General features: G+C 66.7%; 45 protein-coding genes and 1 tRNA gene (2 of these 46 only partly in view). 27 read left to right on the plus strand and 19 right to left on the minus strand.

The features are described from left to right. Nucleotides 1-333 carry the end of an amidohydrolase family protein gene (locus HZA32_15445; protein ID MBI5425473.1) on the plus strand. The gene continues 840 nt to the left of window position 1, outside the view, so only the last 333 of its 1,173 coding nucleotides appear in the window; its start codon lies off the left edge, out of view; the stop codon is at nt 331-333. Here HZA32_15445 and HZA32_15450 read toward each other — a convergent pair. Next, entirely contained in the window at nt 290-1,870 is a 1,581-nt protein-coding gene (locus HZA32_15450; GenBank protein ID MBI5425474.1) for a glycosyltransferase family 39 protein, read from the minus strand. The genes HZA32_15445 and HZA32_15450 overlap by 44 nt on opposite strands. Here HZA32_15450 and HZA32_15455 point away from each other — a divergent pair. The 5 genes from HZA32_15455 to HZA32_15475 all read left to right on the plus strand — a co-directional run bounded on the left by HZA32_15455 (nt 1,869) and on the right by HZA32_15475 (nt 7,821). Further along, nucleotides 1,869-3,152: a PD40 domain-containing protein gene (locus tag HZA32_15455; GenBank protein MBI5425475.1), complete on the plus strand. Its 1,284-nt coding sequence runs from the start codon at nt 1,869-1,871 to the stop codon at nt 3,150-3,152. The genes HZA32_15450 and HZA32_15455 overlap by 2 nt on opposite strands. Before the next feature lie 162 nt (nt 3,153-3,314). Further along, nucleotides 3,315-4,145: a DUF4339 domain-containing protein gene (locus tag HZA32_15460; GenBank protein ID MBI5425476.1), complete on the plus strand. Its 831-nt coding sequence runs from the start codon at nt 3,315-3,317 to the stop codon at nt 4,143-4,145. Between the two features lie 282 nt (nt 4,146-4,427). Continuing rightward, complete coding sequence (locus HZA32_15465) at nt 4,428-5,345, plus strand: DUF362 domain-containing protein (protein ID MBI5425477.1); 918 nt, start codon at nt 4,428-4,430, stop codon at nt 5,343-5,345. A 3-nt stretch (nt 5,346-5,348) separates the two neighbouring features. Further along, nucleotides 5,349-6,857 carry a 4Fe-4S binding protein gene (locus HZA32_15470; protein MBI5425478.1) on the plus strand — a complete coding sequence of 503 codons (1,509 nt, stop codon included), beginning with the start codon at nt 5,349-5,351 and terminating at the stop codon, nt 6,855-6,857. Between the two features lie 64 nt (nt 6,858-6,921). After that, complete coding sequence (locus tag HZA32_15475) at nt 6,922-7,821, plus strand: alpha/beta hydrolase (protein MBI5425479.1); 900 nt, start codon at nt 6,922-6,924, stop codon at nt 7,819-7,821. Between the two features lie 28 nt (nt 7,822-7,849). On the opposite strand, the gene HZA32_15480 is transcribed toward HZA32_15475, so the two are convergent. Then, complete coding sequence (locus tag HZA32_15480) at nt 7,850-8,365, minus strand: GreA/GreB family elongation factor (protein ID MBI5425480.1); 516 nt, start codon at nt 8,363-8,365, stop codon at nt 7,850-7,852. 163 nt (nt 8,366-8,528) lie between these two features. On the opposite strand from HZA32_15480, the gene HZA32_15485 reads away from it, so the two are divergent. Next, on the plus strand, nt 8,529-8,696 hold the full coding sequence (locus tag HZA32_15485) for a hypothetical protein (GenBank protein ID MBI5425481.1): 168 nt from the start codon (nt 8,529-8,531) through the stop codon (nt 8,694-8,696). A gap of 69 nt (nt 8,697-8,765) precedes the next feature. Here the strand turns inward: HZA32_15485 and HZA32_15490 are convergent, their stop codons facing one another. The 3 genes from HZA32_15490 to HZA32_15500 form a co-directional block, all read right to left on the minus strand. Continuing rightward, nucleotides 8,766-9,131 (minus strand): DUF1294 domain-containing protein, encoded by a 366-nt coding sequence (locus HZA32_15490; protein ID MBI5425482.1) that lies wholly within the window; start codon nt 9,129-9,131, stop codon nt 8,766-8,768. Further along, complete coding sequence (locus HZA32_15495; GenBank protein MBI5425483.1) at nt 9,128-10,270, minus strand: alginate lyase family protein; 1,143 nt, start codon at nt 10,268-10,270, stop codon at nt 9,128-9,130. The genes HZA32_15490 and HZA32_15495 overlap by 4 nt, the downstream gene beginning before the upstream one ends. 61 nt (nt 10,271-10,331) lie before the next feature. Next, a complete protein-coding gene (locus HZA32_15500; GenBank protein MBI5425484.1) occupies nt 10,332-10,919 on the minus strand; it encodes a hypothetical protein in 588 nt (195 codons plus the stop codon). 235 nt (nt 10,920-11,154) lie between these two features. Between HZA32_15500 and HZA32_15505 the strand changes: the two genes are divergently transcribed. Then, a complete protein-coding gene (locus tag HZA32_15505; GenBank protein ID MBI5425485.1) occupies nt 11,155-11,625 on the plus strand; it encodes a gluconokinase in 471 nt (156 codons plus the stop codon). 22 nt (nt 11,626-11,647) lie between these two features. Here HZA32_15505 and rnc read toward each other — a convergent pair whose 3' ends face one another. The 4 genes from rnc to HZA32_15525 all read right to left on the minus strand — a co-directional run bounded on the left by rnc (nt 11,648) and on the right by HZA32_15525 (nt 14,979). After that, entirely contained in the window at nt 11,648-12,370 is a 723-nt protein-coding gene (gene rnc, locus HZA32_15510; protein ID MBI5425486.1) for a ribonuclease III, read from the minus strand. Between the two features lie 120 nt (nt 12,371-12,490). Then, nucleotides 12,491-13,288: an ABC-2 family transporter protein gene (locus HZA32_15515; protein MBI5425487.1), complete on the minus strand. Its 798-nt coding sequence runs from the start codon at nt 13,286-13,288 to the stop codon at nt 12,491-12,493. Nucleotides 13,289-13,307: 19 nt separating this feature from the next. Further along, entirely contained in the window at nt 13,308-14,120 is an 813-nt protein-coding gene (locus tag HZA32_15520) for an ABC-2 family transporter protein (GenBank protein MBI5425488.1), read from the minus strand. A gap of 73 nt (nt 14,121-14,193) precedes the next feature. Further along, nucleotides 14,194-14,979 carry a ParA family protein gene (locus tag HZA32_15525; GenBank protein ID MBI5425489.1) on the minus strand — a complete coding sequence of 262 codons (786 nt, stop codon included), beginning with the start codon at nt 14,977-14,979 and terminating at the stop codon, nt 14,194-14,196. Between the two features lie 94 nt (nt 14,980-15,073). Here HZA32_15525 and mfd point away from each other — a divergent pair, with 94 nt between their 5' ends. The 4 genes from mfd (at nt 15,074) to HZA32_15545 (ending at nt 20,460) form a co-directional block, all read left to right on the plus strand. Continuing rightward, the gene (gene mfd, locus HZA32_15530; protein MBI5425490.1) at nt 15,074-18,508 is read left to right on the plus strand and encodes a transcription-repair coupling factor; all 3,435 of its coding nucleotides are present in this window, start codon (nt 15,074-15,076) and stop codon (nt 18,506-18,508) included. After that, nucleotides 18,505-19,539 (plus strand): peptidylprolyl isomerase, encoded by a 1,035-nt coding sequence (locus HZA32_15535; GenBank protein ID MBI5425491.1) that lies wholly within the window; start codon nt 18,505-18,507, stop codon nt 19,537-19,539. Before mfd ends, HZA32_15535 begins: the two co-directional genes overlap by 4 nt. A 43-nt stretch (nt 19,540-19,582) precedes the next feature. Then, the gene (gene radC, locus HZA32_15540; protein MBI5425492.1) at nt 19,583-20,299 is read left to right on the plus strand and encodes a DNA repair protein RadC; all 717 of its coding nucleotides are present in this window, start codon (nt 19,583-19,585) and stop codon (nt 20,297-20,299) included. A 73-nt stretch (nt 20,300-20,372) separates the two neighbouring features. Beyond that, nucleotides 20,373-20,460, plus strand: a tRNA-Tyr gene (locus tag HZA32_15545). A gap of 58 nt (nt 20,461-20,518) precedes the next feature. Here the strand turns inward: HZA32_15545 and HZA32_15550 are convergent. The 4 genes from HZA32_15550 to HZA32_15565 all read right to left on the minus strand — a co-directional run bounded on the left by HZA32_15550 (nt 20,519) and on the right by HZA32_15565 (nt 30,181). Continuing rightward, nucleotides 20,519-23,068 (minus strand): hypothetical protein, encoded by a 2,550-nt coding sequence (locus HZA32_15550; protein ID MBI5425493.1) that lies wholly within the window; start codon nt 23,066-23,068, stop codon nt 20,519-20,521. A gap of 139 nt (nt 23,069-23,207) precedes the next feature. Beyond that, the gene (locus HZA32_15555; protein MBI5425494.1) at nt 23,208-25,715 is read right to left on the minus strand and encodes an alpha-amylase; all 2,508 of its coding nucleotides are present in this window, start codon (nt 25,713-25,715) and stop codon (nt 23,208-23,210) included. 113 nt (nt 25,716-25,828) lie between these two features. After that, a complete protein-coding gene (locus tag HZA32_15560) occupies nt 25,829-28,654 on the minus strand; it encodes a TonB-dependent receptor (protein MBI5425495.1) in 2,826 nt (941 codons plus the stop codon). A 39-nt stretch (nt 28,655-28,693) separates the two neighbouring features. After that, nucleotides 28,694-30,181 (minus strand): glycoside hydrolase family 28 protein, encoded by a 1,488-nt coding sequence (locus HZA32_15565; protein ID MBI5425496.1) that lies wholly within the window; start codon nt 30,179-30,181, stop codon nt 28,694-28,696. 191 nt (nt 30,182-30,372) lie between these two features. On the opposite strand from HZA32_15565, the gene HZA32_15570 reads away from it, so the two are divergent. Then, nucleotides 30,373-31,899, plus strand: a complete 1,527-nt coding sequence (locus tag HZA32_15570) for a sodium/solute symporter (GenBank protein MBI5425497.1) — start codon at nt 30,373-30,375, stop codon at nt 31,897-31,899. On the opposite strand, the gene HZA32_15575 is transcribed toward HZA32_15570, so the two are convergent. Next, the gene (locus HZA32_15575) at nt 31,892-32,953 is read right to left on the minus strand and encodes a LacI family DNA-binding transcriptional regulator (GenBank protein ID MBI5425498.1); all 1,062 of its coding nucleotides are present in this window, start codon (nt 32,951-32,953) and stop codon (nt 31,892-31,894) included. The two genes, HZA32_15570 and HZA32_15575, sit on opposite strands and share 8 nt — an antisense overlap. 160 nt (nt 32,954-33,113) lie before the next feature. Between HZA32_15575 and HZA32_15580 the strand changes: the two genes are divergently transcribed. Both HZA32_15580 and HZA32_15585 read left to right on the plus strand, forming a co-directional pair. Further along, nucleotides 33,114-35,867 (plus strand): hypothetical protein, encoded by a 2,754-nt coding sequence (locus HZA32_15580; protein MBI5425499.1) that lies wholly within the window; start codon nt 33,114-33,116, stop codon nt 35,865-35,867. A gap of 81 nt (nt 35,868-35,948) precedes the next feature. After that, nucleotides 35,949-37,286 (plus strand): pectate lyase, encoded by a 1,338-nt coding sequence (locus tag HZA32_15585; GenBank protein ID MBI5425500.1) that lies wholly within the window; start codon nt 35,949-35,951, stop codon nt 37,284-37,286. A gap of 15 nt (nt 37,287-37,301) precedes the next feature. Here HZA32_15585 and xylB read toward each other — a convergent pair whose 3' ends face one another. Both xylB and HZA32_15595 read right to left on the minus strand, forming a co-directional pair. Then, nucleotides 37,302-38,795: a xylulokinase gene (gene xylB, locus HZA32_15590; GenBank protein MBI5425501.1), complete on the minus strand. Its 1,494-nt coding sequence runs from the start codon at nt 38,793-38,795 to the stop codon at nt 37,302-37,304. A 184-nt stretch (nt 38,796-38,979) separates the two neighbouring features. After that, entirely contained in the window at nt 38,980-40,065 is a 1,086-nt protein-coding gene (locus HZA32_15595; protein MBI5425502.1) for a LacI family DNA-binding transcriptional regulator, read from the minus strand. Between the two features lie 158 nt (nt 40,066-40,223). Between HZA32_15595 and xylA the strand changes: the two genes are divergently transcribed. From xylA to HZA32_15655, 12 genes are all read left to right on the plus strand, one after another. Beyond that, the gene (xylA, locus tag HZA32_15600) at nt 40,224-41,552 is read left to right on the plus strand and encodes a xylose isomerase (GenBank protein ID MBI5425503.1); all 1,329 of its coding nucleotides are present in this window, start codon (nt 40,224-40,226) and stop codon (nt 41,550-41,552) included. A gap of 408 nt (nt 41,553-41,960) precedes the next feature. After that, nucleotides 41,961-43,466: an MFS transporter gene (locus tag HZA32_15605; GenBank protein MBI5425504.1), complete on the plus strand. Its 1,506-nt coding sequence runs from the start codon at nt 41,961-41,963 to the stop codon at nt 43,464-43,466. A 28-nt stretch (nt 43,467-43,494) separates the two neighbouring features. Then, the gene (locus tag HZA32_15610) at nt 43,495-44,736 is read left to right on the plus strand and encodes a glycoside hydrolase (GenBank protein ID MBI5425505.1); all 1,242 of its coding nucleotides are present in this window, start codon (nt 43,495-43,497) and stop codon (nt 44,734-44,736) included. Then, nucleotides 44,733-46,853, plus strand: a complete 2,121-nt coding sequence (locus HZA32_15615) for an alpha-glucuronidase (GenBank protein ID MBI5425506.1) — start codon at nt 44,733-44,735, stop codon at nt 46,851-46,853. The genes HZA32_15610 and HZA32_15615 overlap by 4 nt, the downstream gene beginning before the upstream one ends. Before the next feature lie 35 nt (nt 46,854-46,888). Next, nucleotides 46,889-48,571 (plus strand): glycoside hydrolase family 43 protein, encoded by a 1,683-nt coding sequence (locus tag HZA32_15620; GenBank protein MBI5425507.1) that lies wholly within the window; start codon nt 46,889-46,891, stop codon nt 48,569-48,571. Between the two features lie 105 nt (nt 48,572-48,676). After that, nucleotides 48,677-49,471 (plus strand): DUF3450 family protein, encoded by a 795-nt coding sequence (locus tag HZA32_15625; protein MBI5425508.1) that lies wholly within the window; start codon nt 48,677-48,679, stop codon nt 49,469-49,471. Continuing rightward, nucleotides 49,468-50,895, plus strand: a complete 1,428-nt coding sequence (locus HZA32_15630; GenBank protein ID MBI5425509.1) for a MotA/TolQ/ExbB proton channel family protein — start codon at nt 49,468-49,470, stop codon at nt 50,893-50,895. Before HZA32_15625 ends, HZA32_15630 begins: the two co-directional genes overlap by 4 nt. Continuing rightward, nucleotides 50,892-51,362 carry a MotA/TolQ/ExbB proton channel family protein gene (locus HZA32_15635; protein MBI5425510.1) on the plus strand — a complete coding sequence of 157 codons (471 nt, stop codon included), beginning with the start codon at nt 50,892-50,894 and terminating at the stop codon, nt 51,360-51,362. The genes HZA32_15630 and HZA32_15635 overlap by 4 nt, the downstream gene beginning before the upstream one ends. Then, nucleotides 51,359-51,766, plus strand: a complete 408-nt coding sequence (locus tag HZA32_15640) for a biopolymer transporter ExbD (protein ID MBI5425511.1) — start codon at nt 51,359-51,361, stop codon at nt 51,764-51,766. Before HZA32_15635 ends, HZA32_15640 begins: the two co-directional genes overlap by 4 nt. Nucleotide 51,767: 1 nt before the next feature. Further along, nucleotides 51,768-52,511 carry a TonB family protein gene (locus HZA32_15645; GenBank protein ID MBI5425512.1) on the plus strand — a complete coding sequence of 248 codons (744 nt, stop codon included), beginning with the start codon at nt 51,768-51,770 and terminating at the stop codon, nt 52,509-52,511. Then, on the plus strand, nt 52,508-53,905 hold the full coding sequence (locus tag HZA32_15650; protein ID MBI5425513.1) for a tetratricopeptide repeat protein: 1,398 nt from the start codon (nt 52,508-52,510) through the stop codon (nt 53,903-53,905). Before HZA32_15645 ends, HZA32_15650 begins: the two co-directional genes overlap by 4 nt. A 14-nt stretch (nt 53,906-53,919) precedes the next feature. Then, complete coding sequence (locus HZA32_15655; GenBank protein MBI5425514.1) at nt 53,920-55,095, plus strand: hypothetical protein; 1,176 nt, start codon at nt 53,920-53,922, stop codon at nt 55,093-55,095. Nucleotides 55,096-55,101: 6 nt separating this feature from the next. On the opposite strand, the gene HZA32_15660 is transcribed toward HZA32_15655, so the two are convergent. The 3 genes in view from HZA32_15660 to HZA32_15670 are tightly spaced (at most 9 nt apart) and all read right to left on the minus strand, a layout consistent with a single transcriptional unit that may run on beyond the window. Beyond that, nucleotides 55,102-55,866: an SDR family oxidoreductase gene (locus tag HZA32_15660; GenBank protein ID MBI5425515.1), complete on the minus strand. Its 765-nt coding sequence runs from the start codon at nt 55,864-55,866 to the stop codon at nt 55,102-55,104. Continuing rightward, a complete protein-coding gene (locus HZA32_15665; GenBank protein ID MBI5425516.1) occupies nt 55,863-56,939 on the minus strand; it encodes a mannonate dehydratase in 1,077 nt (358 codons plus the stop codon). Before HZA32_15665 ends, HZA32_15660 begins: the two co-directional genes overlap by 4 nt. Before the next feature lie 9 nt (nt 56,940-56,948). After that, nucleotides 56,949-57,671: the final stretch of a glycosyl hydrolase 115 family protein gene (locus tag HZA32_15670; GenBank protein ID MBI5425517.1), read on the minus strand. The gene runs 2,142 nt beyond the window's last position; 723 of the gene's 2,865 nt are visible here — the last part of the coding sequence; its start codon lies off the right edge, out of view — the gene reads right to left on this strand; its stop codon occupies nt 56,949-56,951.

The following is a 57,671-nucleotide window of genomic DNA, read 5'->3' on the forward strand; positions in this document are numbered from 1 at the left end:
CTCACCCAGCTGAACAAGCGCGCCTACCTCGCCGAGTTGCTCCAGCGCCCCGAGTTCGCGCACCGCCTCCTCTACGGCACCGACTACCCGCTGGTCGAAATCCGCGCCCTCGTCTCGCCGTGGCATTTCCCGCGCCAACTCACGTTGCGCCAGCGCTGGCAAATCGCGCACCTTTCCAACCCGTGGGACCGCGACGTCGCATTGAAACAAGCGCTCGGTTTCCCCGCCGACTGCTGGACCATCCCCGGAAAATTGCTCCGCCCCGATCTGCCCGTGGCCTCCGCGCCCGCTAACGCCGCCACGCCGCAAAGAGCGAAAGATAGAGCGTCGTGACCGTGATGAACAACTGCCCCGCGCTCACCGCCCACAGCGGAAGTTGATCGCGCCAGACGTTCGCCCGCACCGGCATCGCGGGCAGCATCCCCGCCGACAGCAAGAGGAACACAAGCAAAGGCGCTTCGTAGTAGCGGTGAAACACGAGCGGATTGAAGCACACCGCCAGTGCCCAGCCCGCGCAGGCCGCCCCCAGCACCGCCGCCGCGCGTGGCCGATGCGCCCACACCTCCGCTCCGATCGCCCCCAGCGCCAACGCACCGAATGGAGCGAGCACGAGGAACAACGGCGACCGTCCCGCCACCTCGGGCAGCAGCGCCGCCACACTCCACAGATACCCGCCCCAATGCCCGACGTCCCGTCCGTAAGCGCTGTTCGTCGCAACCGCCAAAACTATCCCCACCACTCCACATCCGATCGCTACACCGCCGGTCGCGCGCGCCAGCGTCTCCCTCGCGCCGTGGCGCGCGATCAACCATGGCCAGCCAAACAGCGCCGCGACGCTCAACACGTAGACCATGGGCATGAAACCGAAACCGGGATCAGGTATTCCGCGCACATGCGCGCTCGGCACGAGCCCGCCCCACTCGATCACCATCCGCGCCACGATCGCGAGCGGCAGCGCCACCGCACCGACCGCCAGCCAGCGTTGCGGCCACGACACCACCGCCTCGCGCCCGTCGCTCTTCCAACGACGCGCCGGCCCCGCCAGGAGCAGCCACACCCCGATCGGTGCCGCCAGCCACAGCGCATCCTGCCGAAAGCTCGCCGCCGCCGTCGCGCACACGAGCACCGCGAATACTCCCGCCGTTGACCGACGCTCGGCGAGCAGGACCGATAGCGCGATCGTCGTGCACAGCAGCGTCGGGTTGTCCGTCGTGAGATACGACGACGACTTAATGAAGAAACTCGAACCAGCGAGCGGCGCGACCAACGCGAGCGCTGTTCCCGGCGCGCGCGCCCGCCGCACCCAAACATACAGCACCGCGACAACCCCCGCGCTGAGCAGCATCTGCACGGCCCGCAACCACCGGAAATCCGCTCCGGTCGCCCGCGCCACCGTCGCCATCAGGAACGGAAAACCCGGCGGCTTTTCCGCAAACGTGTCCTCCCGCAGATCGATCCTCGGCCAGCGTGAGGTCATCCGCCGGATCACCGGCGCGTAGTAGTCCACCTCGTCGGCCAGCCGGTCGTAATGGCGATTCGCCTCCGGGTCCGCCTCCGCGATGACCGGCTCGACACGCCCCTCACGCGCCGGATTGGGCGGCTCCGGCAGCGCCACGCGGATGCCGCTCAGCAACAGGCAGACGAGAAAAATCCCTGCAACCTCCAGACTCAGCTGCCGCCCCGAAGGCCGCGCCACGGACGCGATTTCCATTTCGACGCGCAGCTTTTCCGCACCCCTCACCCTGTCAACGCCGTTCCCGAAGCGCGCTGCGCGGGCCTTCTCCGACTGACCGACGCCCGCGCATTCGCCCGCGCCGCCGCCGCCTGCTCGTATCCTTCCGCGTCCGCTCAACGTCTCTTCCTCCATCATGCCCCACCTCTTCCGCGCCCGCTCGTGGGCCTTCGCTTTCACGCTTCTCCTCGGCTCTCGCCTCGCCGCGGCCGAAAACACCGGCGCCGAGCCGCCGCGCGAGTGGATCGATCCCGCCACCGGCCACCGCGTCATCCGTCTCACCGACGAGCCGGGCTCGAACAGTTTCTATTTCAACTACAACGCCTTCAGCCCCGACGGCCGCTGGATGGTCTACACCACGCCGAAAGGCGGCATCTCCGCGCTCGAGCTCGCCACGCGCCGCACCAAGAAACTCGTCGACGGCCCCGCGCGCACCATCGTCGTCAGCCGCCGCACCTCCACGCTTTTCTACTCGCGCCCGCCCGCGGCCGATCAACCCGGCTCGGTCTGGAAATGCGACCTCGACACCGGCGAGTCGCGCAAGCTCGTCGACCTTCCACCCCGCGCGACCGTTGTCGCGATCAACGCCGACGACACCCTCGGCGCCGGCACCTACATCGAGGGCGATGCCGACGCCGATGGCGCCTACGACGGCAAGCCGCGCGCCGGTGGCTCGCGCATCTCGCCCGTCAACCAAGGCGAACCCATCAACAAATCCGAGATGATGACGCGCCGCCTCAATGCGAAACTCCCGATGACGCTCTTCACCATCGATCTCGCGAGCGGCAAGCTCACGAAGCTCCTCGAGCACGACACCAACTGGCTCAACCACCTCCAGTTCTCCCCGACCGACCCCACGCTGCTCCTCTATTGCCACGAAGGTCACTGGCAGCTCGTCGACCGCATCTGGACCATCCGCACCGACGGCTCGCAAAAACAGCTGATTCACCGCCGCACCATGCAGATGGAAATCGCCGGCCACGAATGGTGGGGCGCGGACGGCCAGACGATCTACTACCAACTCCATTTTCCGCGCGGCGGCCGCACTTCGTTCATCGCCAGCTACAACGTCGCAACCCACGAGCGCACGTGGCTCCAATACAACGCCGCCGACCAGTCCTCCATCCACGACAACTCCTCGCCTGACCAAAAACTTTTCTGCGGCGACGGCGACAACCAATCGCCCTGGATTTTCCTCTTCCGCCCGAAGTTCGTGAACGATCGCGGCACGATCGGCGAAAACCTCATCCGCGGCGGCTACGTCGAGTCCGAGAAACTCGTCGACATGTCGAAGCACAACTACCGCCTCGAGCCGAACCCGATGTTCACGCCGGACCAGAAGTTCATCATCTTTCGCTCGAACATCCTCGGCCCCGACTACGTCTTCGCCGTCGAGATTGCGCGCGCCGCCGGCAAGTGATCCTCGGACAATCGAGCGCGCACAGCGCCGCGCGCTGCAGGGCGCGACCACTGGGCGCGCCGCGAACACGTTATCGGCGCCAGATGGCGGCGCGCCGTCTGCACGCCATTCTCCTCGACCGTTTCGCGCGCTTGGCCCAGCTTCTTGCGACACATTTCTCCCATGAGCTGGCACTACGCTGAAGGCAAAGAGCAACGCGGCCCGTTCTCCGATCAGGAGATTCGCGATTTCATCGCCACCGGCCGGGTCACGCGCGCGACGCTCGTCTGGCGCAAAGGCATGTCCACGTGGCAACCCGCCCAGGACACGGAGCTGTTCGGCGCTCCGCCGCTGACATCCGGCGCGACTGCCGCGACCGAACAACATCGCTGCATCATCACCGGCAAGCTCTACCCCGCTTCGCAGATCATCCAAACGCCCGACGGCCCGGTGTCGCACGAAGGCAAGGACATCTACTACCAATCGCGTCGCGAAGGCGTGCCGGTGCCCGTCGCCGACGGCGTCAGCAACGCCCGCGCCGACGGCAAATACGTCGTCGTGCCGGTCGCGAGCCCTAAGCTACCCCTGCGCTGCGTGAAGACCAACGCGCCGGTCACGTCCGACGAATCCAAGCACAAGACGCTCTTTTGGTATCCGCCGCTCCTCGCGCTCACGATCCTGCTGAACCTGCTGATCTTCCTCGTCCTCTACCTGATCTTCCGGAAGAAAATCGTCATCGACATCCCGATCAGTGCCGCCGGCCGCAAGATCGTGCGCAAACACGCCTTCATCGCGTGGGGCGCGGTGCTGCTGGCGGTTGTCTGCCTCGTCACGGCTGCAGTCGAGCCATCGCTCGTCGCGCTTCTGCTCCTCGCCTTCTTGCTCTTCGTCGGTGGTCTGATCTACGGCGCCTTGAAGGCCAACCTCCTCCGCGCCGCGAAGCTCCGCAACGGCGAGGTCTGGCTCGCAGGTGCCTCGCGCGAATTCCTCGATTCGCTGCCGCCCTACTCCTGAGCCGCGCCCCGGCTCACTCCAAGGGCTTCAAAATGCCTTGTCATCGCGAGGCCCGCAAAGCGGGCCGTGGCGATCCGCTTGGATGTGATGCTGTCGCTTCGCTCGGTAGCTCCGTCGTCCCGCTCGGCGTGCCTCCTCGCCATGACCATTTGAAGACGTGCCCTAGCCCGCGCAACTCAGGCCGAGCGTTGGCCAACTGATGCGGCGCGACTTCGCGCCAACGGCGTAAGGTGCTTGTTCGATGGTCCGCCATCGCGGGCCGCACCTCACTCCGTTGGCCCCATGAAGACCAGTCGCCGCGACTTCCTCAAAACTGGCCTGGCGCTCGCCGCGACCGTTTCCGCCGGTCGTTTCACCCGCGCCCTCGCCGCCGACGCCCCCGCCGCGCCGCGCACGATTCTCGCCGCCGTCCGCGACGGCTCGCGCACCGCCATGCTCGACCGCGCCCTCGCCGAACTCGGCGGCCTCGGCCAGTTCGTGCACCCCGGCCAGACCGTTTTGATCAAGCCCAACATCGGCTGGGACGTCGCGCCCGACCTCGGCGCCAACACCCATCCCGAACTCGTCGGCCACCTGGTGAAACTCTGCCGCGACGCCGGCGCGAAATCCGTCAGCGTCTTCGACCACACGTGCGACCAGTGGCAACGCTGCTACGCCAACAGCGGCATCGAGCCGGCCGTGCGCGAAGCCGGCGGCATCGTCGTCACCGGCGACGACCACGCCCTCTACCGCACGGTCGAGATTCCGCGCGGCGTGAAGCTGAAGTCCGCCGAGGTGCACCAACTCGTCCTCGACAGCGAAGTGTTCATCAACGTCCCCGTCCTCAAACATCACAGCGGCTCGCTCATGACCGGCGCGGCGAAGAACCTCATGGGCGTCGTGTGGGACCGCCGCTTCTACCACCGCAACGACCTGCACCAGTGCATCGCGGATTTCCTCACGTTCCGAAAACCAGACCTCAACATCGTCGACGCTTACCACCCGATGGTCCGCAACGGCCCGCGCGGCCGCGCCGCGGATGACGTCGTCGAACTCCGCAGCCTGCTCGCCTCGACCGACATCGTTGCCGTCGACACCGCCGCCGCGCGCCTGCTCAGCCAGAATCCCGCGGACATCCGGCACATCGGCCTCGCCGCCGCGCACGGCGTCGGCACGTCGAATCTCGACTCGCTCGACATTCGCCGCGTCAAGCTCGCCTGAGCCGTGCGTCGCTGGCTGAAACCGCTCCGCGTCGCCATCGCGCTCGTCTTCCTCGGCGTCCTCACCGCCGCGTTCCTGGATTTTCGCGGCCTCGTGCCGGCGCGCCTCGCGCACGCATTCGCCGCCGTCCAGATCGGACCCGCCGCACTCGCCGCGACAGCGGGCGCGGTGCTCGGCGGCGTGGCCCTCGCAGTGATCCTCGTCGTCACGCTGCTCTTCGGACGGGTGTATTGCTCGGTCATCTGCCCGCTCGGAATTCTTCAGGACGTGATCGCGCGCCTGCGCCACCGGCGCTCGCGCGTGCTCCGCTTCAGCGCCGGGAACAAACTTCTCCGTTACGGCGTTCTCGCTGGCGCGCTTCTGGCCGTCGGCCTCGGCGCGACCGGCGCCGCCTTCACGTTGCTCGATCCCTACAGCCACTTCGGCCGCATCGTCGCCACCCTCGGCCGCTCCGCTCTGGTCTTCGGCAACAACGCACTCGTTCCCGTCGCGCAGGCGCTCGGCGGGCAGGCCATCTATCGCGTGCCGCCGCCCGCTCCTTCGCTGGGCCTCGTGCTGTTCGCGCTCGGCGCGGCGATCACCGTCACGGCACTGGCTCTCTGGCGCAGCCGGATTTACTGCAACACGGTTTGTCCGGTCGGCACGGCGCTCGGGCTCCTCTCGCGCGCGAGCGCGTTTCGCCTGACGATCGACCAAACCGCCTGCACGAAGTGCACCGACTGCCTGCGCGCATGCAAAGCGCAGTGCATCGACCTCCGCACCGGCGACATCGACGCCTCACGCTGCGTCTCGTGCGCAAACTGCCTCGGCGCCTGCCAGCACGGCGGCATCGCGTATCGCTTCGCGTGGCGCCGCACGCCGCGTGCGCCGGACTCACAGCGGCGCGCCTTCGTCGCCAGCGCGCTGCTTTTGCCGCCGCTGGCCGCACTCCCAAGCGCCGCGCCCAAACCGCGCCGCGCTCCTGTCGCGCCACCGGGCGCGCAAAACGTCGATCGCCTGCTCGACCGCTGCACGGGTTGCCAACTCTGCGTGACGGCCTGCCCCACGCAGGTGCTGCAACCGTCGGTGTTCGACTACGGCTGGTTCGGATTCGCCAAGCCCCACCTCGATTTCGGGCGCGCCTTCTGCAACTTCGACTGCCTTCGCTGCGGCGAAGTCTGTCCCACCGGCGCAATCACACCGCTGGCGCTCGCCGACAAGCGCCTGACGAGCGTCGGCACCGCGAAGTTCGAACGCTCGCGCTGCATCGTCGAGACCGACGGCACCGATTGCGCCGCCTGCTCGGAACACTGCCCGACCAAGGCGGTGAACACCGTGCCGTTTCGCGACAATCTCCGCCTCCCGGAGGTGAAGGAGGATCTTTGTATCGGCTGCGGCGCCTGCGAATTCGCGTGTCCCGTGCGTCCGCAACGAGCGATCACTGTCACCGCTCGCGCGACTCACACCCGTGCCGCAAAGGCGGTCGAGGCCAAGCCCCAGCTACCGAAGCCCGTCGGAGATTTCCCGTTCTGACGCTCCGCTGCCGGCCCGGCAAAGCGGCCTTGTCGTTCTCCGCTGCGGGGATTTCTCTGCCTGCATGTTGCGCGTCGTCTCCCTCGCCCTGCTTCTCGCCACCATGCTCTCCGCGTCCGAACACCCCGTGATTTCCCTCTGGCCCGAAGGCATCCCCGGCGCCAAGCCGCACGAAAAACCCTTCGTCGTCGACGCCACCGGCCGCGTCTCCGCCATCCACGAGCCCACGCTGGCCGTCTGGCCCGCCGCGCCCGACAAAGCCAACGGCACCGCAGTCGTCATCTGCCCCGGCGGCGGCTATTCCGTCCTCTCCGAACAACGCGAAGGCGTCCGCTATGCGCAGTGGCTCAACGAACTCGGTGTCACCTGCTTCATCGTGCGCTCGCGCCTCAAGGAATACGGACATCCGGCGCCGTTGCGCGACGTGTTGCGCGCGCTGCGCATCGTCCGCTCGCGCGCCGCGGAGTTCGGCGTCGATCCGCACCGCATCGGCATCATCGGCTCCTCCGCCGGTGGCCACCTCGCATCGAGCGCCGCCACGCTCTACGATCACGCCGACGGCAAAACCGGCGCTGCGCTCGACGCCGTGAGCGCGCGACCGGATTTCGCCCTGTTGCTCTACCCGGTCATCCTGATGGAAGGCCCGCACACCCACGCCGGCTCACGCGACAATCTCATCGGGGCCCACGCGGCGCCGGAGTTGGTCGCACTCCTGTCGACCGACCGGCAGGTCACCAAGGACACGCCGCCGACATTTCTCATTCACGCGGAGGACGACAAGTCGGTGCCGGTCGAGAACACGCTCTCGTTCTACGCCGCGCTCCGCCGCGCCGGCGTGCCGGCCGAGATTCACCTCTACGAGAAAGGCGGCCACGGCTTCGCGATGGAGGCCACGCATCCGCCGACCGCTCAATGGCCGCAGCGCGCGGAGACTTGGCTGCGCAGCCACGGCTGGGTGAAATGATCTCAGCTGCGCCGCGCGCAGGACGGACTCAGTAACGAATGCCTGTGATCTCGAGTTCCGTCGCGCCCGTCGGAAACTTGAACGGCACCTTCTGTCCGAGACGCGCGTTGAGCAGCGCTCGCGCGATGGGCGAAAGCCAGCTGACGGCGTCGGCGGAGAGATCGGTCTCGTCCACGCCCACGATGTGATAGGTCGACACGGCGCCATTGGCGTCGCGCACCGTGACGACCGCGCCGAAGCGCACGACGTCGTGCGGAGTCGGCGGCGGCACGGCGATTTCGGCAGTCGCCAGGCTTTGTTGCAGATAAGCGATGCGTTCCTCGGCGCGCTGCAGCTCCTCTTTCGCATCGGCGCCGCGCCCGCCTTCGTCGGCGGATTCCGCAATGAGACGCGGCGCGCGGTCCGTGAGCTCCTTCAGCTCACTCCGCAACCGCTCCGCCCCGGCGGCGGTGAGATAATTGCGCGCTCCCGGCGGCAGCGGCGAAATCCGGCGCGGAATAACGACGTCGCGCGCGTCGTCCTCACGAGTGAAAGCTCGGCTCATGAGGATAACGTAACGCACCGAGAGGCCGTTGGCAATGGGTGCGAGGCCTGCCCGCTGCAACCAATGCGTAGTCCGCGCGCCCGGCACGGTGTATAGTTGCGGCGAACAAAAAAGCGACCGCGCGTGCATTACTGGCGCGAGGTCCCCTACTCCCTCAACCCCCATGAAAGCGGCCCTGATCGCGGTTGGAATTGCGGCGCTCGCCGGACTGGCCTTCTCCCTCGCAGGCCAGCCACTCGACGCTGCCGACTACGTGGTCGTGTTGCTCGTCGTCACGCTCATCGCGTGGACTTACGAGCAATACAATCACGATCCTACCGAGGAGAAGTAAACCATCCGCCTCCGTTTCGTGGCGTCACCGCTGCGCTCGCCGCGGGGCGTGTGGGTTGTTGTTCCTCTGCTAACCGAAGAGCCACCACGCTGCGACCGCCTCGTGGCTCGCCACGATCAGCCAGAACATCAGTTGGTAACTCAACTTCGCGTTCTTGTGCCGCAGGAGCTGCTGCGCCACGAGCCCGCCCGGCCATCCTCCCCGCGCGTCGATCGCGAGCAACTGTGCCTCGGGCAACCGCCCGCCCGCGCGCGTGGCGCGGCGCTTGTCGAACGCGTAGAAGGAAAACGACAACACCGACAGCGCGGCAGGAGCCAGCAGCCACTCGGGGCCCACGCGTTGCAGCCACGGCCAAAGCGCCACACCGGGCAGGATCAACAGGGCGATGAGCGCGAACAACACGCCCGCGCCGCGATCCGTCGCGCGAGTCGTCATCGCGAAGCCGCAGGCCTCAGCCACAACGTCGGGTAGCGCACGGGAAAATTCCGCCGCACTTCCTCGACGGTCGAATCCGCAGGCAGGCGTTGCCAAAGCGCCAGCCACTCCGCGTCCCCGCCCGCCAGCGCGCCGAAGAGCAGCGCGGGCTGCCGGATCGGCCAATCGTTCCAATACATCACGTCCGGCGGCTTCGGCCAACGCGACTTGTCGGCGAGGAACGGCGCCAGCCAGCCGACGGCGCGCAGCATCCCGCGCCCGTCGGGCAACGTCGCGCTCATGAGATTCTCCTCGGGGGTGGACAGCACGACCGCCGTGGCGGCCATGACATCGAGATTGAAGATCGCGTAGCCGTAGGGCTTCGTGCGCGCGAGTTCGCGCGGGAAGCTCCCGTCGGACGCCATCTGCGTGAGCAGGTCGCGACGGAAACGTTCGCGGCACTCGGTCAACACCGCCGCATCGCGCGTCAGGCGCGCGAAACATGCCGCCTGCAACACCCAACACGTGCCGTGATTGTTCTCCTGCTTCGCCTCCTCGATTCCGTAGGGATGCGTGCGCATCCAGTGCAGATAGTCGCGAAACCACTGCGTGAGCGCCGCGTCATCGTCAGGCGTCAGCGCCGCCGAATCACGCAACGCCTCGATCGCCAGCGCGACCTCGGCGAGATGCACGGTATCGATGATGCCGATGCCGCGCCCCGTCGCGACGCCCTGGATCGCCTGCGCATAGAGTAGATTCGGGTTCATGCGCGTCGCCGGATCGACGAACCACGTGCGCAGGTGCCGCACGGCGGCGGCCGCGAAGCGAGCCTCGTGCGTAAGGTCCCACGCCGCGGCGAGCGCGCCGACGTCGCGGGCAAAGCCGAACATCAGATTGCGGTGCGCGACGAAATTGTCGGGGTTGGTGAGTCCGTCCCGCCGGACGTAAGGACCGCCCGGCTTCTGCGGGTCGGGCCACCAATAGTCGCCTTCGGACGAGAAATCGTGCGCGCCGCCCGCGCTGCGCGGATTGCGAACGCTCGTGAGCGTGCGCGGCTCATGCGCGAGCGAGACCTCGGCCGCCTGCATCGCCCGCGCGCGCTCGGCAGCGCGCAGGTCGAAATCCGTGACGGTCGCGGTCAGCAAGGCGAGAAACAGCATGCGGACTTCGTAGTCCGCGCGCCGCGAATTGCCAGCTTCGAGCCGCGCCCCGGCGCGCGACTCACTCGGATTCCCAGTCGGCGTCCTTCGGCAACAGGTGCACGAGCGCGACGTTCAGCACGAGCAGCACCACGAGCCCCGGCCAGACCTGACCGAGCGTCGCCGCGAAATGCTCGAGCGGGTTTCGCTGCGGCCCGAAGCTCGGCACGAACCATTGCACCGCGAGCACCAAGGCGTAGGCCGGCAGCCAAGCCAGCGGCGCGGCGGCGCGCAGTGAAGGCCAGCGACGCACCGCGAACGCAGCGACGGCGACATAAGCCGCGAGTTCGACACTCATCGCGAGCACGCGCTCCGAAACCGGCAAACCGGTGGTGAGCGCATTGACCGCCGGCACGACCAACGCAACGAGCACGCCCACGCCAGCGCCGTAAAGATAGACCGCCAGAAACGCCGTCCAAAACGCGGGGAGCAGATGCACGCCCAACGGGCGCGGACCGCTCCACGGAATCAGATGCACCAGGAAAGGCACGAGCCAGGCGACGGCCATGAGCACGAGCGTTTCGCGCCACGAGGCGCGAGTGAGGGAGAAGAAGGAGCGGGCGCTGACTTGCATGCGTTGGAAGCGGGAAACCGGCGCGGAGGTAATCATGGGAGGCGGACGTTTGCCAAGGATGGATGCCAGTGGGGTCGAGGGAAATGGCGCGACGCGCGGTGACTTGCGGCCTTAGACGCCACGGGCGGCGATCCCGTTCGAAATCGAGCGCACACGCCAGACCTTGGCTTTATGACTGGGGTGAAACCCTCCTGTCTGCTTGCGCGAACCCGTGTCGCCTGCTGAATCGAGCGCTTTCGTGTCCGCCTCCCTCCCACGCATCCTCCTCATCATGGGCGTCGCCGGCTCCGGCAAAACGACGCTCGGCAAACGTGCCGCCGCAGCGCTCGGCTGGCCGTATTTCGAGGCGGACGATTTTCACTCCGCGGCGAACAAGGCCAAGATGGCGAGCGGGACGCCGTTGAACGACGAGGATCGGGCGCCGTGGCTCGAGGCGATCCGCGCGAAGATGAACGCCACCATCGACGCGGGACAGAGCGCGGTCTTCACGTGCTCCGCGCTGAAAGAAAAATACCGCGCCGTGCTCGCGGGCGACGCCAAGCACCCGGTCACGATCGTGTTTCTCAACGGCGACTACGAAACGATCCTCGCACGCGTGAGCCGACGCAAAGGCCACTTCATGAAAGCCGACTTGGTGCGAAGCCAATTCGAGGCGCTCGAGCACCCGAAGGACGCGCTCGAACTCGACATCCGCGAGTCTCCCGAAGCGCTGCTGGAAAAGATCCTCGCCACCGTGCGCTGACGCGCATCGGCGGTCCTCGCCGCTAGCTCTTCGCTGCGGCCGGGCCGGAATTGCGCAACGCAACCAAGGCCACGCGTGCCGCTTCCTCCTCGGCGGTTTTCTTCGAGGAACCTTTGCCGCTGCCGAGGAATTTGTCGTTCAGGGAAACACTGACTTCGTATTCGCGCGCGTGCTTCGGGCCGGTGGCGGCCACGACTTCATAGCGCAACGCGCCATTGCCGTGCTCGGGTTGCACCATCTCCTGGAGCTGCCCCTTGGGATTTTCCTTTCCCTCGGTCAGCGCGAGACGCTCCGGAATCGAACCATACCACTTCGACACGACGCCCTGCACGGTGGCAAAATCGCTGTCGAGGTAGATGGCGCCGATGATCGCCTCCAGCGCATCCTCCAGGATCGACGCGCGTCCGCGGCCGCCGGCGTCCTCCTCGCTCTGCCCGAGTTGCACGGCAGCATCGACGCCGAGGTCGCGCGCGAGCTGGCTGAGAAACTCGCCCTTCGTCAATCCAGCGCGCCGCCGGCTGAGCACGCCCTCGCGCTCTTCGGTGAATTGCCGAAACAGCGCGTCCGTCAGGATGAAATGCAGCACCGAATCGCCGAGGAACTCGAGTCGTTGGTTGTGCGCGCCGCTCTCGGGACGATCCTGCAGGTATGACGCGTGCCGCAGCGCCTCGCCGAGCAACGCGGGGTTGCGGAAGGCGTAACCGAGGCGCTTTTGCAGCGCGGCGAGCTGGGCGGTGTGCGGCATGCGAATGCTAGTTGCCTCTTGGAAAATCGAATTGCGGCGAGTTGTCCACCCCTTCGACAGCGTCACCGTTGCCCGACTCGCGCGCAGCGGCCGGATTCGGCTCCGGGATTTCGGGCGGCGTCACGAGCTCGCGCTCGAATAGCGCCGCAACCCCCGATGGAAGACGTAGACCGTGACCGCGAACCAACCCGCAGCCAGCGCGACGACCCAGAGCGTCAGCCGCCAGTCGACGCCGTGCAGCAACGTGTGCGCGGGCACGTTGCTCACGAGCACCATCGGCAACAGCCAGACAAACGCGATCTTCGAGAGCCCGACGAACGCCTGCCGCGGCAGGCGGGAGAATTCACTCAGCGTGAAGTAGCTGCCCTCGATGCCTTGGGCGCTGGTCATCCAGAACGCCGCCGAAATGCTCAGCACGAGCACGCAGTAGTGGATCACGACGCCGCAGAAGACGAGCAGCGCATAGAGCGCGATGTCGGCCAGACCGGGCGAGAGATGCAGCTGGCGCGCCGAGTAAACCACGACCGAGAGCGCCACGAGCGAGTTGATGAGGCTGTCCGGATCGAGCTTCCGCGTCGTCGCCGTGAACATCACGTTGCCCGGCTGCGCGAGGAAGAAGTCGAAATTGCCCGTGCGGATGTTGCGCCCCATCTCGAAGATGCTGCTCCAGAAAAATCCCATCAGGAAGCGCTGGATCAGCATCGAGGTGCCGACGAGGAGCATCATCTCGTATTTCGTCCAGCCGGCGACGGTCTTGGTGTGCTCGTAGATGACGGAAACCATCAGCACGTTCACCGTCATCCAGAACAGCTCGACCAGCGCCCAGACGAAGAAGTCGCCCCGGAACATCAGCGTGCGCACCACCGCGTAGCGGGCGGAGGCGAGCCAGATGCGGGCGTAGTGAGCGAGGGAGAACATGGGCGAAGGGTGCGGACGTTCAGCCGCCGACGGCCGTGTGCAGGCGCAGGCCGCGGCGCCACAGCAGTTGCCCGAGCGCGAGAATCGCGACGACCCAGAAGAGTTGAATTTTCAGCATGTGCCCCGCCTCCACCGGATCGGTGATGCGCCCCGTGAGGAGCGCGACGGGAAAATACATCTGATAGAAATACGGCAACCCCGCCGAGAGGCCGAAGAGCCACTTCGGGAGCAGATCGAGCGGGAAAATTTGTCCACCGAGCACCGACTCCAGCGCCATCGAGAGGATCACGAAGCCTTGGATCTCGAGGAACCAGAACGTCAGCATCCCGAAGCAATAGGCGATGCCGAACTGAATCAGCGCGGACATCATGAGCGCCGGGATCGCGTAGAGGTAGGGCCAGAGCTGGTGCGGCAGCGTGAGGTGGTCGCGCAGCAGCGGGTAGAACACCACGAGCGGCAGGAGAATCAGCAGTCCCGTCACGAGCCGCGCCGCGAGGTAGATGCTGAAACGATAGGCGAAGTAGTTGACCGGTTTCAGCAGGAACTGGTTGATGAGCCCGTTGCGGATTTCCTCCGCGATCTGGTAGTCCTCGTTGAATGCGCCGATCATGAACTGCACGACGATCAACGCGACGAAGTAGGTGATCGTCTGCGCAAGGCTGAAGCCGCCGATGGAGGGATTCCCCGCATAAGCCGCGCCCCAGAGGATGAACACGACGATGAGGTGGAAGAACGAAAAGAACCCGCGCACGGCGAAGTTCACCCGGTAGATCAGGTTGCTTTGAAGCCCGACGGTGAACGCGGCGAAGTATTTGCCCAGGGAGCCGAACATGCGAGAGGCCCAGCAGTAAGCCGCGGAATTCGGAAAGCGCAAGCGGGGCGAGGCGCCCACGATCACACGCGCGTCACTTCTCCGTCAGCTTGAAGCGCGCCACGACTTCCTTCGCCAGCGCGGTGTAGGCGGCGGCGCCGGGGCTGTGCGGGTCGTAGGCGAAGATCGGCTTGCCGAAGCTCGGCGCCTCGCTGAGCCGCACCGTGCGCGGGATGACCGTGTTGAAAATCTTATCCGGGAGATGCGACCGCACTTCCTCGACGACTTGCTTCGCCAGGTTGATGCGGCTGTCGAACATCGTCATCACGATGCCGCCGACATCGAGCGTCGGGTTCACCCCGGCGTTCTTCAGCCGGTCGACGACCTTCAAAATCTGGCCGAGGCCTTCGAGGGCCATGTATTCGCACTGCAGGGCGATCAGCAGGTGGTCGGCCGCGGCGAGCGAATTCATCGAGAGCATGCCGAGCGCCGGCGGGCAATCGATGATGATGGCGCGGTAGCCGCCGGAGTTGCGGATCGGATCGAGCACGCTCTTGAGGCGGAGCAGATAATTCTCCTGCTGCGCCAGCTCGATCTCGATGGCGGCAAGGTCGACCTCGGACGGGATGAGCGCGAGGTGTTCCCACTGGGTAGGCGTGAGCATCTCGAAAACGCTGCCCTCGCCGTGCAACGGCTTGTAGAGCGATTTGCCCTCCTGCTTCTCGATGCCGAGCGCGCTGGTGGCGTTGGCCTGCGGGTCGAGGTCCACGACGAGCGTGTGAATCTTCTGCGCCGCGAGGGCAGCGGCGAGGTTGACGGCCGTCGTGGTCTTGCCGACGCCGCCCTTCTGGTTCGCGATAGTGAAAACCGTGCAGGCCATGCCGCTTTATTCGAGAAGCCCCGCCGGGGGTCCAGCGCGAAGTGTCTCCCGGCGCTTGCGCCACGCACGTCGTGCTGCACCGTAGAACCTCCTCATGTCCGAAGCCGCCACCGCTCCGCGCACGAAGATCACCGGCGTTTGCCCGCCGGCGCGCGCCTACGCGCTCACACGGCTCGCGACCGACGCTCCGGCGCCGACGTGGCTCGTGGTCGTCGAGGAAGCGCGCGAGCTCGACGCCTTCGCCGAGGACCTCGCGCTCTTTCACCACGCCTCGGGCAACCGCGCCGCGCTCGACGTGCTCGTGTTTCCCGAATCGCAGGCCGACAGCCGCGACATGCGCGAGGCCTTCAACGCCGCCAGCGACCGCCTCGCCGTGCTCAGCAAGCTCCGCCGCAAGCACGCCTCGTCCGCGCCCGACACGCTGCTCGTGCTGACGACGCCCGGCGCGCTGGTGCAGGCCGTGCCGCCGCCCGAGGATTTTTCGCAGCGCGAAATCACCCTGCGCAAAGGCGAGGAGCGGGCCTTTCAGGGACTGCTCGAGCTGCTGAAGCAGTTCGACTATGACAGCGAGGCGGTCTGCGAAGCACCCGGTCAATACGCCGTGCGCGGCGGCATTGTCGACGTCTACCCGATCACCGCGCACCAGCCCTACCGGCTCGATTTCTTCGGCGACACGCTCGAGGACATCCGCTCGCTCGATCCGGTGTCGCAGCGCTCCGGCGAGAGTGTGGAGCGCATCACGCTCACCGCTGCCCCGCACATCCACGCCGCCCGCGCGCAGGCCTCGCTGCTCGACTATCTCGGCGCGGCGACGCACGCGGTGCTCGTCGAACCCAAGGCGCTCGAGGAGGCGTTCGACCTGCTCGACAACTCTCCGGCCGCAACTCGCGTCCTCGACCGCCTGGCCGCGCGCGCGGTGCGGCTCTTCGGCTTGGGCGACCTCGATCTCGCGAGCGCCCTGTTCGACGACGCAGTCGACGAGCAGACGTGGGACACCGAATCGCTGCTGCACCACCGCTCCTTCCCCGAGGAGAACCAGCTCGCGCACGAACGCCTCGAAGCCGAGGACGTGGCGCGGCGGCGTTTTCTGGAGCAGGTGCTGGCGTGGAAGCAGCAGGGTTACGCCGTCGATTTCTTCGTCTCGAAAGAAGGCGAGGAACAGCGCACGCGCGAGCTGCTCGACGAGGATGCCGAACTGAAGAAACTGAAACCGCGTTTCGTGCGCGGCGCGGTGAACGAGGGCTTCCGGGTGACTCTTGGTAGGTCGGAACCGCTGGGCCCGTCGGTGCGCGCGAGTCTCCGCGGCGGGCCCCGCGGTCCCGCCCTACCCCAAGCAAGCGAACAAATAGTCCGCGGCTACATCGCCGTCACCGAAACGGAGATCTTCGGTCGCAAGCGCCAGCGCCGCGTCGCGGGCAAACGCGCACTGGTCACGCCGTCGGCCGTGGATCAGCTGCTCGATTTCTCGGACCTCGTGGAGGGCGATTTCGTCGTTCACCTCCAGCACGGCGTCGCGGTCTATCGCGGGCTGACGAAGCTCGAGACGGCCGACGGCATCCGCGAGGTGATCTCGCTGGAATTCGACGACAAGGTGACGCTCCACGTGCCGCTGCAGGAGTCGCACCTGATCAGCCGCTACGTCGGCCTGGCGAAAGTGAAACCGCAGCTCGGCCGGGTCGGCTCGGGGCGTTGGGAAAAAGTCCGCGCCGCCGCCGAGCGCGCCACGCTCGATCTCGCCGCGGAGTTGCTGCAAATCCAAGCGCGCCGCGAAGCACAGCCCGGCCACGCGTTCGCCGGGGACGCCACGTGGCAGAAGGAATTCGAGGCGGCGTTTCCGTTCACCGAAACACCCGACCAGCTCAAGGCCATCGTCGAAACGAAGGCCGACATGGAGAAGACGCGACCGATGGACCGCCTCGTGTGCGGCGACGTGGGTTTCGGCAAGACCGAGGTGGCGATCCGCGCGGCGTTCAAGGCCGTGATGGGCGGCAAGCAGGTCGCGGTGCTCGTGCCGACGACGGTCCTGGCGCAGCAGCATCTCAACACGTTCCGCGAGCGCATGGCGGGTTACCCGGTGGCGGTGGAGATGGTGTCGCGCTTCCGCTCGCGGAAGGAGCAGAACCAAATCCTCGCCGCGCTCACCCTCGGGAAAATCGACATCCTGATCGGCACCCATCGCCTCGTGCAGAGCGACGTGCAGTTCAAGGACCTCGGCCTCGTGATCATCGACGAAGAGCAGCGCTTCGGCGTGAAGCACAAGGAAGTCTTCAAGCGCTGGCGCGCGCATGTGGATATGCTCTCGATGAGCGCCACGCCGATCCCGCGCACGCTCTACCTCGCGCTCACCGGCGCGCGCGACCTCAGCACCATCGAGACCGCACCGGTCAACCGCCTGCCGATCCAGACGATCGTGAAGAGCTACGACGAGAAGGTCGTCGTCGAGGCGATCCAGCACGAGACGCGGCGCGGCGGGCAGGTTTTCTACCTGCACAATCGCGTAATGAGCATCGACCTCGTCGCGGCCCGCCTGCGCGAGCTGTTGCCGAAGCTCCGCATCGGCGTCGGTCACGGCAAGATGGACGAGGACGACCTCGAACACGTGATGACGGACTTCGTCGCCGGCAACTACGACGTGCTCGTCTGCACCACGATCATCGAGAGCGGCCTCGATATCCGGAACTGCAACACGATCATCATCGAGGGCGCGGACCGCTTCGGCCTCTCCCAACTCTACCAGCTCCGCGGCCGCGTCGGTCGTTTCAAGCATCAAGCTTACGCGTATCTCCTGCTCCACCGCCACGCGCGGGTGATGGACCTCGCGCGGCAGCGCCTCAGCGCCATTCGGCAACACAACCAGCTCGGCGCCGGCTTCCGCATCGCGATGCGCGACCTCGAACTGCGCGGCGCCGGCAACCTCCTCGGCGCGGAACAGAGCGGCCACATCGTCGGCGTGGGCTTCGAACTGTATTGCCAGCTGCTCAAGCAGAGCGTCGCGCGCCTGAAGGGCGAAAAGCACGCCGCCGCCGTCCGCGCCAGCGTGAAGCTCGATTTCGTGTTCGTCGGCGAAGGCGCGGACAGCACGACGACGAAGCGCGCGGAAGCGACCGACAGCTTCAGCGCACTCAAGCAGGCCGAGCGCGAGGCCGGCGAGTTTGCGAAGATCCAGGCGCGCCTGCCGGCCAGCTACATCGGCGAGACCCGCCTGCGGATCGATTTTTACCGACGGTTGGCCATGGCCGAGAAAGTCGACGCGGTGCGCGCGCTCGAAGCCGAGTTGCGCGACCGCTTCGGCAAGTTCGGCAACGAAGTCCGCGCGCTCCTGCTTGTGACCGAAATCCGCGTCCGGGCGGAACAAAAGGGCCTGCTGTCCGTCGAAACGGATTCCGGACGCCTTAAGTGTCTGCGCCACAGTGGCCGGCGCGACGACTTCATCCAGCTCCACAATCGCTTTCCCCGCTTGACCGCTCCCACCCCCCTAGCAAGGTTGAAAGAACTCATCGTCTTTCTGACCAATCTTCCGAACCCATGATGTTCCGCCGCCTCCGTGTCGCCTCCGCCCTCCTCGCCTTGGGCGCGACGGCCGCCCTCCCGAATCTCGCTCGTGCGCAGGCCAACCCGGTTCCGGAAAACGCCGAACAGGCCGTTGCCGAGAAGCTGAATCTCCAATTTGCCAACGGCATTGCTGCCGTCGTTGAGGAAAAGGTCATCACGGTGGACGACATCCGCCGCGAGATCGCCCCCCTCCTCCCGCAGGTCCAACGCGAGAGCCGCAACGAACGCGAGTTCAACGAAAAGATCACCGCACTGCAGGATTCGATCGTGCAGGACCTCATCGACCGCGTGCTGATCGTGAAGGAATTCTACAAGGACGAGAAGCGGAAGGTCCCCGCCAGCTTCGTCGACAATCAGGTTGCGGAGATGATCGCCACGCAGTTCGAAGGAGATCGCTCGAAGTTCCTCGCTTACCTCCGCGGCCGCGGCATCTCGCAGAAGGACTATCGCAAGGAAGTCGAAGAAGACATGATCTACGGCTACATGCGCCAACAGCAGCGGAAGTCCGCCACACAGGTCAGCCCGACGAAGATCCAGACCTTCTACGACGAGAACAAGGAGCGGTTCTACCAAGAGGACCAGGTCCACCTGCGCCTCATCCAGTTCAACCGCGCCGAAGGCGACACCGAAGAGGCGCTCCGCGCCAAGGCGCAGCCCGTCCTCGACCAGCTCAAGGCCGGCGCCAGCTTCATCGACCTCGCCCGCCTCTACTCGCAGGACCCGCGCCGCACCAAGGGCGGCGACTGGGGCTGGCAGCGCAAATCCGACCTCCGCAAGGAATTCGCCGACGTCGTGTTCACTCTCGATAAGGGCCAGACGAGCAACCTCGTCGTCATGCCCGAGGGCGCGTTCCTCCTTTTCGTCGAAGAGCGCAAGTTCGCCGGCATCCAGCCGCTCGACGAAGTCCGCGACCAGATCGAGCGCATGCTCGTCCAGCAATACGCCCGTCAGGCGCAGGAACGCTGGCTCGAGAAACTCCGCCGTAACGGCTACGTGAAGCACTACTGAGTGCGCCGAGCTCGCGGGCCAGCGGGCGAAGCGCCCCGGCCCGATGAGCGACCCCTACCCGCCCCTCCGCGTCAAGGACCTCGCGGTCTCCGACCGCCCGCAGGAGCGCCTGCAGAAGCTCGGCGCGACCGCGCTGAGCGACACCGAGCTGCTCGCCATGCTCCTGCGCAGCGGCGGCAAAGGTAACAACGTCCTCACGATCGCGCAGCAGCTCGTCACCAGCGCCGGTTCCCTCCGCGCCCTCGTGCAATGGACGGATGCCGACTTCCGCCGCGTCAAAGGCATCGGCCGCGTGAAGGCGTTGCAGCTGGTCGCCCTGATGGAGGTCGCCCGCCGCGTCCTCGCCGACAAAGGCGAGACCGACCCGCTCCTCAACCGCCCCGAACTCGTCCACGAGCACCTGTTGCCCGTTTTCGGCAGCCTGCAGATCGAGAAGTTCTGGGTGCTTTGCCTGAACCGCAAAAACCGCCTGATCAAACAGGTCGAGATCACCTCCGGCACCGCCACCAGCTCGCTCGCTCATCCCCGCGAGGTTTTTCGCGAAGCCATCCGCCACGGCGCCACGGCCGTTATCTGCGCGCACAATCACCCCAGCGGTGACCCCGCGCCCAGCGCCGCCGACACCCAGATCACGCGCCAGCTCCGCGACGCCGCGCGCGCCGTCGACATCGAGTTGGTCGACCACGTCATCCTCGGCCGAGCCGCCACTGACCCACGCGGCGTGGGCTTCTACAGCTTCCGGCAGGCGGGAGTCATCTGAGGCGGGGATTCCGAAAAAAACCTCTTGGCAAACGCGCGCCGCTCCACCTACTTTGACCCCTCGTTCATTTGATGGTGGAGTATCCAAGTGGCCAAAGGGCGTTGACTGTAAATCAATTCGGCTCCTGCCGTTCGCTGGTTCGACTCCAGCCTCCACCACCACTTTAAAAAACCCGCGTCATCCTCCGGACGATGCGGGTTTTTCTTTAGCCGGCGGCGGTTACGGCGCGCCGACGAGGCCGCTGACGTCGCTCGTCACGAGCTTCGAGCGCACGTCTGAGTTTACCAAGGTCGAGCTGCAGCCACTGAAGGTCACGCCGTTGACGTGCCGCAGGTAATAGGCCCACGGCGGCAAGTCGCCGAACATGTTCGACTCCGGATACTGGCCGGGCGTGGCCTCCGGCGGCGCGCCGGGCACGCTCGTGCGGCCGCCTTCGAAGAGCACGTTCGCGTTCGTGAACGACAGGTTCGTGATCCGGTAGGTCGTGCCGTTGTAGACGTGGCCAGTGATTAGCGCGGCCTGGTGCGGCGAATTCGGCCAGTTCGTCGTCCAGCCCGTGACATCGGTGAAGGACACCGCGTTCATTGAACCGAGTTTCGGCACGTCGCCGACGGGATGAGTGGTGGCTTGCTGCGCCAGATACACGAAGAACGCGCTGCCCACGTTGGCGAACTCCACGCGCCGGAAGCGGATCTGATCCACGTTCGCGCCCTCGCGCGATTCGACGGCCATGGCGGCGTATTGGACGTCCTTCACGTAGTTGTCGTGGATATCCAGCGCATAGAAACCGCCGTAAGTCGCCGTGCCGAACTTGATGCCGTTCGAGCCACCCGACGTGCCGTCGCCACCGAAAACGGAATCGCGAATCGTCATCGTGTCGATGCCGCGCCGCACGCCGGTCTTGAGGCACATCGCGTCGTCGCCGCTGCGCACCTGGCAGCTTTGCACGATGATGTCGGCGCCATCGACGACATCGATGCCATCGTGGGTGATGTTGTTGCTCTGAAGGTTGATGTTCGAGATGAGCACCTGATCCGACTCCATGCTCACGAGGCTCCAGACCGCACCCTTCTTCAGGTAGAGATTCTGGATCGCGACGTTGTTGGAGAGCACCGACCAAATCAGCATCGGCCGATCGCCCTCGGCGCCGCCGAAGGAGTCGCCCTGCCCGTCGATCGCGCCGCCGCCGTCGATGCGCACTTGCGAGCGGCTCGGCACGTAGAGGAGCGCGCGCTTGCAGTTCTTGCTGACCTGCGTGTTGCCGGTGCCGGAGGCTTGCGCCGGATAATCCGCCGCGTTGGCGCTGCCGAGCAACGTCGCCGTTGGATCGATGAAGAACGTCATGTTGCTGCCCAGCGTGAGTGTGCCGGTGCGATAAGTGCCGGCCGTCAACAAAACCGAGCCGCCGGTGCCGGCGCAGGCGTTGATGGCGTTCTGGATCGCAGTCGTGTCGTTGGTCGAGCCGTTGCCCGTGGCGCCGTAGGTGCGCACGTCGTAGACCGGCGTCGGCGCGGCGCCGATGAAGGTCGCTTCGTTGTAGATGCGGACGCCGTCGACGTAGAACGTGCCGGTGTTCGTGCTGTCCATGAAGAAACTCACCTTGTTCACGGACGCGGTCGCGGCGCGCAACGCCTGGTCGTTCATCTTGCGCACGCCGTCGACGTAGAGGTCGAACTTGTCCGTGCCGGTGTCGACGACCACGCGCACACGATACCAGACGTCGGGCTCGAACGCCTGCACCGTTGTCTTCGTGCCGCCGACGTAGGCCTTGATGTTGCCGTCCTCGAACAGCACGGACGCGACGGTCGTCCCGCCGCTGTTGTAGATGTAGGGCAAGGCCCGTGCGCCCGCGGTCTCACGCGCCATGACATCCGCCTCGAAAACCACGCGTCCGCTCTGATCGGCGACCGTGGTGGACAAGCTCGACGTGCCCGACGTGTTCAGCTTCTGCACGCGCACGCTCTTGTCGTCGGCAAATGGCACGGTCTTCACGCTAACCGATCCGCCGCCCGTCGAAACGACCGACCAGGGACTCGCTGGCGTCGAATCGGTCACGAGCGTATCGAAGCGATCCGCGAACACCGCCGATGGTTCGGTGTAGACGCGCACTGTATCGACGTAGAACGTGCCGGTGTTCGTCCCATCCATGAAATAGCTCAGCGAAGCCACGTTCGTCGTCGCGCTCCGCAGCGCGGCCTTGCTCAACCGCTGCGCACCGTCGACGTAGAGGTCGAATTGATCGGTGTTGGTATCGATCACGAGGCGCAAGTGATACCAAACGTTGATCGCGAAGCTCTGCACCACCGTCGACGTGGCGCCGACATAGGCGCGGATATTGCCGTCCTGAAACGCGACCGAAGCGATCGTCGTCCCGCCGCTGTTGTAGACGTAAGGCACCGCGCGAAAGCCCGCCGTCTCGCGCGCCATCACGCGCGCTTCGAACACGACGCGACCGCTCAGGCTGCCCAGTGCCGTCGACAAGCTCGACGTGCCTGACGTGAGCAGTTTCTGGACGCGCACGCTTTTGTCGTGGGCATTGAGCTCCTCCTTCACGAGCACGGAGCCGCCGCCGGTCGACACCACCGTCCACGGACTGCCCGGCGTCGAATCGGTCGTGAGCGTGTCGAATTTCTGGTTGAGCGAGAAAACGTTCGCGGCCCGCGCGGGAACCGTCGTCGCGAGCAGGGCCAACGTCGTCAGTGCGAACAGCCGGGCGAACGCCGGCCGGAAGCGCCCGCATGCGGGCGCGATGACACAGGGATTTTTCATCGGGGTGATGCGCCGCACACGGCGGCGCTGGGGTGAGACGGCCGCGCCGCCGTGACAGGCGCGCAGCCGAGGGGTTGATGTGAGCGCGTCCGGTCTACGCCGACTGCACCCGTCTTAAAGCCCCGCCGAAGGGAAATTGTTACCTCCGCCGCACGCGCACGGGAGCGCTCACGGCAGTGCCCGCGAGGTTGTGCGCGATCACTGAATAATTTCCCGGCAACGCCTCGCTGGCGACCAAGTGCAAAGTCGCACTCGTCGCTCCGGGGAGCACTTCGCCATCGCGCAGCCACTGGAATTCGATCGCTGGCGTGCCCACAAATTCCGCCACGAGCACCAAACCCTCGCCCGCACCCAATTCGCGCGCGGCCGGCAGCGGCGTTTTCAAATGCGGCGTCTGCGCTCCGCGGATGCTGCCTTCTGGCGGCGCGCCCGACCAAGTGAACGACGCGCTGCGATCGACCGCCACGTGTCCGCGCAGATCGCTCACGGCGGCGGAGAAAACAACCGTCTCTCCCGGCGCAATGTCGGGCGGCGGCTGCCAGAAGACGCGATACGGCGGCGCGTCGTCCGTGCCGATCAATTCGGACTGCCCCGGCCGCGAGGCGCGCGTGAACGTGAAAGTCACCTCAGCAACGTCATCGCTCCCGGCCACCTCGGCGCGGATTTCCTGACGGAGCGGGAAAATGGTTCCTTCGATCTCGCGCGAGCCGTTTACGAGCGTCGCTCCCGCCGGTGGCGCTACCAGCGTCACGCGCGGCGCCGCTGTAGACTCAAGCGGCCGCTTGGCACGCCAGAGACCGAACTGCAGGGGCGCGAGCGTCACCGTTGCGCTGCCGGACGCGTCGAGCTCCAAGTCGCCGGCCGCCTCGCTCGTGGCGGAGTCGAAAAGCCCGGCGAATCGCGCCCGCGCCGGCTGGCTCGTTGGCACTCGCGTCGTGACCGTGTCGGTGCGCGAGTTGTTGAACACCGCCAGATATTCGACGCGCTCCGTGCGATCTACGCGGGAAAACGCGAAGACATTGGGCGAGTCCGTCGCCCGCAGCAGCATCGCACCCGTGCGCAGGGCGGCGTGTTGCGCGCGCAATTTCGCGAGCGCGGCGACCAGGCGGTAAAGCGGGTGTTGCGGGTCGAATTTGTCATCGGCGCCGGTGCGCTGGGTGCCGAGCAACGTCGCCTGACGAAATTCGCCGGCCTGCGCCGGAAACATGTCCTCCCGCGCGTGATCGTGGTCGCCGCCGCGCCCGATCATGCCCTGCTCATCGCCGTAGTAGATCACGGGCTGCCCGCGGGAGAGGAGCAACAGTCCGTGCGCGAATTTCGTCAGATCGGTCAGCAGCGCCGACGACGCGGTCGGGTTGTCCGTGACGAGATTGAAACCGAAGCGACCCGCGTCGTGATTGCCGAGGAAAGTCGTCGTCGAATGCACGTTGCTGTCGTGGTCCGTGTAGTAGTCGTCGCGCTCGAAGAAAGCCCGGAGCGCCGCGGCCGATTCCGCCCGCGAAACGTAGGCGCGCGCGGCACCGCAGAAGCCGAAATCGAGTGTCGCATCCAGCGGCCAGGCGACCGAGAAGCCGCTCAGGTAAGCCGCGTCGCCGCCCTGCCCCACCACTTCGCCGAATTCGAGGAACTCCGGCCGGCCGCGCGCGCGGGCGGCAGCACGCATGGCCGGCGCGAAGGCTTGCCAGAACTCCGCGTTGACGTGCTTCGCCGTGTCGATGCGGAAGCCGTCCACGCCGATGTCCTCGATCCAATGGCGAAACACCTCGATGAAACCGCGCACGACGCGCGGATGCTCGGTCATGATCCCGTCGAGGCCGCGAAAATCGCTGTAGATCGCCGATTCGGGCGCGGCTTTGCTCAAGTCGCCGCGATTGTGGTAGAGCGTCGGGTCGTTGAGCCACGCGGGATTCTTCACGTTCTCCTGCCCCGGAGGCACGAGCGGACGGCGCGGGAAACTGCGTTCGACCGAGAGCGCGGGAAACGCCGCGGGATCGTTCAAGCCGTTGTAGGCCGCCGCACGGAGATCGAACGGCTGCCCTGCGGCGTCGCGATACGGGGCCGTCTTCGTGTCCACGTAGTCGGTGCCGTCGGCGTAGCGAATCACGTCGGCGGTGTGGTTCACCACGATGTCCATGGTGACGCGGATGCCGCGCGCGTGCGCGGCGTCGACGAACGCCTGAAACTCCGCGTCGGTGCCGAGGTGCGGGTCGATGTGCAGGAAATCCAGCCCCCAGTAGCCGTGATAGCCGGTGGTTTGCCGCCCATCCGGACGCGTGCGCACCGCGAGATTGCGGAACGGCGGTGTCACCCACACGTCCGTGATCCCGAGATTCTGCAGATAGTCGAGCCGCGCGGTGAGGCCGACGAAGTCACCGCCGTGAAAATGAGTGAGCCGCGCGGGATCGAATCCGCTCGCCGAGTCGCCCGCCGGCAATTCGCCGCCGTCGTTTGCGCTCGTCCCGTTGGCGAAGCGATCTGTCAGGACAAAATAGAAAGTCTGTCCTGCGCCCGGATGCGTGAAGCGCGGCACGACGACGGGTGCGGTCGCAGCATCGGTGGACGGCGTCGCGCACGCGGCAACCGCCCCGAGCGCCACGGTGACAACCAAGCTCACGGTCCGGCGGGAAACAAAGGGGAGATCGGGCATGAGCGTCGTGGGTTGCGCGGCAGGTTGATCGTCGCGGGTCAGGCTGAGAGAACCAGTCAAAACGAGGCGCGGCCGGACGCCCCCACGCGTCCTGGCCGCGCCCGTGTAACCAATCAGAAGCGGTAGTTCGCGCCGAGCAGGTAGGTCCGGCCGTAGCGCTGGAATTCCTCGATCTGCGCGTGGGTCTCGCGATAGGTGCGGTAGGCCGAGTCGGTGAGGTTGTAGGCCTGGAGAAGAATGCCGAGGCCCTTGAGCTTGCCGTCGCGGAACGTGTAGCCGACCTGGGCGTCCACCACCGCCTCGCCGCTCACGAAACGCAGCGCGCGCGTGTTGGCGAAGGCCGTGATCTCACCGACGAAATCCGAGCGCCAGCGGCGGCTGACGCGGGCGGAAAATCCGCTCTTCTCGTAGTAGAACGTGAGGCTCGAAACCGTCTTCGACAGACCGGGCAGCATCACGTTGGAGCCGATGTTGGTGTTATCGATCGTGATCGCGCTCGAATTGCGCGACACGCTGCCGACGAAGCCGAAGCCGTTGAGCGGCTGGGCGACGAGTTGGAGTGGCACGGACACGGTGAGTTCGAGGCCCTTCAGGTTGCCGCCGCGACCGTTGAGCGGCTGGCTGAAGCGACCGAAGGGCGTCGTCACGGTCGGATCGCCGGCGGTGAACTCGGAGAAGTCGTAGTGCTCGGTCGTGAGGTCGAAGACGTAGCTCTTGATGTCCTTGTAGAATCCGGCGAGTGCGACGTAGCCCTTGGTCGCGAAATATTTCTCGTAGGAAATGTCGAAGGCGTTCGCGCGCCACGGATCGAGGCGCGGATTGCCGCCGGTGGCGCTGGGCTCGCCGTTGACGCCGTTGATCGAGAAATCGAGCGAGGCGCGCATCTGGTCGAGACGCGGACGCGCGACCTGTTTCGCGGCGGCGACGCGCAGCACCTGTTGGTGCGGCAGTTCGAAGGACAGGTTCAGGCTCGGGAGCACGTCGGTGTATTTCTTGCCGTCGGTGCGGCGCTTGAGCTGGTTCGCGAGCACGGGCTCGCGGCGGTCGACGTAGTCGGCGCTGGAGGATTGATCCACGCCGATGACTTGCGCACCGAGGTTGCCGCGGACGTGCACGGCGCCGAGCATCGAGTCGATGTTGAACTGCATGTAAGACGTCGCGAGGTCCTCCATGACCTTCCAGCGTTTCGAAGCGAGGTCGGCCGCGGCGCCGGTCGACGAGCCGATGCCGGACGTGCCGTAGCCGGGGTTAAATGGCGCGTAGTTGACGCCGAGCGCGAGGATCTTGGGCACATTCCAGCTCAGCGCCGCGGGCGTGCCCGCGAAGGCGAGTGTGGAATTCGCGAGCAATGCATCGGACGCGACGGAGAGCGGGAGGTCGGTGGTCTTCTCGATCAGGCGCTGCTCGGGCTGGTCCTTGACCTTCTGGCGGTCGCCGTAGTTGAAGCCGACTTCGACGTTGTCGAAGAATTTGCTGAGGCTGCGCGACGCGGTGACGCGGTAGGAAGTGAGTTCGTCCTTGATCGAAGGCACCTTGCCGTAGCCCGCGCGGAAAACCGTCGGCCCGATCTTCACGGTGCTCGGGTCGGCGTAGTTGAGGCCGTAGGAGACCGTCGGGAAACCGTCCGGCGTGAGATCGTAGGTGACGGTGTCGCCGACCGGCGCGTTGGTGGCGGAGCGCTGCGAGGCCTGCGTCTCGAGGTTGAGCTCGTGACGCTCGGCCTTCGAGTAACTGATGTCGCCCGTGAGCACCCACTTCGCCGTGCGGTATTGGCCGTTCCAGCCGATGGCCGAGAGTTTGTCGGTGCGGTCGTTATACATGTTGCGCACCGCCGGGTAGACGTTCGCGACAGTCGCAGAGAGCAGCGCGTTGTTCGAAAGCTTGCCCGGCGTGAAGGCCAGCGCCTGCACGGGCAGAAACGGTGCAGTGAGGCTACCGCGGTTGCCGTCGAGTCGGGTCTCGATGCCGCGGTTGGTCTGTTCGCGGCGGAACTTGGAATAATAGGCGTCGATCACCGACGTGAATGACGCGGTCGGACGCCACTCGAGCACGCCCATGAAACCATCGCGCGTGTTCATGCCGCTGCGGGCAAAAGTCTTGATGCCGCTGGTGAGCGTCGTGCCGGGCACGAAGCCGTTGCGGTTGGCGTTAGCCTGCTGGTTGGTGGACCAGCCGTAGGTGCCGAATTCCTGGGCGAGAATCGGCGATTCCATGTGCGCGTAGCCAAAGGCGACACCGATGGTCTTCTTGGCGAATTGATCGACGTAGGTCGCGCTGATGCGATTGCCCGTGGTCTTCGAGTCGGCGCCGAGGTTGTTGAGGGTCTTGCGCTCGCCGCGGACGTTCACCGCGATCGTGCGGTGATTCAGCGAGAGCGGGCTCATCGTGCGCAGGCCGATCGTGCCGGAGAGGCCCTGGCTGATGAGGCTGGCGTCGGGCGTCTTCTGCACGAGCACACGGTTGATCAGCTCGGAGGGATATTGGTCGAACTCGACGCCGCGATTGTCGCCCGTGCTCACTTGTTCGCGGCCGTTGAGCAGTGTGGTCGCGAAGTCCGGTGCGAGACCGCGCACGGAGATGACTTGCGCCGCACCGTCGACACGCTGCGCAGCGAGGCCGGGCAGGCGCGCGACGGACTCGGCGATGCTCACGTCGGGCAGCTTGCCGATGTCCTCGGCGGTGATGGATTCGACGATGGAGACGGATTCCTTCTTCGCGGCGATCGACGATTCGATGCCGGCGCGAATGCCGGTCACCACGAAGGTGTCGAGTTGCACGGTGGCGTCGTCTTTCTGGACAACGGGCACCGGCGATGACGTGGGCGTGGTGGAGCTCGACGGAGCGGTCGTCTGGGCGGACGCGAACACGCCGGCGAACGCGGCGGCCGCGAGCGCACTGGCGCGCCGGATGCCGCGGGAGGTGACGGGGGTGATTTGCATGATGGCCTCGGGGGTTAGGGGAAAATCAGGAGCTCGCGCTCAGAGCCGGATCGGGAGCTTGGCGGTGCCTTCGGGCGTCGCTGGCGGGTGCTCGGGCAGCGTCTGGCCGTTGACGTGGACGTTCTCGAGTCGCAGCGACACGGCATTGCGGAGAAAGAGCGGCTCCTTGGCGTGCGCGATCGAAACATTGCGCAACAGCACGTCCTCGATCGGGGACTGCGGCGTGCCTTCGGCGAACACGGCGTAGTTGGTCGCGTTCGCGCACGTGACGTCCTCGATCACGAAATCCCGGTAAGCCGTCGGCGCGTTGCCACCGCGATAACTGTGGTAGTTCGTCTCGAAGCGCACGACGCCGGCCCGCGACAGATCGATGGCCACGCGCCGCACGCGAACGTTCTCGATGAAGCCGCCGCGGTCCGCGTTCGACTTGAAATAGATGCACGACTCGCCCTCCTCCACCCGGCAATCCTCCATGAACACGTGGCGGACACCGGCGGACATCTCGCTGCCGATGCACAGCGCGTTGATCTTCGACTGGAAGACGCAGTGGCGGATGACGACGTTCTCGGTGCGGCGGCCGTCGCGCCACGCGTCGGCGTCGCGTCCGGCCTTCAATGCGATGCCGTCGTCGCCGGTCAGGAACCGGCAGTTTTCGATCAGCACATCCGTGCACGAGTCGGGATCGCAACCGTCGTTGTTGATCAGCAGGCTCTCGACCGTGACGCCGCGCACCGTGACGTTCGTGCAGAACGTCGGGTGGATGACCCAGAACGGCGCGTCCTTAAAGGTTACGCCCTCGATGAGCACGTTCCGGCACTCGTAGGGCTGGATCAAACTCGGGCGCAGGTAATAGCCCTCGCCGAACTGCCGCTCGGCCAGCGGCGCGCCCTCGGCGCCCATGCGGCGACTGATCTCCTGGCCACGATCCTGGAGCTTCGAAATGTCCATCGCCCATTGGCGAAATTCCTGGCGCGCGTTGCCGTCGATCGTGCCACGCCCGGTGATCGCCACATTCTCCGCGCCACGCGCGTAGATCATCGGCGAGTAATTGTGGAGAATCACGCCCTCCCAACGCGTCAGCACCGCCGGCAGAAAATCCGCCGGGCGACCGCTGAAGCGCAGCGTCGCGCCCTCCGCGAGGTGCAGATCGATGTTGCTCTGGAGGTGGATCGGCCCGTTGAGGAGGTAGGTGCCGGCCGGGACGACGACATGGCCGCCGCCAGCCGCGACGCACGCTTTGATCGCCGCGCGCACGGCCGGGAGGCTGTCGGTCTTCTCGTCGCCCTTCGCCCCGAACGCCGTGATGTCGAACTCGCGGGCGGGAAACTGCGGGGGCGTGATGCGCGCGAGAATCGCGGGCACGTCCGCCCAATCGAGCTTCGGCGCAGCGGTCGCGGCGAGTGCCGGAAGCACCAGCACGCCGGTGGCAACGAGCACAGCGCCAAACGAGCGGCGGAAAGGCCAGGCGTGGGTTGCTCGGGCGAGCGCGCGGAGGGGTGAAGGGATTTTCAGCCGCGAAAGACTCATGCGGGGTGGTCGGGGTGGAACGGCCCTCACCTCTGGCCGACCCAGGCGGGGAGTAAAGGGACCGCGGAGGTAAATTGTTACCCAAGGAGCCTCGACCGACACTGCGAAGCCACGCGGTGTGCGCGCCGCCACGCATCGATGTTGCATGGTGCTGGCACGCGGGTCAGGGTCCCGCGCGTTTTCCCCGCGCCATGTCCGCCGCCCCCGCGCTCGCCTCCGCCACGTTCCACTCCTTCGATTGGGTGGACTACGCGATTCTCTGCGCCTACCTCGCGGCGAACCTGTTTCTCGGCTGGCGGCTCTCGCGCCGCCGCCAATCGTCCGAGCACTACTTCCGCGGCGATCGCCGCGTGCGCTGGTGGGCCGCCGGCATCAGCTTCTACGCCACCGCGACCACGAGTATCAGTTTCATGGCAGTGCCGGCGAAAAGCTACGCGACCGACTGGCGCGCGATCGGCTCGGCGCCGGCGCAGGCGTTCGCGACGCTCGTGATCGCGTTTTGCTTCGTCGGCGCCCTGCGCCGCCTGAACATCACGACGGTCTTCGAGTATCTCGACCGGCGCTTCGGCGCCGAGGTTCGGCTGCTCGGCGCGACGCTGAGTGTGTTGCTGAAGGTGTTCGGGCGCATGAGCGTCGTGATGCTGCTGCCGTCGCTCGCGCTCGCATCGCTCACCGGCTTCAACGTCTATGCGTGCATCGCGCTGCTCGGCGGCGTGACGGTGGCTTACGCGATGCTCGGCGGGTTCGTCGCGGTGCTTTGGACCGACGTGTTTCAATTCGTCGTGGTGTTCGGCGGCGTCGCTCTCGCGTTGTGCTACATGGCGGCGGGCGTGCCGGGCGGCTTCGGCGGCATCTGGGAAATCGGCCTGCGCGAGGGCAAGTTGGCCGCCGTGTCCTGGGAATGGAATTTCACCGATCCGACCGTGTGGGTGTTCGCCGGCCTGATGGCGCGCACGGTTTTCTTCCAACTCAGCGACCAATCGCTGATGCAACGCGTCTTCGCGACGGCCGATGAGCGCGCCGCGCGGCGCACGGTCGCGCTCGGCGCGCTGCTCGGACTGCCGAGTTCGGTGCTGTTCTTCTTCGTCGGCACCGCGCTGTTCGCCTTCTACCGCGGTCACACGCCGCCGCCGGCCGACATGGCGAACGACGCCATCTTCCCCTACTTCATCGTCAACGAACTGCCGCACGGAGTCGTCGGGCTGGTCATCGCCAGCGTGCTCGCCTCGGCGATGGGTGCGCTGAGCAGCGACGTGAACTCCGCCGCCACGATCGTCGCCACCGATTTCCTGCCGCTCTGGCGCCGTGAGCCGAGCGACTCGATCCGGCTGCGCGTCGCGCGCGTCGCAACCGTGGCCGCCGGCTGCGCCGCGACGGCGATGGCCGCGTATCTCGCCAGCCTGAATGTCCCGTCGCTTTGGGATCAGGTTTTGAAACTCGCCGCGCTGATCGGCGGCGGTCTGCCCGGCGTATTCGCGCTCGGCCTGCTCACCCGCCGCGCCAACTCTCCCGGCGTCATCGTCGGCGCGCTCGCCAGCATCGCCGCCACCGCGGGCCTGCAAATGTTCACGAGCATCAACCCGTTCTTCCAGGGCTTCGCCGCGCTCGTGACCTGCGTCGTCACGGGCTACGCCACCAGCCTGCTGTTCCAACGCAGCCGCCCGCCGCGCGATTTGCGCGGCTTGACGCTCTGGGATCTGTCGCGAACCGCTAAATGACGTGGTGCCCGGCGCGCTCGTCCGCCGGCAAATAGTGCAGCGTGTGGCCCGGGTGCCATTTGCCCTCGATCGTCAGCGTGATGGGATCCTCGGGCACGCCGCACTCGTTCCGCTCGACGAGATCGATGAGCTTGTCGACGGCCACGCGACCGATGAGCCGCGCATTTTGGTGAATGCCGGTGATCTGACTCTCCGGATCGTGCACAGAGAGGCTAATCAGGCCGAGATCCTCCGGCATGCGCAATCCGCGCGCGGCGAGTTGCTGCATCTGCTCCTCCTGCAACAGTGAGATCATCACGTCCGGCTTCTCGCGCCGCACCCAGCGCCGCACTTCGTCCGCATCCCAGGTCTGGTAAAGCAATGAGCGCACGCCGGTATCGAAGCCGAGTTTCTCGCGCTCGATCATGAACGCCGCCTCCCAACGATGCTCGAGCCGCTGGCAAAGCGGCCCATCCATCACGAAACCCGGACGCCGGTAGCCGTTGCGGTGGCATTCGTGCAGCGCGAGCATCATCGACTGATAGTGGTCGTTCGAAGTCCGATGGAACACCGGATGCGCGATGCTCAGACCGTGCGCCACGACGGAAAAATACTCCCACTTCAGGTCGATCTGCATGCCGAGACGCGGCAGCGGAGTGAGAAACACGCCGCGCACACCGCGCGCGCGCAGCATTTCGCTGAACCGCTGGTTGCTCATCCCGTCGCGATACAGCCAAAAATGCGACAGCTGGTAACCGCGCGCCGTCGCACGCTCCGTGGCACCATCGAACAAGAGCCGCAACAGCGGCGACGGCATCTTCGTCCACCCATCGTGCGTCTGGAATGCCGTCACGTAGGCGAGCACCGGCTGCTGCGCGCCGCTCGTGCGCTTGCGGCGGCGCGTCTGCATCAGGGCGGAAACAAAAGGATGAGTGCGGTAACCCATTTCCTCCGCAAGCCGCAGCACCTCGGCGCGCGTCGCGGCGGAAATGTTGCCGCGACTGCGCAGGCATTTCGACACGGTCGCGACCGACACCCGTGCCCGCTCCGCCACATCTCGCATCGTCACTGGCATACGTGAACACGCCGATAGCGCCCGGCGGCGAAAAGGGAACCTCAATGTCACGCGCGGCGGCATTTTCGCTCGGGAAGCGGGAAAGGTAACGATTTGCCTTCCGGCACCCTTTTCGCGATCCATACCGCCGACTAGGAGCGTGCACCCCTTCCCTGCCGCCGTGAATCGCCGCGAATTCATCCGCAACACGTCGCTCCTCGCCTCCGCTCTCGTGCTGCGCGCGCGAGGCTCGACCGCGATCACCGCCAGCGCCAGCCCAGACCTGCTCGACGGCCTGAGCGATCACGGCGACCTGCGCCTGCCGGCGTGGGGACCTTACACGAAGCACCTCGCCGGCATCTCGCACCTGCCCGATCCGTCCAGTGGCCTGCGCTTCGATCTCTCCGTGTTCCCCGGTCTTTATCGCCGCCGCCAACCGGTCCCGATGGTCACCTACGACTCCGGTTTCCAGCCTTGGAGCGCCGCCCCGGACCTTTCGCACTACACGTTGAGATATCCGCTCGGAGGGCTCGAAGAGTTCTACGTCGATGTCGCTTTTCGTCAGGAAGCCGGCGGCACCGCGATCCGCGCGCACCTCGTCAACGACACCATGGAGCCGCAGCAACTCTCGCTACATTTCCTCGCCTCGATCCATTTTCCCGAAGCCGGTCCGTATCGCCAGCCGCCGCTCCGCGCCGCGAGCGTTTCACTGCCGGAAGGCGCCGAATGGATCGATGGCTCGAACTATCGATCGCTCACCCTCGATGAGGAGGCCCCGCAGCGGCACTTGCCGGACAACGCCGAGATCTGGGGCGAAGTTCGGCGCGATGGCTGCGTCAACGGCGTCGCGCTGGCCGGCGGGTTCGGTCGGAAAACCGGACAGCACGTCCGCTACGCGCGGCCCGCGAATTTCTCGCCGGCGGACACGGTGGCGTTGCTCCGCTATCGCTCCGCCTCCGGCGCGCGCACGCACCTCCGCTGCGCAGGGCTCTACGCCGCCGATCTCGCGCTCGACGGCGACGGTTCGTTCCGGATGGCCGAGATTCCGCTTGGCGATCCGGCGGCGACGGAATTCGCGCTCGAAGTCACTGCCGGCAGCGAGGTCGAAATCGACGGCTTCGCGTTGGTCCACGCGAACAACAAGGTCGGCGTGGCGTTCCATGTGCCGCCGCTCGACTACCGCCCGCAAGTGACGGCGCTCGACTCGTCGTCGCTCGCCCTCGCCTACGGGGCAGCTCCCGGCGTTTACGGACTCGCGTGGGAATCGGCCGACTCCGAGGTGCGCGAGTGGCTGGCCGACCGCATCGAATACGACTTCCCGCTCTACACGCACGAGCACGTGAAGCGTCGGTTCGAACTCGGAGGCGAACGCCACTACACGAACGTCTTCGTGCGTCCGCTTTTCCTCGCCCCCGGCGAGCGGCGCCAATTCTCCGCGTTCGCCTGCCACGAAGCGGATCTCGCCGGGGTTCGCGCAAAACTGGCCGAGTTCGCCGCGAGACCTCATGGCGACCGCGTCGCCGCTCTTTCTGCTGTGCCGCCGCACACCGCGGCCGGGCGCGTTTTCGCCTACGGCATCGAACGCCTCGCCGCGACCGTGGCGACGAACGTCGTCTATCCCGTGCGTCGCCGCGGAAAATTCATCCGGCACTACACGCCGGGCCGCTGGTGGGATTCGCTCTACACGTGGGACTCGGGTTTCATCGGTCTCGGCCTGCTCGAGCTCGATCCCGCCCGCTCGGTCGACAATCTCGCCGCCTATCTCTCGCGCGCGGACGAGGACGCGGCCTTCACCTTTCACGGCAGTCCCGTCCCGGTGCAGATCTACCAACTGCACGCGCTGTGGAACCGCACGCAGGACACCGCGCTGCTCCGCCGTTTCTTCGCGCCCGCGCGCCGCATGCATCGTTTCCTCGCCGGCCGCAGCGAAGGCTCCACCACGCGCAACCTCGACTCCGGCCTGCTGCGCACGTGGGACTATTTCTACAACTCCGGCGGCTGGGACGACTATCCCCCGCAGAAATTCATCCGCGGCACGCCCCTGACCGCGAGCACGACGCCTGTCGTCAACACCGCGCACGCGATCCGCACCGCGAAGATTCTCCGCAGCCTCGCCCCGCTGCTCGACGAGCCTGCCGCCGAATTCGACCGCGACATCGAGGAATTTTCCGCGGCGCTCCAGCAACACGCGTGGGACGCCGAGAGCGGTTGGTTCAGCTATGTGCGGCACGATGCCGGAGGCACGCCGCTCGGTCCGCTGCGACACGACAGTGGCGCGAATTTCAACCGCGGTCTCGACGGCATCTACCCTCTCGTCGCCGGCATCTGCACGGCCGAACAGCGTGCGCTCTTCCTTGGTCGCCTGCGCGACCGCCGAGTATTCTGGACCGATGTCGGCCTCACCACCGTGGACCAAAGCGCTCCCTACTACCGCGACGACGGCTACTGGAACGGCACGGTGTGGTTCCCGCACCAGTGGTTTTTCTGGAAAACCCTGCTCGACCTCGGCGAAGGCGACTTCGCCTGGCAGGTCGCGGAGACCGCGCTCCGCACGTGGGAACGCGAAGTGCGCGCGACCGGTTGCTGCTTCGAGCATTTCATCGTGAAGAGCGGCCGCGGCGCCGGCTGGCATCAATTCGCCGGGCTCACGCCGCCACTGCTCAGCTGGTTCGCCGCCTATTTCCGCCCCGGCACGGTGACCGGCGGACACGATTGCCTGATCCTCGAGCAACACACGACCGCCGACCGCATCCGGGCCCGACTTCGTTTCCCGACGGGCAACACCATGGCTCCGGTCGTGCTCGCGGTGGTCGATGCCGCCGCCGAATCCGCGCGCTGGAACGGCTCGCGCGTGTCAGCGCGGCCACGCGCAGCCGGCACGCTCGAGATCACCCTGCCACCCGGCGTCGGCGAGGGCATTCTCGAGATCGGCTGAGTGGTCGCTCCACTCTCGCGCCTACACGTTCCAAAACGCTCGCCGCATGGCCGCGCCGCCGCTAGATCTTGTCCCGCTCGCATGCGCCCGCGATCACCGCTCCTCCTTCTCGCGTCGCTCGGCGCAGTTCTGAGCCTCGCGCGCGGCGCACTGCCCGCCTTCCCCGGCGCGGAGGGATTTGGGACGGAGACTCCCGGCGGCCGGGGCGGCAAGGTCATGGCGGTCACCACGCTCGCCGCCGAGGGCCCCGGCAGTCTTGCTGCCGCGCTGCGCACGAAAGGTCCGCGCATCGTCGTGTTTCGCGTCGGTGGCACGATCCGCCTCGCGCGCGATCTCAATCTCGACGAACCGTTCGCCACCATCGCCGGCCAGACCGCGCCCGGCGACGGCATTTGCATCCGCGGCGGCGCGCTCCGCATCCGCACGCATGACGTCGTTGTGCGCCATCTCCGCTTCCGCGTCGGCGACGATCTCGCGGGCCCCGATCCCGACAACCGCGACGGCGTCGGCATCGGCAATCCGCGTGAACCGGTCCATCATGTCGTGCTCGACCATTGCTCAGTCAGCTGGGCGATCGACGAGAACGTTTCCCTCTGGCACCCCTGCCACGACATCACCGTGCAATGGTGTCTGATCACCGAGGCGCTCGCGCACAGCCTGCACCCGAAAGGCGCACACGGCATGGGGCTGCTCGTCGGCGATCACGCGCAACGCGTCTCGGTTCACCACAATCTTTTCGCCCACAACCAGGACCGCAATCCGCTCCTGAAAGGCGACACCTCCGCCGAAGTCGTCAACAACGTCGTCTACAACTGGCGCTGGTTCGCCACCGGTCTCACCGATCGCGAGGGCAGCGGCCCGCAGCGCGCCGACATCGTGGGCAACACCTACCTGCCCGGCCCGCAGACGCACAACCGCTTCGGCGTCGGCCTTGAGAAGACAATCCGGCCCGGCTCCGCGGTTTTCCTGCGCGACAACACCGTCGAAGGCGCGCCGTTCGACGCCGCACCCGACGATGAGTGGAAAGTCGCCGTCTCGCGCGCACCGTTTCGCGACCGCTCCGCCACGCCCACCGTGCCCGGGAGCGGCCTCACGGCCCAGTCCGCAGCGGACGCATTGCCGCAAGTTCTCGCGCAAGCGGGCGCCGTGCTTCCGCGCCGCGACGTCGTTGACGCGCGCATCGTCGCTTCGGTGCGCGAGCGCACCGGGCACACGATCAATTCGACCCGCGCCGTCGGCGGCTGGCCGGTCTACCGCTCCGCGCCGCCTCCGGCCGACGCGGACGGCGACGGCATGCCCGACGCGTGGGAGCAGGCCCACGGCCTCGATCCGCACGACGCGCGCGATGCTTCCGCCGCCGCGCCCGACGGTTTCACCTGGATCGAGTGCTACCTCGCCTCCATCGGCCTCACCGACTGAGCGGCGGCGCGCGCCTCAGCCGAAGTGCGGCCGCATCGTCACGCCAAGTGCGTTTTGCTTGGCTTGCAGCGAGCGGTAGAGTTTTGCCCGCGCCTTGTCCGGCACGCAACGGCTCGACTCGTCGAGCGCCACCGCGCGCGCGCACAACGCGGCGAGGTCGCTTTTCTCGCCGCGTCGACCCGCATCGCACCACGCCGCTTGCAGCGCACCGCCGAGCGCCGCGCCCTCGTCTTCGACCATCTTGACCACGGGAACACCGAACACATCCGCCATGATCTGCCGCCACGTCGCGGACTTCGCGCCGCCGCCGGTGAGGCGGATTTCGCGCGGCTTGATGCCGAGCTCACCGAGGCGCTGCAAGCCGTAGTTCATGCCCATTGTCACGCCCTCCATCGCCGCGCGCATCAGGTGGCCGGGCGTCGTGTTGTGCCGCGTGATTCCGAAAAGCACGCCGCGACCGTGCGGCAGGTTCGGTGTCCGCTCGCCGTCGAAATACGGCAGCAGCAGCAAACCGTCCGCGCCCGCCGCCGTGGCTGCGACCGCCGATTCCATCGCGGCATGATCCGCGCCGAAGAGTTGCCGCATCTGCTCCGTCACCAGTGTGACATTCATCGTGCACAGCAACGGCATCCAGCCGCCCGTCGATGAACAGAACGCCGCGATCTCGCCCTGCGGGTCGACGACCGGCTGCTTCGCGAACGCGTAAATGGTGCCGCTCGTGCCGAAGGACGCCGTCACGACGCCCGGCGCAACGTTGCCTGTGCCGATCGCTCCCATCATGTTGTCACCGCCGCCGGCGGAAACCACGACGTCCGCGCCGAAGCCCCAGCGCCTTGCCAGTTCCGGCTTCAGTGTGCCGGCGGCCGCGCGCGAATCGGAGATCGGCGGCAGGCAGTCGATCAGTTTGCGATCGATCGCCGCGCAGACTTTGGCTGACCAACGGCGCCGACGGACATCGAACAGCGCCGTGCCAGACGCGTCGCCGGCCTCCATGAAGTATTGGCCGGTCAGGTGGAAATTCAGGAAATCGTGCGGCAGCAGCACGTGACGCAGCTTTTTGAAATTCGCGGGCTCATGACGCTTCAGCCAAAGAATCTTGCCCGCGGTGTAGCCCGGTAGGAACGGCAAGCCGGTCTCGCGAATGACGGCCTTCACGCCACCGAGCTTCTTCGTCAGCCACGCGCACTCGGGGGCAGTCGAGGTGTCGCACCAGAGCTTCGCGGGACGGATGACCGCGCCGTGCTCGTCGAGCGGAACGAAACCGTGCTGTTGGCCCGAGATGCCGATGCCGCGCACGCGCGAGGCGTCGATCTTCGCCGCCACAGCGCCGATGACGCTCTCCATCGCCGCCGCCCATTCCTGCGGGTGCTGTTCCATGTGGCCGGGCGGCAGGCCGGCGATGAGGTGGTGGGGCGCGCGGGCGTCCGCGATCACGCGTCCGGTTGTGAGGTCGAGCGCCACGCACTTCGTGCTCTGCGTGCCGCTATCGATGCCAAGGTAGATGCTCATGGGAAAAATTTCAGACTCGAGGAAATGAAGGAGAAACCACGAAACACTCTAAACACACGAAAAGCAGGCCGAAGCTAAGTCATCGCTCGCGACCACAGCCCCCCGCTTGACGAATCGCTCTCCAGTTTATTCAGCTCCTCTCCTTTCGTGTGTTTCGTGTTTTTCGTGGTTGTCGGAAATCCGATCAGCGCCGCGCCGGGATCGGGCACGATGCGCCGTCGAACCACGTGCCTTCAACGAAGGTCGTCGTCGGAATCGAAGGCACGCCGAATTTGTTGTGGTGGAGCTGGCCGGCGAGGATTTCGACCGCAAGCGCGCCCACCGTCTCGTAGTTCTGGCGCACGCCGGCGACTCTGCCGTCGAAGCTGTCGAGAAACACGTCGACGAGCGCCACGTCGCGGGGCACGCGGAGCTTCATCGCCGCCAGGCACGGCTGCACGAACGAGGCCTTCGCGATGATCACCTCGGGCTGATGGCGCTCATACCATTCCTGGAAACGATCGAGCGGCGCGACGACGTCGGTCTTGGACTCGTTCATCCAATCCTCGATCGGCTCCGCGTCGGGGAACAGCAACATCGGCACGCGATCGCGCGTCGGCAAATTCGCCTGCTCGCAGAGGAATCCGGCCGACCACAGGTGATCGACGCTGTAGTTCCATCCGCGGTGCATCACGAAGCCGATGCGCCGGTAACCCGCCGCGATCACCCGCTGCATGGCGAGGCGGATGATGCTGCACTGGTCGTTCGTGACGTTGTGCAGCTCGGGCTTGTGCGGGAAATAGTCGATCTTCACCGCGCTGAACCGCTGCCACTCGAAGTGGATCGAGTCGTCCGCCTCGCGCTGGTGGGAGGCGATGATCACGCCGTTGATGCCGCGCGCGGCGAGGATGCCGCTGAGCCGACCGTGCGTCAGCCCGGGCTCGCGCATCCAGAAATGCTCCAGCTTGTAGCCGAGTTCCTCGGCCTTGGCGCGCGCGCCCTCGTAGAAATTCGGGTGCGCCGTCACCTTCTTCCAGCCCCACGCCGAGTCCCAGTTCGTGACGTAAGCCAGCGTCGACGGCGAGCGTCGCTCCATGTTGCGGCCGCGATAGGCGACGAGCGCGCGCAGCAACGGATCGGGCGTGTAGCCCATCTTGCGAGCGAGGTCCTGCAAGCGCTCGCGCGTCTCCAACGGCAGGCGCGGATGGTTGCGGAGCGCGAGCGAAACGGTGGTGACGTGCACCCCCGCGGCTTTCGCGACGTCAGCGAGCGTGGTGCGGCGATCGTTCATGGGGTGCGGGGTGCAGCGGCTTGTCTCTCGCGCGAGCGCACACCGCGCGCAAGCTCTCCTCAAGTCTAATGTTAGTTCCGACGGGCGATTGTGCAACGACGCGACTCGCGGAAATCTCGTCGGCGTCATTCACCTGCTGTAATCGATCTCTTTCTGCCATGAAGAAGACCCCTGAACATTTCCGCGGCATCGGCCGCATCCCGTATGAAGGCCCGCGCTCGGGCACTGCGCTTGCGTTCAAGCACTACGACCCCACCGAACGCGTCGATGGCAAAACCCTGAAGGAGCACCTGCGTTTCTCCATCGCCTACTGGCATGCGTTCCGCGGCGTGGGCTCGGATCCGTTCGGTCCCGGCACCATCGTGCGCCCGTGGGAGAGCGGCAAGGATCCCGTCTCCATCGCGAAGGTCCGCATGGACGCGGCGTTCGAGTTCTTCACCAAGATCGAGTCGCCGTTCTGGTGCTTCCACGACCGAGACATCGCGCCCGAGGGCCGCTCACTCGCCGAATCGAACCGCCACCTCGACAAGCTCGTCGCGCACGCCCAGCAGCTCCAGAAAGCCACCGGCGTGAAGCTCCTGTGGGGCACCGCCAATCTCTTCTCGAACCCGCGCTACATGTGCGGCGCCGCGACCAACCCCGACGCCCACGTCTTCGCCTACGCCGCCGCGCAAGTGAAGAAGGCGCTCGAAATCACCAAGGAACTCGGCGGCGAAAACTACGTCTTCTGGGGCGGCCGCGAAGGCTACGAGACCCTCCTCAACACAAACCTGAAGCGCGAACAAGATCACCTCGCGCGCTTCATGCACATGGCCGTGGACTACGCGAAGGCCATCGGCTTCAAGGGCCAGTTCCTCATCGAGCCGAAGCCGAAGGAGCCCACGAAGCACCAATACGACTTCGACGTCGCCAGCGGCATCGCCTTCCTCCGCACCTACGGCCTCGAAAAACACTTCAAATTCAACATCGAGACCAACCACGCCACGCTCGCCGGCCACTCGTTCCAGCACGAGATCGAGGTCGCCGCCGCCGCCGGCATGCTCGGATCCATCGACGCCAACACCGGCGACCAGCTCCTCGGCTGGGACACCGATCAGTTCAACACCGACGTCCGCGAGCTCACGCTTGCGATGGTCTCGATCCTCAAGGCCGGCGGCCTCGGCACCGGCGGCTTCAACTTCGACGCCAAGCTCCGCCGTCCCTCCATCGATCCCGAGGACCTTTTCCTCGCCCACATCGGCGGCATGGACGCCTACGCGCTGGCCTTCAAGGTCGCGCGACGCATCCTCGCCGACGGCAAGTTCGAGCGCTTCGTCGCCGACCGCTACTCGTCCTTCGACAGCGACTACGGTCGCGACATCGAGAAGGGCAAAGCGACCTTCCAGTCGCTCGAGAAACTCGTTCTCACCAAACTCGGCGAGCCCACGCCTCGCTCCGGCAAGCAGGAACATCTCGAGAACCTCCTGATGCAGTATCTGCACGGCTGAGCGCTCGCCACCGCACTCGGCTCCGCCCTTTTCGAAACGCGCGCCTCGGCGCGCGTTTTTGCTTTTTTCGCTCTCCCGCGCGGCGGTTTCGTCAACAACGTCAGGGGCCGCAAAAATCGCGAAATTCCAGAGCGCGCTTTCCCCAATCCGCTTCATCCCACGACGCACCCGCGCCGTTTCCTGCGCGTCCACGCCGTCAGCCTGCCGTAGCGCTCGCACCCTGTTTTCAACCGCCACCGAAGGCGGCGAGACGGCGCTGGCTCTAATGTTAGCGTCCACTGGAAGTTGCGCGCCCGGCGCGGGGCTTGAAGCTCGCTTCCGCTCGTTCATGCTGCCCCCTGTTTCCGGCGTCGCACAGGCTGCCGCTCCCCACCCCGCTGTTCGTTCTTCGCGCCGCCACCCCACCCCATGAGCACCCCTGGTCAAAAGCTCTCGTTCCTCGAGAAAGCTGGCTACAGCGCCGGCGACGCCGCCGCGAACTTCGTCTTCATGACGATGGTTCTGTTCCAGCTGAACTTCTACACCGACGTCTTCGGCCTCTCCGCCAACGCCGCCGCCGCCATCCTGCTCTGGCCGCGCCTCTGGGACGCCGTGTTCGACCCGATCATGGGCGTGCTTGCCGACCGCACGAACACTCGCTGGGGCAAATTCCGCCCGTGGGTCCTCTGGACCGCCGGGCCGTGGGCCATCGTCATGGTCCTCGCCTACACCACGCCCGTCGGCTGGAGCACCGGCATGATGATCGCCTACGCCGGCATCACGAACACGATCCTGATGACGCTCTACTCGATGAACAACATGCCCTACTCCGCCCTCGGCGGCGTGATGACGGGCGACCTCAACGAGCGCACCAAGCTCAACTCCTACCGCTTTGTCTCGGTCAACATCGCGCAGTTCATCGTCGGCGGCTTCACACTCCCGCTCGTCGCCAAATTCGCCGAAGGCCACGACCGCCAGCACGGCTGGCAAGTCACGATGACGATCTGGGCCGTCCTCTGCCTCGTCCTCTTCGTCATCACCTTCTTGACGACGCACGAACGCATCAAGCCGGTCAGCGAAGTGAAAAGCTCTCCCAAGCAGGACTTCGTCGACCTCCTGAAAAACGGCCCGTGGATCGCCCTCGTCGCCTACACCGTCTTCAATTTCGGTATGCTCGCCTACCGCGGCGGCGCGCACTACAATTTCTATCACCACTACGCCGACAAGGCCGCGATGTTCGATTTCGTCGAGAAACTCGGCCTCACCACACCGGAGCTCGCGCGCGGCGCCGGCCTGCTCGACTTCCTCGGCTACATCGTCCACGGCACGCGCGAGACCGCGGCCACGTCGAACGTCGCGGACGTGTTCAACAGCATCGTCAACATGACCGGCACCGCGACGACGATCGTGTTCATCATCCTCTCCGCCGGACTCTCCGCGCGCTTCGGCAAGAAGGCCGTCATCTTCGCCGGCTTCGGCTTGGCCGCGCTCAACTCGTTCGCCTACTACCTGCTCTCTCCCACGAACACCTGGGGCATGCTCGCCCTCGCCGTGATCGGCTCGATCGTCTACGCGCCGACCATCGCGGTCGCCTGGGCCATGTATGCCGACGCCGCCGACTACTCCGAATGGCAGACCGGCCGCCGCTTCACCGGCATGGTCTTCGCCACGATCGGCTTCTCCCTCAAGGCCGGCCTCGCGCTCGGCTCCGCCGCGTTCCTCTGGATCATGGCCGGCGCCTTCGGCTACGACACCAAACTCCCGTCCGCCGCCAACGCCGTGCACGGCTACTTCGTTTCCTCGAGCCTCATCGTCGGCCTCCTCTTCGCCGGCGGCGCGATCTCCATCGCCTTCTGCAAGCTGAACAAATCCCTCACGCTCCAGATGGCCGACGAACTCGCCGACCGACGCGCGAAAGCCGGCCTTTCCACCTGAGCCACGCGGGCCCCGCCCGCCTGCCGCCATGCTCCGCCTCGTGAAACTTCTCGCCGGCTTCGCGCTCGTCACGACCTGCGCGTTCGCGACGACACCCGCTGCCCCGCCTTCCGCGCCGCCGCACGTCGCACCCAATCTCTTCGCCCAGCTCCTCGGCAAATCGGAAGCCGAACTCGACGCGAAGATCGACGCCGCCTGGCGCCAGCTTTTCCACGGCAACGACGCCACCGAGCGCCTTTTCTATCCCGTCGGCGCCGACTCCGCCTACATCGCCGACATCGGTTCCGGCGACGTGCGCACCGAAGGCCTCTCCTACGGCATGATGCTCGCCGTCCAGCTCGGCCACCGCGAGGAGTTCGACCGCCTTTGGACGTGGGCCAAACGCCACCTCCAACACCACGACGGCCCGCGCCGCGGCTACTTCGCCTGGCACGCGCGCTTCGACGGCACGCCGCTCGATCCCGGCTCCGCCAGCGACGGCGAGGAATGGTTCGCCATGGCGCTCTTCTTCGCCGCCCACCGTTGGCAACCGCAGGGACCGGCCAACTCCCCGCACGACTACGCCGCCGAAGCGCAGGCGCTGCTCCGTGGAATGCTCCAAAAGCGCCCCACCGCCGAGGTCACGCCCATCTTCGACGCGCGCGAGCGCCAGGTCGTCTTCGCCCCCACGCCGCGCGCCAGCGGCTTCACCGATCCGTCGTATCATCTGCCCGCCTTCTACGAACTCTGGGCGCGCTGGTCCGACTCCGCCGCCGATCGCCGCTTCTGGTCCGAAGCCGCGCAAACCAGTCGCGCCTTCTTCCACCGCGCCGCCCACCCGCGCACCGGCCTCATGCCTGAATACGCGCACTTCGACGGCCGCCCTTTCACGGCCGACACCTTCGGCGCGGGCAAAGGCGATTTCCGTTTCGACGCCTGGCGCACGCTCGCGCACGTCGCGCTCGACCACGCGTGGTGGCGCGCCGACCCGTGGCAGCGCGACCAAAGCAACCGCGTCCTCCGCTTCCTCGCCCCGCACTTGCCGGCCTTGCCCAACCAATTCGCCCTCGACGGCACGCCGCTCTCCAGCGACGCCTCCACCGGCCTCCTCGCCACCGCCGCCGTCGCCGGCCTCGCCGCCGACCCCGACGTCGCCCGCCCCTTCGTCCAACAACTCTGGAACGCCCCGATCCCCTCCGGCCAATGGCGCTATTACGACGGCCTGCTCTACTTCCTCGCCCTGTTGCAGACCGGCGGACGCTTCCAAGTCATCCCGCCACCCGCCCGATGAAATTCCTGCGCTTCGCGTCGTTCGCTCTCGTCATCGTCTCCGCCTTCATCGCGCGACCGCTCCACGCCGACGACGGCTACCGCCTCTGGTTGCGCTACGACCGCATCGAAGACGACGCGCTGCGCACCGCCTACATCGCACAGCTCACGCACCTCCGGCTCACCGCCGCCTGCACTCAAGCCAACAGCCCCATCCTCGCCTCCGCGAAAGCCGAACTGGAAACCGGCCTGCAAAGCCTCCTCGGATTCGCGCCCACCATCGAAATTCTCACCGTCACCGGTCCGAGCCCCTCGTCCTCATCCGTGCCCACCGACGGCTACCAGATCGAGAGTTTCCGCCCCGACACCGTCGACATCACCGCCGACACGGAAGCCGGCGTCCTCTACGGTGCCTTCGCCGTCCTCCGCGAGATTCAGCTCCGCCACTCGCTCACCAACCTGCACCTCGCCAGCGCCCCGCGCATCGAGCGCCGCTTGCTCAACCACTGGGACAACCTCGACCGCACCGTCGAGCGCGGCTACGCCGGTTTCTCGCTCTGGGAATGGTTCTACCTCCCCGAGATCCGCTCGCCTCGCTACCGCGACTACGCGCGCGCCCTCGCCTCGGTCGGCCTCAACGGCACCGTCCTCACCAACGTCAACGCCAACGCCCAAATCCTCACGCGCCCCTACCTCGAGAAAGTCGCCGCGCTCGCCGGCGAGTTCCGCCCGTGGGGCATCCGCGTCTACCTCACCGCCCGCTTCAGCGCGCCGATCGAGATTGGCGGACTGAAAACCGCCGACCCGCTCGACCCCGCCGTCGCCGCGTGGTGGCGCGACAAGATCGACGAGATCTACAAAATCGTTCCCGACTTCGGCGGCTTCGTCGTCAAAGCCAACTCCGAAGGCCAGCCGGGGCCGCAGGACTACGGCCGCACGCACGCCGACGGCGCCAACCTCCTCGCCGATGCCCTCGCCCCGCACCACGGAATCCTGATTTGGCGCGCGTTCGTCTACTCGGCGACCAACAAGGACGACCGCGTCAAACAAGCCGTCACCGAGTTCGCCCCACTCGACGGCCAATTCCGCGACAACGCCGTCGTGCAGATCAAGAACGGCCCGCTCGACTTTTTCCCACGCGAGCCGTTCTCGCCGCTCTTCGGCCACATGCCCCGCACGCGCCTCGCGGTCGAATTGCAGATCACGCAGGAATACCTCGGCCACTCCGTCCAACTCGCCTACCTCGCGCCGCTTTGGAAGGAGGCGCTCGACGCGGATACCTACGCGAACGGCCCCGGCTCCACCGTCGCCCGCATCGTCGACGGCAGCGTGAAACGCCAGCATCCGACCGTCATCGCCGGCGTGGCTAACACCGGCACCGACCGCAACTGGACCGGCCATCTCCTCGCGCAATCCAACTGGTATGCCTTCGGCCGCCTCGCCTGGGACCACACGCTCACCTCCGAGCAGATCGCCGACGAGTGGACGCGCCTCACCTTCGGCCACGACGCCGACATCGTCGCCACGATCTCGCGCCTGCTCCTCGGCTCGCGCGAAACGATCGTGAACTTCTCCATGCCGCTCGGCCTGCATCACATCATGGCCGAAGGCCACCACTACGGCCCCGGCCCGTGGGTCGCCGACCGCCCGCGCGCCGACTGGACCGCCGTCTACTACCACCGCGCCGACGCCACCGGCCTCGGCGTCGACCGCACCGCCCGCGGCACCAACGCCCTCGGACAATACGCGCCCGCGTGGCAAAAACGCTGGGGCGATCCCGCAACTTGTCCCGACAATCTGCTGCTCTGGTTTCACCGCCTGCCGTGGGATTTCCGCATGAAGTCCGGTCGCCCGCTCTGGGACGAACTCTGCCTCCGCTACCAGCAAGGCGTCGACGAAGTCCGCGCGATGCAACGCGCCTGGGACTCGCTGCGCGGTCGCATCGACGACGAACGCTTCGTCCACGTGCAACAACGCCTCGCCCGCCAGGAAAAGGACGCGCGCGACTGGCGCGACGCCTGCCTGCTCTACTTCCAGCAATTCTCGCAGCGTCCCCTGCCCGCCGGCGTCGAGCCGCCCGCACACCCGCTCGAATTCTACCAGTCGATCACGCTCAAACACGTGCCCGGACACCACTGACGCCGGCACCCGCCGAGTCGCTCGCAACGCCGTCGATGAAGCTCCTCGCCCTTTGGGTCCTGCTCGCATTCCTCGCCCTCGTCGGCTTCGCTGGCGCCATGGAAGAGCGCGCCCCCGCGATCGTTTTTGAATGGTGCGAGTATGCCGGCCGCGACGCCCCCGCCGCCACGGCGCTGCCCGTCGGGCACTACCGCAATCCCATCCTCGCCGGCTTCTATCCCGACCCGAGCCTCTGTCGCGTCGGCCGCGACTTCTACCTCGTCAACTCCACCTTCGCCTACTTTCCCGGCATCCCGATCTTCCACAGCCGCGACCTCGTGCATTGGACGCAACTGGGCCACGTCATCGACCGTCCGAGCCAGCTCCCCTACGCCGGCCTCGAGGTCTCGCACGGCATCTTCGCGCCGGCGATCAGCCACCATCGCGGCACGTTCTACGTCATCTGCACAATGGTCGATGGCGGCGGCAACTTCCTCGTCACCGCGACCAACCCCGCCGGGCCGTGGTCCGATCCTGTTTGGCTCGGCTTCGAAGGCATCGATCCGTCGCTCTTCTTCGACGACGACGGTCGCGCATGGATCGTCAACAACGGCGAACCCGCCGGACCCTCGCGCTACGACGGCCATCGCGACATCTGGATTCAAGAGTTCGATCCCACGGCGAAAAAGATGATCGGCCCGCGGCGCGTGTTGGTCGATCGCGGCACCGTTCCCGAGAAAGACCCGGTCTGGATCGAAGGCCCGCACCTCTTCAAGCGCGGCGAGTGGTATTACCTCATGTGCGCCGAAGGCGGCACGGCCGAGGGCCACACCGAAGTCATCTTTCGCGGTCGCGACCCAACCGGCCCCTTCACGCCTTGGGAGCAGAATCCCATCCTCACGCAACGCGACCTCCCACCCGGCCGCGCCAACGCCGTCACGTCCACGGGCCATGCCGATCTCGTGCAACTCGCCGACGGCTCGTGGTGGTCCGTTTTCCTCGGCTGCCGCCCCTACGACACGGCTTCGCTTCTCTACGCCACCGGCCGCGAGACCTTCCTGCTTCCGGTGCATTGGACCGACGACGCCTGGCCCGTGATCCTGTCTCCCGGTCAAGCCGTCCCTCTCGCCGCCGCTGCGCCCGCCTTGCCCGCGAGTCCCGCACCGAGCCCGTTCACCGGCAACTTCACCGACCGCGACGATTTCACCGCCCCCACGCTCGCGCTCACGTGGGTCGGTCTGCGCACGCCACCGGCCGAATTCGCGAGCCTCACCTCGCAACCCGGCGCGCTCACGCTCACCGCGCGCGCCGACGATCTCCGCGGACGCGGCCACCCGGCCTTCCTCGCGCGCCGCGTGCAACACGCCGATTTCATCTTCGCCGCATCGATGCACTTGCCCGCCACACCGGGCACGGCGGCGGGCATCGCGGCGTTTCAGAATGAGCGCTTCCACTTCTTCCTCGGCGCCCGCCGCGTCGGTGAAAGTGCGGAACTCTTTCTCGAACGCGCGGAAAACAGCGCCGCAACCGTGATCGCGCGCGCAGTCGTGCCACCGACCGATTCGCTCAGCCTCCGGATCGAATGCCACAACGGTCGCTGCAACTTCTCCTACGCGACCGATGCCACCACGTGGCACACGCTCGCAGCCGACCTCGACACCTCGCTCCTCACCACCCGCGTCGCTGGCGGCTTCGTCGGCGCGATGGTCGGGCCACACGCGCGTCAGGAAGCGCCTTAGCCCGGTAATCGCGTCGCGGAGGGTTTCTGGCTCGCGTTCTCCTCAGGATTCCGGTGATTTAGCGTTATACCTCAAGCGGAACCAGGCTCTCCGCTCCCCTTCCCCATGCCGACTTCTCCCCGACTTCGCCGTTCGGCCGCGGCGCTGCTTCTGCTCTCCTTCACTGTGTGCGCCCCCGCCGCAGAGCCGCTCGAAGAGATCGATCGTCTCGCTCGCGACTGGGTGAACCTCCGCACCGAGACCGCGCGACTCGAAACCGGCTGGCAAACCGACCAGACGCTGCTCGCTTCGACCATCGCCGCGCTGCAGGAGCGTTCCGCGACGCTCGAGGAGAAGCGCGACCTCCTCCGTGCGCAAACCGCGCGCGAGCGCGAGGAGATCGACATGCTGCGCGCGAAAAACAAGAGCGCCGTCGCCGACCTCGCCGCGAGCGAGGCGCGTCTGCGCGCCCTCACCACGCGCCTGCTCGCACTGCGGCCCTCATTGCCGCCCCGGCTCTCCGACGCGTTGGAGATGGCATTTCGTTCCCTCTCGAATTCCGCGCTCCCGGCCAGCGAGCGCCTTCAACTCGTCATGACCGCGCTGAATCGCTGCGCGCAATTCAACCGTCAAATCACCGTGGGCGACGAAGTTCTCACCGTGGAGGGAGAGTCCGCCCCGAAAGCCCTCGAGGTCATCTATTGGGGCCTGAGTCACGGCTACGCCATCGACCGCAGCACGCGCCAAGCGTGGCTCGGCCGACCGGAAACGGGCGGCTGGCGATGGCACCGAAGCCCCGACGCCTTCGCCGGCGCCGCGCAACTGATCGCGATCGCCCACGACAAGGCCGATCCCGTCCTCGTGGCTGTGCCTGCGCAAATCACCCGCACGCTGCCGCCGCCCGCTCCGTCCTCGCCATGAAGCCCGCGCTTTTCATCGCCGCAAGTGCGCTGGCCCTCGCCCTGCCCGCCGCCGAAATCTCCTTCGACGCCTCGCTGCAGAGCGCCATCGTCGACTACCGCCAGCGTGTCACGCGCGCCGGCGAAGAACTCAACCACGCCCGCACGCGCATCGCCGCAGAAAAGGCGCCGCTTCTCGCCGAACTCCGCGCCGCCGAAGACCGTCTGGTCGCCGCGCAGAGCGAACTCACCCGCCTCGAGACCCGCCGCGCGGATTTCACCGAGACCCGCCGGAAGCTGCTGCAGGAGCTCGAAGCCAACCGCAAGGTGACAGCCTACGCCACCACGCTGGCCCACGACGGCCTCAAAGCCGTGGCCGACAGTCTTTCGCCCGGCGAGGCCGCGCGCGACGCCGAGCGCTTGCACACGCTGCTCCAGAAACTCGACGACCCGGCCGCCAACGCGAGCGGCGCCGCCGCCTTCGACGCCGTCGATCAATTGCTTGAGCGGACCGAACGCGTCCTCGGCGGCTACCGCGCGGAGGGCCAAGCGATCGTCTCCGAAACCAACCAAGCGCTGCCCGGCACCTTCGCCTTCGTCGGCCCCGAGGTGTTTTTCCGCACTGCCGACGGGCAACACGCGGGCGCGGTCCGCACCCGCGAAGGTGGCAAGATTCCCGCCAGCTACGCACTGCCGGCATGGAAGCCGGCCGACGCCGCGACGTTTTTCGCCGGCGCGCCCGGCGCGATGCTCGCCGACGCCTCCGGCGGCAAGGCGCTGCGTTTGCAGGAAATCAGCGGCTCGGTGTGGGAGCACGTGCGCAAGGGCGGCGCCGTCGCCTTCGCCATCGTGGGCGTCGGCCTCCTCGCGCTCGCGATGATCATCGGCAAGGCCCGCGATCTCTCGCAGATGGCCCTCGAGCCGGCGGAGAGCTTCCAACGCTTCCTCGACCTGATCGGCCGCGGCGACCTCGCCGGCGCGCGGGCCGCCGCCGCCGCGCTGCGCCCGAGCACGCGCGAACTCGCTCTCGTCAGCCTCGAGTCGGCCGCGCAACCGAAGACGATTCTCGAAGAGCGTCTCCAGGCAGTGCTCCTCGCGCAGCGCCTGCATTTCGAACGCCGACTGCCGCTGCTCGCCGTGATCGCAACCGCCGCGCCGCTTATGGGCCTGCTCGGCACCGTTGTCGGCATGGTTAGAACCTTCGCGCTGATCACCGTCTTCGGCACCGGCAACGCCGGGAAGCTCTCCAGCGGCATCTCCGAGGTGCTCGTCGCCACCGAACTCGGCCTCGTCGTGGCGATCCCGACGCTGATCGCCCACGGCTACCTCGCGCACCGCATTCAGAAAAACCTGCTGCTGCTCGAACGCCAGGCGCTCGAACTCGCCACGGCCATCGAATCCGGCCGCGCCATCGCACGCGCGGACCTCGCGGCCTCCGCCTCATGACACCCCTGATCGAACTCGCGGAGAAGGGCGGACCGGTGATGCTCGCCATCGTTGCTCTCTCCGTCGTGCTCTACGCGCGGTGCTTCGGTCTCCTGTTTTCTTTGCGGCGCGAACGCAGGCAGCTGCGACACGGCGCGGGACTCGCGCCGGCCGAAGTCCAACGCCGTCGCGCCGACCTGCACGAATCGTTTCGCCACCAGCGCCTCGTGCTCAGTGCGATGATCGCCGCCGCGCCGTTGCTGGGCTTGCTCGGCACCGTGAGCGGCATGGTGAAAACCTTCGAAAGCCTCTCCGCTGACGCCAACGGCAAGTCGATGGAAGGGCTCGCCCGCGGCATCTCCGAGGTGCTCGTCGCCACCGAATCCGGCCTGCTCGTCGCCCTGCCCGCCCTGTTGCTCGTCTACCTCGCGCACCGCGAAGTGCTCGCGCAGGACAAGCTCCTCAGCCTCACGGGGGGCACCCGATGATCGGTCGCGGGCATGGGCACGGGCGCTTCGAGGTCACGCACATCGACATGGTGCCGATGGTCGACTGCATCATGGTGCTCGTGATTTTCCTGATGATCAGCAGCGCCTTCGTGAACGATCCCGGCGTCGAGGTGCAGAAACCCGATGTCTCCGGCACTGCCAGCGCCGACCAGAACGTCCTGCTGCTCGCCATCACCGCGGACAACCGCATCTGGTTCGACGGGCAGGAAATCCGCGCCGACCAGGTTGCTGCCGTGCTGAAACAGGCGGCGATCGGCCGTTCGTCGGCCGTCGTCATCCGCGGCGACCGCGCCGCCAATCTCGGCGTCTTCGCCGCCGTCTACACCGAGGCCAAGCGCGCCGGCCTCCAGCACGTGCAATTCGCCACCACGCGCGCCGAGTGACATGTCGCGAACGCTGACCAACTCCGCTCCGCTTTCGGTTCGTCGTCCCGCCGACGAACTCTGGGGCTGGCTCGCGGGCGTCGCGTTCACCTTCGCGCTTTTCTTCGCGCTGGCGCATTTCGCCCAACTCAGCCCGCGCGCTGCACCCACGGAGTTCGACGATCTGCGCCAGGTCTCGGCGCCTTTTGCGGCTCCTCCTCCGCCGCCGCGACCGCTCGATCAACCCGTCGAAGACGCCGTGGAATTACCCCCGCTCTCCGGCATCGAACCCGGCGCTTCTGACAGCGCGGTGCACCTCGCGGTCGTGCCGCCGGAATTCGCCGCGCTGTTGCCCGAAGCCCCGCTCCCGCCACGCGCCACCGCGCAGCTCGGCCGCCTGCACTCCGATCTCAAGCCGCGCATCGACGTGGAGATCGATCCGCGCCATGTTTTCCAGACCACCGAAGTGGACCAGCCGCCCCGCGCCGTCGTGCGCGAGGCGCCCGCGATCCCCCGCAAACTCTTCGGCGACGCGCGCGTGCTCCGCGTCGTGTTGCTGCTGCTGATCGACCAGAACGGCCGGGCGATCAGCACGCGCGTGCTCGAGTCGAGCGGCAACCCGCAGGTCGATGCGCTCGCGATGCAGTCCGTCGCCGACGACTGGCAGTTCTCGCCGGCCATCCGGCGCGGCAAGAAGGTGCGCTGCCTCGCCCAGCAAGGCTTCCGCTTCGTGCTGCCCGCCGCCTCCAAGTTCGACGCCCGATGAACCCTTCGCGCCTCCTGCTCCTGTTCGCCCTCGGCACCACCGCGCTCCTCCGCGCCCACGGACAGACGGCCGACCGCGCCTTCGATTTCAACCGCCTCGCGGAGCGCCTGCCGCAGCGCGCTCCGGCCAACGACGCCAAACAGACCATCCGCGAATCGAGTTCCTTCCTCAAGGAGCGTGAACCCGAGATGACGCCGGAGGAATATGCGTTGCACGAGAAAGTCGTCACGATGATGACGACCAATCCCGAACTCGCGGTGCGACTACTCGAGGCGATGGTCAGCGAGCAAAAGCAGCCGAGCCCCGCCTTCGAACTCATCCTCGGCAACGCCTACTACGCCGCCAACCAAACCGAACGCGCCACGAAGCTCTACCGCAGCGCCGTTCAGCGCTACCCGAGCTTTCTGCGCGCTTGGAACAACCTCGGCACGCTCCACTACACCGCCGGCAATTTCGACGAGGCCGTGAAGTGCTTCTCCAAGTCCGTCTCGCTCGGCGACCGCGATCCCACGACCTTCGGCCTGCTCGGCTACAGCCTCGAAAAACAAGGCGATCTCGTCGCCGCCGAGGCCGCCTACCTGCAGGCGCTCAGCGGCGCGCCGTCCAGTTCCGACTGGAAGGAAGGCCTCCTGCGGATCTACCTCGACGGGAAACAATACGGTCGCGCCGAACCGCTGCTGCGCGCGCTCATCAAGGCGCACCCAACCGAAACGCGCTTCTGGCTGAGCTACGCCGGCCTCCTCGTCGCCGACCGCCGCAAAACCGAAGCGATGGCCGTGCTCGAATCCGCCCGCGCTGTGGGCGCCGCCGGTCCCGATGAACTGGCGTTGCTCGGCGATCTCTATGCCGAGCACAACCTCCCCGCCGAGGCGGTATCCGCTTATGGCCAGCTGCTCGAGCCTGCCCGCGCCCGCGGCGAGGAAAAGCTCCTGCACTTCGCGCGCGTCCTCGCCGCCGCCGGCCGGCTCGACGACGCCGAGAAGACGCTCGCCGCGCTCCGCGGCGAGCTGACGCCCACCGCTCAACGCGCCCTGCACCAAACCCGCGCCGATCTCCACCTCGCGCGGAAGAACTGGCCCGCCGCCCGCCGCGAGGCAGAAGCACTCCTCGCCCTCGCGCCGCTCGACGGACGCGCACTGCTCACGCTCGGCCGCACCTACGCGGCAGAACAAGAGATTCCCCGCGCCACGCTCGCCTTCGAATCGGCCCGGCGCGCCTCCGAAACCACCTACGCCGCCAGCATCGAGCTCGCGAACATCGAGCTGCGCAACCGCCACTACGCAAAGGCGGCCGAGCACCTCGAAAAAGCGCTCAGTCTCCAGCGCACGGACGAAGTCGCCACGTATCTCGCCCGCGTCCGCGCGCTGCTCGTGCCCGACAGTTCGCCCGAATAACCCAGGTGTCCGCCATGAAAACTCCCGCTTCGTTCCTCGTCGGCGCGCTTATTGTCTCCACCGCGGCGTTTGCCGCCAAACCCGCGCCTGATGCCGGTCCCAAGACGCACCTGCTCTTCATGGGCGCGGACTTCGCCGTCGAATGGCAGGGCAAGCTCTGTCCTGTCCTCGACGTCGACGGCAGCACCTTCATCGTCGACGCCGGCGGTCAGCGCGTGACCGTGCCGTCCCGCACAACGGCGCTCGGGATCAAAATTTCCGACACGCTGAAGATGACGACACGCTCGGCGAGCGTCACGGAACTGAAGGGCGAACGCGCCTACACACGCGAGAACGACCCGCGCACGAAGTTCAACCGCTCCTTCGCCAACTCAGCCGGCGCCTCGGCCGCCACCGGCGCGGCCGGCAACACCATGGTGCTGACCCAGATCTCCGCCTCGGTCAGCCCCCTCAACCCGCTGGGTCCGGAACAGGCCCGCAACGCCGGCGCCGCGTTTCAGAAGACCGCCTTCGACGAGCAATCCAACTTCAACTCCGCAGGCGAGCACGCCGCACGCATGGGAACCGAACTGGCCGAGGAGCGCTTCGACGCTTTCGATTTGTCCTTCGTGGTCTCGTCTCCGCAACCGCTGCGGCACCCCTATCTCGTCGTCGTCACCCGCTATCGTGAGAACGCCACCGATCCCAAATCCGGCCGCATCTGGGTCTACGCTGAAAAACTTGAGCCCGTGGACGCCGAGCCACGCCGCGTCCGCCTGACGCGCGGGGGCTTCCCACCCGGCTACGATCTCCAGGATTTCCAGCTCCATCTCTACGACGGCGGCCAGGAAATCGGCACGACCGTTTCGGCCAAACGTGTGCCACTGACGGCCGACGAGGCGTTCCAATACTCCATCGTCGAATACGTCTCGCAGCACCGCGACGCGACGCTTCCGCCCGTGATCGCCCGCGACTTCGTCCCACCCGGACTACGCGCCCGGCTCGCGACCGCAACTCCGCGCCCGCTCTACGTCAAAGTCGGTCGCAGCGGTCGCGCCACCGGAGTTTTTCAAGACGAGGCGTGCACACAACAAATCGAGACGGCCGCGATAGCCGCGGTCGTCGGCGACCTGCGTTTCCATCCGGGTCTCGCCAAGGGCAAGGTGAGCGAAGGCGTCGCCACGATCGATCCCGCAACGTTGCCGGAGTGAGCGCGCTCAGAATCCGATGCTCGCGCCGCCGTCGACTGGCAGCGTCACACCGGTGACGAATTTAGCCGCGGGGGACGCGAGGTAGACCGCCGCCCAGCCGATGTCTTCCGGCTGGCCCATGCCGCCCATCGGCGTGCGGCCAAAAATCTTCGCCTTGCGCGCGGGGTCGCCGTCGAGCGCCTTGCGCGACATCTCCGTCTCGATCCAGCCCGGCGCGATGCAGTTCACCCGCACGCCATGCGCGGCGAACTCAGTCGAATAACCTTTCACCATTCCGACCATCGCCGTCTTCGCCGCCGTGTAGGCGATGACGAGCGGAATGCCAAAGATCGAGGCCATCGAACCCGTGAACAGTATCGTGCCGTGCTTCCGCTCGATCATGCCCGGCGCCACCGCGCGCGTCAGCGCGTGCGCGCCGACGAGGTGGGTATTGAGCACTTTCTGGAGTTCCTCGGGCGTCGTCTCGACGGCGGGTTTTTTCAGGTGGATGCCCGCGTTGTTCACGAGGCACGTGATCGGACCGATTTCCCGCGTCACGCGCTCGACCAGCCCGGCCGCGCCCGCGAAATCCGTCACATCGTGGGCAAAGGCAAATGCGCCCGTCCCGAGCGACGCCACCGCCGCTTGCAACTCGACTTCGCGCCGGCCGACCAGCACGACGCGCGCGCCCGCGCCGTGCATCGCCCGCGCCATGGCGAGACCGATGCCGGTGCCGCCGCCCGTGATCAGCGCGACCTCGCCGCGCAGGGAAAACGCTTCGGAAAAATTCATCGGCCGAGAGATTGGAGGCCCGCCTTGAGATAGCCCATCGCAAAAGCCATGCCCGCGTGCCACGGCGCCGCGCAGCTCATCTGCGGGGCGTGGTCGGGAATCACGACGCCGTCGAAGCCGTTGCGCTTCAAAATCGCGAGCACGCGCAGCACGTCCACATCGCCATCGTCGATGAACGTCTCCTTGTAGTGCGGCACCCTGTCGCGGACGTTGCGCAGATGCACGTAGCCGAGGCGGTTTTGGCGGCTGTAGCGATCCACCACGTCGTAGATGTCGCCCTCGGTCATCTCCGCGAGCGAGCCGACGCAGAACTCGAGCGTGTTGGCCGGACTCGGGTTGAGGTCGATCGCCTTTTGGTAAAGCGACGGCTGATAAACCAGCCGCGGCTGGCCGCGGATGAACGGCATCGGCGGATCGTCAGGATGGAGCGCCATCTTCACGCCGGCTTTTTCCGCGACGGGAAACACCTCGTCGGCGAACCGCTTGAAGCGATCCCAGAGCTGCTCGTGCGTCGCCGGCGGAATCGTGCCCGTGTCGCGCGTCGGCGCGGTGGGATCGACGACCATGTTCCAGACGAGGCCGTTGGGCATCGGCAAGTCATAGGGACCTTCCATGCCGACCGCCGGCGCGCCGCCGCGCGCGTAGTTGCCCTTCGTGCGCCCGGCCACGCCGGCGATGGAGAAATTGTAGCCGAACACCGGAATGCCCGCTTCGCCGACGCGGCGAATGACCGTCTTCACGTTCTCGATGTGCTGCGCGCGTTGCGGACCATCGATCAGGATGTCGCCCCAGTGCGCGGGATCGAAATTCTCGATCGCCTCGAGCGTGAGGCCCGCGGCCTCCACCTGGCGGCGCAGCGCGACGAGTTCCTCGAGTGTCCACAACTTCTCTGCGTCGCCCGCGAGTCCCCATCCCCAGTCGGTGCCCGTGGGCTGGTCGTCGGGGCCGACGTGCGCGCCGCCGCGGAAATAGTCGACGAGATGCGCGACGATGTGCGTGGCGCCGGCTTGCTTCGCGAACGCGAAGTTTTCCGGCGTGAGCATGTGGCGATAAAGTCCGAAACCGAGTTTCATGGGAAAAATTCAGGGAGCGGCGCGCACGCTCTCCGTCGGGCCGAGATAGCTCGGCCGCACGCCGCCGGCATCGATGACGATGCGCTGCAACACGACAGCAGGCGTCACGCGCCAGATCTTCAACACGTGAGCGCCCGGCTGCGCGACCGGCAAGCGCGCCGTCAGCTTCAACACCGAGTCAGCGACGGCCTTCTCCCAACCGGCATCGGTCGACCGCAGTCCGAGCGGCAGCGGTTGGGGAACCTGATCGTCGAGCGAAACGGCGAGCGCGAGCGACTGACCGGGTTGAAAATCGAACGTCGGCGCGACGTGCAACTCGACGCGCACCTCGCCAGCCGACCGGAGAACCACGTCGTATTCGAGCCTCGCGCTGTCGCCGGAAAGGACGCTCGCGGGCGCGTCGACCGGAAACATAGTGACGCCTCCCACGGTCCGGCCAAACCCCGCGAGCGTCCGCCACTCCAAGCCCGGGGCATTGACGGCACGCGCAAAGTGCGGCGCCTCGATCGCGAGCGCACCGTCGACTTCGACGAAGGCCCCCGCCGGTGCGGGGCGGTTGTCGATCGGCGCCACGACCGTCAACGGCGTCGCGCCACCTTCGCCGCGCACCGTGAGCCTCGCCTCCGTCAGACCCGCCGGCGTCGCGGCCCAGTCGGCCGAAACCTCCACCCTCATGTCGCCACCGAGTTCTCCGCTCGTCGCGCTCAGCTTCAGCCACGGCTCGCTCGCCTC

It is taken from the genome of Opitutia bacterium (assembly GCA_016217545.1).
In the GTDB taxonomy this organism is placed as follows: domain Bacteria; phylum Verrucomicrobiota; class Verrucomicrobiia; order Opitutales; family Opitutaceae; genus Didemnitutus.

Bases quoted from the DNA above. Each gene is read 5' to 3' on its own strand.
- HZA32_15490 (MBI5425482.1), bottom strand. From the start codon at position 9,131: ATGACGACTCGCGCGACGGATCGCGGCGCGGGCGTGTTGTTCGCGCTC.
- HZA32_15520 (MBI5425488.1), bottom strand. From the start codon at position 14,120: ATGTTCGGCTCCCTGGGCAAATACTTCGCCGCGTTCACCGTCGGGCTT.
- HZA32_15475 (MBI5425479.1), top strand. From the start codon at position 6,922: ATGTTGCGCGTCGTCTCCCTCGCCCTGCTTCTCGCCACCATGCTCTCC.
- HZA32_15560 (MBI5425495.1), bottom strand. From the start codon at position 28,654: ATGCAAATCACCCCCGTCACCTCCCGCGGCATCCGGCGCGCCAGTGCG.
- HZA32_15535 (MBI5425491.1), top strand. From the start codon at position 18,505: ATGATGTTCCGCCGCCTCCGTGTCGCCTCCGCCCTCCTCGCCTTGGGC.
- HZA32_15455 (MBI5425475.1), top strand. From the start codon at position 1,869: ATGCCCCACCTCTTCCGCGCCCGCTCGTGGGCCTTCGCTTTCACGCTT.
- rnc (MBI5425486.1), bottom strand. From the start codon at position 12,370: ATGCCGCACACCGCCCAGCTCGCCGCGCTGCAAAAGCGCCTCGGTTAC.
- HZA32_15630 (MBI5425509.1), top strand. From the start codon at position 49,468: ATGAAGCCCGCGCTTTTCATCGCCGCAAGTGCGCTGGCCCTCGCCCTG.
- HZA32_15565 (MBI5425496.1), bottom strand. From the start codon at position 30,181: ATGAGTCTTTCGCGGCTGAAAATCCCTTCACCCCTCCGCGCGCTCGCC.
- HZA32_15655 (MBI5425514.1), top strand. From the start codon at position 53,920: ATGAAAACTCCCGCTTCGTTCCTCGTCGGCGCGCTTATTGTCTCCACC.
- HZA32_15460 (MBI5425476.1), top strand. From the start codon at position 3,315: ATGAGCTGGCACTACGCTGAAGGCAAAGAGCAACGCGGCCCGTTCTCC.
- HZA32_15595 (MBI5425502.1), bottom strand. From the start codon at position 40,065: ATGAACGATCGCCGCACCACGCTCGCTGACGTCGCGAAAGCCGCGGGG.
- HZA32_15625 (MBI5425508.1), top strand. From the start codon at position 48,677: ATGCCGACTTCTCCCCGACTTCGCCGTTCGGCCGCGGCGCTGCTTCTG.
- HZA32_15660 (MBI5425515.1), bottom strand. From the start codon at position 55,866: ATGAATTTTTCCGAAGCGTTTTCCCTGCGCGGCGAGGTCGCGCTGATC.
- HZA32_15485 (MBI5425481.1), top strand. From the start codon at position 8,529: ATGAAAGCGGCCCTGATCGCGGTTGGAATTGCGGCGCTCGCCGGACTG.
- radC (MBI5425492.1), top strand. From the start codon at position 19,583: ATGAGCGACCCCTACCCGCCCCTCCGCGTCAAGGACCTCGCGGTCTCC.
- HZA32_15585 (MBI5425500.1), top strand. From the start codon at position 35,949: ATGCGCCCGCGATCACCGCTCCTCCTTCTCGCGTCGCTCGGCGCAGTT.
- HZA32_15465 (MBI5425477.1), top strand. From the start codon at position 4,428: ATGAAGACCAGTCGCCGCGACTTCCTCAAAACTGGCCTGGCGCTCGCC.
- HZA32_15620 (MBI5425507.1), top strand. From the start codon at position 46,889: ATGAAGCTCCTCGCCCTTTGGGTCCTGCTCGCATTCCTCGCCCTCGTC.
- HZA32_15645 (MBI5425512.1), top strand. From the start codon at position 51,768: ATGTCGCGAACGCTGACCAACTCCGCTCCGCTTTCGGTTCGTCGTCCC.
- HZA32_15450 (MBI5425474.1), bottom strand. From the start codon at position 1,870: ATGATGGAGGAAGAGACGTTGAGCGGACGCGGAAGGATACGAGCAGGC.
- HZA32_15615 (MBI5425506.1), top strand. From the start codon at position 44,733: ATGAAATTCCTGCGCTTCGCGTCGTTCGCTCTCGTCATCGTCTCCGCC.
- HZA32_15575 (MBI5425498.1), bottom strand. From the start codon at position 32,953: ATGCCAGTGACGATGCGAGATGTGGCGGAGCGGGCACGGGTGTCGGTC.
- mfd (MBI5425490.1), top strand. From the start codon at position 15,074: ATGTCCGAAGCCGCCACCGCTCCGCGCACGAAGATCACCGGCGTTTGC.
- HZA32_15495 (MBI5425483.1), bottom strand. From the start codon at position 10,270: ATGCTGTTTCTCGCCTTGCTGACCGCGACCGTCACGGATTTCGACCTG.
- HZA32_15640 (MBI5425511.1), top strand. From the start codon at position 51,359: ATGATCGGTCGCGGGCATGGGCACGGGCGCTTCGAGGTCACGCACATC.
- HZA32_15505 (MBI5425485.1), top strand. From the start codon at position 11,155: ATGGGCGTCGCCGGCTCCGGCAAAACGACGCTCGGCAAACGTGCCGCC.
- HZA32_15525 (MBI5425489.1), bottom strand. From the start codon at position 14,979: ATGGCCTGCACGGTTTTCACTATCGCGAACCAGAAGGGCGGCGTCGGC.
- HZA32_15665 (MBI5425516.1), bottom strand. From the start codon at position 56,939: ATGAAACTCGGTTTCGGACTTTATCGCCACATGCTCACGCCGGAAAAC.
- HZA32_15570 (MBI5425497.1), top strand. From the start codon at position 30,373: ATGTCCGCCGCCCCCGCGCTCGCCTCCGCCACGTTCCACTCCTTCGAT.
- HZA32_15635 (MBI5425510.1), top strand. From the start codon at position 50,892: ATGACACCCCTGATCGAACTCGCGGAGAAGGGCGGACCGGTGATGCTC.
- HZA32_15650 (MBI5425513.1), top strand. From the start codon at position 52,508: ATGAACCCTTCGCGCCTCCTGCTCCTGTTCGCCCTCGGCACCACCGCG.
- xylA (MBI5425503.1), top strand. From the start codon at position 40,224: ATGAAGAAGACCCCTGAACATTTCCGCGGCATCGGCCGCATCCCGTAT.
- HZA32_15555 (MBI5425494.1), bottom strand. From the start codon at position 25,715: ATGCCCGATCTCCCCTTTGTTTCCCGCCGGACCGTGAGCTTGGTTGTC.
- HZA32_15610 (MBI5425505.1), top strand. From the start codon at position 43,495: ATGCTCCGCCTCGTGAAACTTCTCGCCGGCTTCGCGCTCGTCACGACC.
- HZA32_15500 (MBI5425484.1), bottom strand. From the start codon at position 10,919: ATGATTACCTCCGCGCCGGTTTCCCGCTTCCAACGCATGCAAGTCAGC.
- xylB (MBI5425501.1), bottom strand. From the start codon at position 38,795: ATGAGCATCTACCTTGGCATCGATAGCGGCACGCAGAGCACGAAGTGC.
- HZA32_15605 (MBI5425504.1), top strand. From the start codon at position 41,961: ATGAGCACCCCTGGTCAAAAGCTCTCGTTCCTCGAGAAAGCTGGCTAC.
- HZA32_15515 (MBI5425487.1), bottom strand. From the start codon at position 13,288: ATGTTCTCCCTCGCTCACTACGCCCGCATCTGGCTCGCCTCCGCCCGC.
- HZA32_15480 (MBI5425480.1), bottom strand. From the start codon at position 8,365: ATGAGCCGAGCTTTCACTCGTGAGGACGACGCGCGCGACGTCGTTATT.
- HZA32_15550 (MBI5425493.1), bottom strand. From the start codon at position 23,068: ATGAAAAATCCCTGTGTCATCGCGCCCGCATGCGGGCGCTTCCGGCCG.